Source organism: Actinocatenispora rupis, assembly GCF_016861975.1.
Classification (GTDB): domain Bacteria; phylum Actinomycetota; class Actinomycetes; order Mycobacteriales; family Micromonosporaceae; genus Actinocatenispora; species Actinocatenispora rupis.
In genome coordinates this window covers 229451-287121 of sequence record NZ_BOMB01000024.1, presented here as the reverse complement: position 1 = coordinate 287121, position 57671 = coordinate 229451, and the positions used below count along the sequence as shown (strand labels likewise).

The following is a 57671-nucleotide window of genomic DNA, read 5'->3' as shown; positions in this document are numbered from 1 at the left end:
GCGTAGTGCTCCAGGTAGTAGGCCAGCTCCTCGGACCACACCCAGGTGCCGTCGGTACGGAAGCTCATCGGCACGGCCTGCCCGCGTTCCGGCTGGAAGCGGTCGGTGTCCCGGTTCGGTACGAGGATCGCGACCGGAGCGCCCCGCAGGTACGCCAGCAGACGTTCCCGCTCGGCGGCGTCCGCGATCCGCTCGTGCGACGGGCTCATGACCGCGGAGCCGTCCGGCGCCTTCGCGTCGAACACCTCCGCGACCCGGAAGTCGGCGGGCGACCCGGCCTCACGCTCGGGCGCGTCGGCCAGCGCCGCCGCTTCGGCCACCGCCGCCGCGGCCGCCCGCGTGCCCGCGCCCGACCCGGCGGCTTCGTCGGCGAGCCGGCGCAGCTCGTCGCGGCTGTTCTCCAGCCGTACGCGGCGGAACCGGCTCGGCTCCTCGGCGTACACCGCGCGGCCGCGGTCGCTGACGAACGCCGAGAACGGCACCAGGTCACCGCCGGCCGGCAGGAACTTGAGCGCCTCGTCGACGGCCGCCGCGGCGGTCCGCAGGTCCTCGATGGCCGCCTCGCGATCGGACGGCGGCAACCCACCGGTGTCGGCGGGTACGGAGGCGGCGAGACGGTCGGCGAACCACAGCCACTCGCCCGGGTCGATCAGCGCCGAGGTCCGCTCGCCGCCGAACACCACGCCGGCACCGTCCGCGGCGGGATCCTCGTCCAGCATCCGGAACGCGAACTCGCGCCGTACGCCACAGTTCGGGCAGTTGCCGGCATAGCGGACCAGCAGCTGGTCGCCGTCGGCGCCGGGCGCCGCGTCGGGCTCGAACTCCACCTCGCCGCAGCGTTCGCACGGGTGCAGCAGCAGGTACAGCCGCGCCTCGGCGACGCTGCGGGCCAGCAGGTACTCCATCGGGCCGCCGGTCAGCCGCGCTCGGCGGTGGCGTCCGGCGCGTCGGCGTCGTCGGACGCCCCGTACCGCTGCTCGAACTCGGCGACCCGGTCGGCGATCTCGGCGCGCTCGGCGGTGAGCCGGTCGCGCTCGAACCGCTCCGCCGAGGTCTCGTACACCATCCGGCCGGCCTGGCTCCAGAACGCGCCTTCCGGCACCTCCGCGGCACCGGCCGGCAGGAACTTGAGCACCTCGTCGACCGCCGCCAACGACGAGGCGAGCAGGTAGTACGCCCGGGTCACGGCCTCGTCGTCGGCCGGGTCCAGGTCGCGGGTCTGTTCGTCGGCGGCCACCCCGTACAGCTCCGAGACGCCCAGCCACTCGCCCGGGTCCAGCAGCCGCGACGGCTCGTCCCCGCCGTACGAGATCTCGAACGAGACCTCGGGCGGGCCCGGCGGCATCCGGAACGTGAACTGGCGCGGTCGACCGCAGGACGCGCACTGGCCGCTGATCCGCTCGGCCGGTTCCCCGTCGACCACGACGGAGGTCGACACCCGCTCGTCGAGCTGGGTCTCACCGCACACGCAGGGACGCAGGTCCAGGTACAGGTAGATCTCGTCGAAGGTGCGGGCGTAAGGCAACGACATCGTCAACACCGATCGGTCAAGGCAGGTGGTCAGGAAACGAAACGGTCGGAAATGTCCCGGTAGGTGGTCTGCACGACCTCCAGCCGGCCCCGCCGGAAACGGCCCGGCTCCTGGGCGTACACGGCGCGTCCCCGCGGCGACCGGAACGCCTCAGACGGTACCTCCTCGGCACCGTCCGGAATGAACTTCAGCACCTCGCCGACCGCCGCCGCCGCCGTCCGCAGGTCGATCAGCGCCTCCTGCCGAGCCTGCGCCGACAGGCCGTCCGGCTGCGCCGGCGCCGCCCCGGCCGAGGCGTCCGCAAGCCACAGCCACTCACCCGGGTCGAGCAGCTCCGACGGCTGGTCGTCGCCGAACTCGGGCTCCTCCTCGTTCGGGAAGATCACCTCGTCCGGCAGCAGGAAGGTGAACTCGCGGACCGTGCCGCACTGCGGGCAGATCCCCGTGTACCGGCTGGCCAGCTCGCCGTCGACCATGACGACCGAGCTGTCCGGCGAGAACTGCGTCGCCCCGCACACCTCGCAGGCCTGCAGCCGCATGTACAGATGGGCCTCCGCGCTGGAGCGCGCCCGTGACAGCGTCATGCGCCGAACCCTATCCGCCGCGCGCTCACCTAGCGCCCCAGTACCAGCCGGGTGGCCTCACGGACGGCGTCGTCGGAGACCTCGGCGACCCGGTAGTCCTGCGCGCCGGCGTGGTCGCGCAGCTCCCGCTCCGGCGCGATGCCGTGCTCCGACACGTAGTACGCGAGGGCCTCGGACCAGACCCAGTCCCCGTCCGTACGGAAGCTCATCGGCACGACCTGGCCACGCTCCGGTACCAGACGGTCCCGGTCGCGGCCGGTCGTCGACAGCACCATCCGGCCGCCCCGCAGGTAGCGCACAAGGCTCTCCCGCTCGTTCTCGTCGGACAGGCGCTCCCGGTCCGGTCCGAACACCGCCCGGCCCGTCTCGTCGTGCGCGTCGAAGATCTTCGCGATCTGCATCGTTCCACTCCCTGAGATTCGTCGGCGCCGTGACCGCCCCGCGCGGGAGGCGGTCTCCCGGCGCCGGCCGGGTCGGCGAACTCCCGTCCATCATCCTTGGCCGAGTACCGCGGCGCCGAACCGGGACCGTCAGCATGATCGGTCCGGTCAAGCGCCGCGCCGTCACGGCATCGGGTCGGTCACCGCCCGCAGCCGCACCACGTAGTTGTCCAGGTCCACCACGTCGACATCGTCGACGAGCCACCGGACGCCACCGATCGCCACCCGCTCCCCGACCGACACCTCCACGTCGTACTCCTCGCCGTCGGCCGGCAGGACCGCCAGTTCCACCGTCAGCGGACCCTCGTCCGTGCTCACAGCCACGGCGCCCACACGTGCCGTGCCGAGCACGGCGACAGTGCCGTGCGCCAGCTCGACGACGATGTCCGCCATCAGGCGTTCTCCTCCGCGTACATGCAGGTCGGGTCAGTCATCGTCCGGATCCGCCAAGGTCAGTACGCCGGGTTTGAACAGCGTGAAGAACGCCGGGATCGGCATCGGCTTCGCGTGCCTGAGTCCCCACGGATTGCCCGTGACGATCTCACTATCCTGGATGTTCCGTACGAAATGGCTGTGGTTCCCGACCACCTTGTACTTCTTGAGCTGCCAGAGGCGCCGCGTGTCCAGGCGGCTGGCCAGTTCCTTCTTCTCCCAGGCGGACGCGATCACCGGTCGGCGCTCGGCCAGCAACTGCCCGATCCGGCGTTCCGCCCCGGCGGGGTCGCTCGCCGACAACCAGAGCCACGTCGAGGCCCGACCGGTGATGGCCGAGAGCACCGTTCCGGCGTTGTCCTCGCGCGCGCCCGTGACGTTGCGCCACTCACTCTCCCGGTCCTTGCCGGACTCCAGCCCGGAGTAACCGGCCACGCGCGGTCGCCAGTTCGTCAGATCCCAGCCGGCGAGGGCCTTCTCCAGCACGGACGCCCACAGCGCCGCCTCCCGGCCGGCGAACCGCACCACGCCCCCGGTCAGCGGCACCTCCGGCGTGACCCGCAACTCCACCGTTTCCCCCGTCCGCTTCTTGCCGCGCATCCGGTACAGGCGCACGGTGTACGTGCCGTCCGGGTTCTCCCACACCGCGTCGACGAGCGCCTCCGGCATGCTCTCGGCGATCGCGGCCAGGACGGCGACGAGCCAGCAGTCGCCCAGATTGCCCTGCGCGACCTGATCCGGGTTCGGTGCGCCGTCGAACAGCGGCGCAAGACGACGCTCCACGCCGTACTTCGCCCGGACCTCGAACGGCACCCGCGGGCGGTCGACCTCGGCGCGCACGACCGTTGCCGCGCCGTCCCGGTCGGCATCGGCCGTCCGGCGGGTACGCCGCGTGGTCAGCTCGACGTCGCCGCCCGCAAGGACGTCGGTGACCGCCCGGCGGCCCAGCCGGGTCGCCAGGAACTGCGCCGGCGTTGGCCGTTCCGGGTCGTCGAACCGCAGCCAGACCCGGCTGTCCAGTAGGACGTCGCCCGCGGTCCGGTCCGTACCGTCGGTCCCGACGAACAGCTCCCGGTACGCCCGGGCGAGGCGCGCGTAGTCCGCCTCGGTGTCGAAATCCAGCACCGGCGCCCGCTCGGGGTCCGCGACCAGACCGGACAGCGTGTACGTGCCCGCGTCGCGACCGTCGGCGGCGACGGGTGCGGCGGGCCCGGGCGCCTGCTCGGTCGCCAGCCGGCCCAGTTCCTGCTCCAGCTGCTCCAGTTCACGCCCGCGCCGGGTGCTGTCGGCGCGGGCCTCCGCGAGCCGGTCGTCGAGAGCCTCAAGCGCGGCCTGGATGGCGATGACCGCATCCACCTCGCTGGTCCGGGCGGCGAGCGCCAGCGCCTCCACCGCGGCGGCGCGGGCGTACCCGCACTCGGCGAGTACGCGCGCCGCGTCGATCGCCCGGCGCGACGTCGAGACGTAGGCGTCGACGTGGGTGAGAGTCCGGCCGGTGAACGCGACCGCCGTCGCCCTCTCAGCCGAGGACGCAGCCCGGGCCGTCTGATCCGCGAGAGCCGTGGCGATCCTCTGGCGCAGCGCAGCGATGTGGGCGTCGTCCTCGTCGGACTCGCCGTCCCCGTGCGGGGCGGGTATTGCGGTGAGAGCGGTACCGATCAGCTCCGCCACCCCGGCCGCCCGGGGGTACTGCTTGACCACCGGCAGCAGGTCCCGCAGGGCATCGGCCGCCTGCTTGCCGTACGCCGGTCGCTCGCCGGCAGCACGCCGACGGTCGCCGACCGCGGCGACCAGACCGGTGAGCGCCGCGGCCAGTTCCTCCGGCTGGCCCGCCTCCGGGCCGAGCAGCGCAGCGTCCTGCTCGTGGTCCGGTTCGCCCTGCCCGGTGAACGTCAGCTCGCCCACCGACGGCGCGTCGCCGCCGGGCGCCTCGAACACCACCGGCACGCTCGGCGGCTCGATGCCGTGTCCACCGGGCAGCCCGTCGACGGTGGCGCGGATCGGCCGGATCGCGGCGGGTCCGTCGTCACCGGACGCAGCGGTGTCGAGCACGTCGGCGCGGGACGCGCCGGTGTAGCGGGCGTCGACCTCGGCGCGGGGGCCGGTGTCCGGGCCACCCGTACGCGGGATCCCGGCGTACCCGGCGGCGAGGTCGGTGTGCTGGGCCAGCGAACGGCGGGCCCGTACGGCCCAGAACTCCCAACCCCGCCACTCCGCCGAGTCGACCTGCTCGGCGTCGCGGGACGCCTCGAACTCCCGCAGCTTCGCGGCGTGTACGGCGGCGTTGGCGCGGGCCTTCGCCCCCAGCCGATCGGCCCACGCGTCCCGTCCGGGGCCCGCCGGCTCGTTGGCCAGCAGCGCCGGGGACGGGTCGATCCCGGTCCCGATCCGGCCCGGCTCGGCGCCGTCAATCAGCAGCGGCGTGCCGTCGACGGCGTACGCCTGCGCGTCGAGCGCGGCGATCCGTCCCGCCGAGAAGTCCGCCGGGCGACGCAGACCGTGCGGGTGGGCCTCGTCGTAGTACAGGATCCGGCCCTGCTCGTTGACGGCCACGACGATGTGCGCCGAGCCGTCGTCCCGCCCGATCCCCACGTACGCATGGCGACCGTCCCGGTCGAGGGCGGCCTCCAGCGCGTCCAGGCCAGCGCGAACCAGGGCGGTCCGGGCCTCGCCGGGGGCCGGACCGGGCGCGACGAGGGACTGCGAGCGCTCACCGGTCAGCGCCTCCCAGTCGGTCGCGTACCTCCCGATCGGGAGGGAACCGTCGGAGCCACCCAGGCTCGCGTCGGCCCGCCTCGGCCGTCCCCGCAGCGTGTCCACGAAGGCCGAGGCCCAAGCCGTGCACGACACCGGTGGCTCGCCCGGCAACCGCCGCGGCGCGATCGTCTCCGCGACGCAGCCGACCATCTGGTCGGCAGCGGCGAGGCCCGCCAAGTACCGTTGCTCGACGGCGAACGGCGGGCGGACGCCGTACCGGGGGCCGTACTTCGTGAGCGACCACCGGCCGTCGAAGTAGGCGTCGCGCGGCCGCTCCGGGCCGCCGATCGGCCCGTCCGGCCCGGGTGGCTCGGGAGTCGGCAGGCCCATCAGCTCGTGCAGCTCCGCCAGCTGCGCGGCAGCCCGGTCCCGGTACTGCTCGCTCGTGCCGCCGTCCGGCGGAGCGCCCATGTACAGCACCCGCATGGTGCCGTGCAGGGCCATCGCCAGCCCGCTCGCCCGGAAGAACCGCAGGGCGTCCGGCGGCAGGTCCGGGCCGCCGCCGTCGCGGTACCCGGTCTCGATCGCCGCACGCAGCTCCGGCAGGACGTCCGACACGTCGAAGTTGTACGCGAAGGCCGACAGCACACCGAGAAACACGCCGAGGTCGAACGCGGCGGATCCGATCGGGCGACCGGCAGGGTCGACGGAGGCGTCCATCGTCGGCAGGTCGATGACGCGGACCCGACCGGTTGCGAGGTCCCGTACGAACTGCCCCGGATGCGGGTCGCCGTGCACGAGTGCGGCGGGCCCGAGGTCGGCGGCGGCCCTGTCGGCGAGCTCCATGTAGCGGTTGACGAGGCTCGTCCCGTCGAAGCCGAACTCCTGCTGGAAAGCGGGCAGCGTCGCCCACGTCCGGAGCCGTCGCTCGGCCCGCAGTGCTGGCTGCGCGCGGAGCCAGCGGGCCGCCACCGGTCCTCCGGAACCGGCCGGTTCGGTGTGCATCGCCGCGAGAGTGGCACCCGCCCCCTGGTACGCCGCGACCGCGTCGGCGATCGCCGCGTCCCTCGCGGGTCCCGGCGCCGCGTCCTCGATCGCCGCCAGGAACTCGTCCAGCGACCGCCCCCCGTACTCCAGCAGCAGGACGGCGTCCTGCCCGTCTCCCGCCCGATGCCCGGCACCCAGGCCGAGGATCGCCGGCGACAGGTCGTACTGGCGGAGCCGGGCGAGTGCGGTCACCTCCGGCCCCACCTCGTACACCAGGCCCCAGGTCGATTCGTCCCCGGCGTCCAGACCGAACGCCTCCTTGTTCGGCCAGAACACCTTCAGCGCGGCGACCGGCGTACCGGCTCGCTCCCTGATCAGGAAGACCTGGTGGTCAGACGCGCCGCCCGCGCCCCTCGCCGGATCGAACAGGACAGGCATGGCCAGGTCGGTCTCGTCCCGGCCCATCGCCTCGGCCGCGAAGCGGCGCAGCAGCGCCCGGTCGGCGGCGCCGTCCTCGGGATCCGCCAGATGGTCGGACAACGACCGGAAGGGCGCCCTGCGCTGCGGCCACCCCGCGATGCGCGGCAGCCGCCCGACGAACTCCCGTTCCTTGCCACCGTCCCAGTTCCTGCCGTCGGTACGCATCGCGGACACCAGCGCGAGCAGCTCGGGCAGTGGTGTCGCCGGCCGTACCCGGGCGGGCGGTGGCGGCTGCCGCGTCAGGCCGATCAGCTCGTGCAGCTCGGCGAGCTGCCGCTCGGCCCGCTCGCGGTACTGCTCGACCGTGCCGCCGTCGGGTACTCGCCCGGCGTACAGCACCTCGCGGGTGCCGTCCAGCGCCATCGCCAGGCCCAGCGCCCGGAAGTACCGGAGCGCCTCGGGGGTGGGCTCGACACCGCCGGCGTCCCGGTAGCCGGCCTCGATCGCCGCGCGCAGCTCGGGCAGGACGTCCACCACGTCGAAGTTGTGCGCGAACGCCGACAGCACGCCGAGGAACACACCCAGGTCGTACCCGACCGGCCCGATCCCCCTGCCGTCCCGGTCGAACGACGGGTACATGAACGGCAGGTCGATGAGCAGCATCCGCCCCGTCCGCGGATCCCGGACGAACTGTCCCGGATGCGGGTCGCCGTGCACCACCGCCGCCGTGTCCCCCGGGTTCGCCTCGAACGCCGTGGCCAGCTCGTGCATCCGGGCCGCGACGGCACCGCCGTCGAAGCCGAAGTCCTGCTGGAACCCGTCGTGCGAGCACCATGCGCGGAGCCAGCCCCAGGTGCGGAAGAGCGACGTGGTCATGTTCCACGAGCGCCCGGGCATGGGCGGACCGTCGGTGCCGAGCCGGGCCAACAAGCCGCCGGCGTCCCGGTACGCCTGGACCGCGTCGGCGATCGCGGCCTGTCGCCGGTCCGCCGGTGCGTCCCGAATCGCGGCGAGGAACTCGCCCAGTTGCTCGCCGCCGTACTCCATCACCAGGACGGAGACCCCGGCGGGCTCGACGGTCGGAATCCCGGCGACGCCCCGGATCTCGGGGGTCAGGCCGCTACCCTGCTGCCCCGCGTACGACGCGAACTCGCTGACGAAGTCGTGTACCCGGTCGAAAACCTTCACCGCCACGACCGGCCTGCCGCTGGTGTCCGCGGCCAGGAACACTGCCTCGGACGACATCCCGGCGACCGCGCCCGTACCGCGCACCAGCGTCAGCGGCCCCAGCGCTGCGACGGGCCGACCCACCGCACCGGCGACGAACCGGTGCAGCGCGGTCCGCTCCGGCCCGTCGTGCGCGTCGTCCCGCAACAGCCGGCGCAGTCGACCGACCGTCAACACCGGCATGTCCGGGACCATCGGCATCCGGTGCCAGAACTCGTGCGGGCCCAGGTCGCGGGTCAGGTCCTCGTCCTGCCAGAGCTGCTCGGCGAGGCTCAGCAGCTCCGGCACGGACAACGGCGCCGCGCCGGCGGGCTCGGAACCGTCCCCGTACGCCTCGTCGAGTTCGGCCGATCCGCCGACGAACTCCCGGTACCAGTAGCGGGTGAGCAGCTCGTCGGTGTCGTCGATCCCGGCGATGATGGCCCGAACGTACCCGGCGAGGCCGGCCGGGTGGTTCCGCGCGGTCTCGGTCGCGTCCTGAACGGACTCCGGGTCGGATCCGCCGGGCAGCGGCGGCAACGGCGGGGCGCCGGCCTCGGCGAGCACGCCCCGCGCCACGTCCCACAGCACGGCCAGCCCCGCCAGCCGGCCCGTCTGCTCGGTACGCTGCCGCGCCGCCAGCGCCGCCTGCTCCTCGTGCGGCGCGATCAGGTACCGCAGGGTCGTGACCTCGTTGGTGTGCTGGAAGTTCCTGCTGCGGCGCTGCCACCAGCGGTTGGCGACCGTGCCGCCGTACGTGTTGAGGACCACCGAGCCGGAGACCGCCGCCGCCGTCGCGGTGAAGTGTCCGAGGCCGAACCCGAGCCGGGGCAGCGCGGACTCGACGTCGTGCCGGAGCGCGTTGTCGACCTGGCTGCGCAGCGGGGCCAGGCCGTCCGGGATGGCTTCCAGGTCCCGCGCCAGTTCGTACAGCCGGGTCGTGAGGCCGTGCAGCCCGTTGGACAGGTCGCCGTCCGGGACGGCGAGGACCATGCCGGTCATCCCCCGCAGGTCACCGAAGGCGCCCCAGTCGGTGACGACGCCGCGCCCGCCCGACAGGTCGCCACGGACCAGCCGCACGACGAACTGCCGGTCGGCCCTCCCGCGCCACAGCGAACGCGAACCCGTCAGGGTCAGCAGCAGCATCCCGTCCCCGCGCAGGGACACGGTCAGCCCAGGGATCCCGTCCAGGCGGCCGGCCCGGATCAGCGCGCGTACCCGGTCGTCGAACTCGCGCTGCGTGACCGGCCGCACGACGTCCAGCGCGTCCAGCAACTGCCGGACGCGCTGCCCGACCGCGCCGGGCTCCGCCGCGTACGGCGCGAGTCGGCGGGCGAGCGCGTCGGTCGCCGCCGCGATGTTCTCGGTACCGGCGGCCACCGCGCGGTCGAGCTTGCTCGCGGTCACGCCGTCGGTCTTGTTGTTCTGTGTGGCGGAGGCGTTGTTGCGGCGGACCTTGCTCATCTCCTGCCACCGCTCGATCGGCCCCTCGGAGACGCCGTCGGCGAACTCCATGCCGTCCCGGGCGAGGACTGCGGCGACCGAGCCGCCCTCGACCCCGGCCACGCCCGACGCGAGGACGTGCGAGAGGGTCCGAACCAGGTTGCGGAGGACGTACGAGCGCAGTGGCCACGGCCAGCCCTGCTCGGCCGCGCCGGCCAGCTCGTCGACGGCCTCGGCCATCCGCCGCGCGGCAACGTCAGGTGACGAGAAGTCGGCCAGCCGGAACTGGAACCGGCCGATGCCGTACGAGTAGAGGTCGATCAGCTCGTACGGACCGGTGACGCCGTCCTCCTCGGGTGCCTCGACGAACACCAGGTCGCCCACCACTCGCCGCGGCGCCGGCAGCCCGCTCTCCCGACCGAACGTGATCGTCACCTCGGCCGTACGCGCCGATGTCCTGGTCACCTCGACCGTCAGGTCGTCGCGCTGCCGCAGCACGTCGAGCGCCGCGTCCAGTACCAGCTCGGGATCGGCGTGGCCGGCGGGCTCGGTCCCGTCGGCCAGCATCGTCGCGTCCCGGGCGCTGGCCGCCAGGGCGTGCAGGTCGGAGAGCAGCACCGCAAGGTCGGACTTCTCCAGCTTGCCGACGTTCAGCCGGCGGTTCTGGGAGGACAGCGAGGCCCGGTCGGCGACCTTGTCCGCCAACACCGCCGCGGGCTGCACCACGCAGTCGCTCAGTCGGGCGGCGACCTCGGCGGGAAACAGCGTCCACGCCAGCTGCGGGTCGTGCCAGATACCCAGCGCGACCGTGAACAGCATCGACAGGCTCAGCGGCGCGCTCGCCCAGGCGCCGAGCAGGATCCGCAGCATGCTCGGCATACCGCCGAGCAGGTTCACCAGATCCCGGACGGCCTCCCAGGCGAGCTCGCCCGCGATCGTGTCGGCCAGTTCCGCCACGGACTGCTCGACGTGGGCCGACGACATGACCAGATCGCCGTGGTAGCTGTTGCTCAGCAAGTCGTACGAGGACGCCCGGAAGTGACTGTCCCCGCTGATGGCGATGTCGATGCCGTCCAGGACCACGGTCCGGCCGCCCCGCCCCGGACCGAACCGGATCTCCAGCCCGGGACCGTGTGCACCGCCCTCCACGAGCTTCACGTCGCGGAAGTCCGGAATGCCGCCGTGCTCCGGATCCGCGCGCAGCAGCTCGGCGGCACGGCGCATTGCCTGAGCCAACCGCTCGGTGTACTGCTCGCGCTGAGCGGCGGTCAACGGCCGCGGCAGCTGGTACACCGGCGGCTCGCCCGCGCGGCGACCGTACCGGCGGAGGGTGGGGTCCGCGGTCTCCGCCGACGCCCGTACCAGCGCCGTGAGCAGCGGACGCGGCAGCGGCGGGACGATCCGGTTCAGGGCGCGCTGGGTGCGGTACCAGCCCTCCACGCTGGCGAGCCCGAAGTCGCGGTTGACGATGCCGGACACCGCCATCCGGAACACCGCGCCGAACAGGACGCCGGGCAGCAGCTGCGGCGCGCCCACCATCAGCGCGGCCAGCACGCCGGACGCGCCGCCCATGGCGGCCGGCATCCCGTCGCGCACGGTGTGCGTGGCGAGATCGGCGACACCGGCACGCCACCCCGCGGCCGTCTCGGACAGCAGCTCGCGTACCAGCAAACGGGCGATGGCCGGGTCGATGCCGGCCGCGACCGTCACCCGGTACTCGGTGAGCGACACCGCCTCCAGCGCGATGCGCTCGCCGTCGGGCAGCGCGGCGGTGTCGAACCAGACCAGGAACCGTTGCCCCCGCCCGATCTTCAGATCGCCGGCGTGCTGCGGACTCGGCACGATCTCCCACACGCCGTGGAAGCCGTCGTCGCCGTCGGCACCGACGACCGCGGTCCGCCCCCCACGGTGACCCGGGCGGTTCGGCCGTACCGGCGGCTCGTGGCTCGGGCGGATGCGCGCCCCGTCGACCTCGTCGGCGCCCAGTTCGGCCCAGATGGCCGCGACGACCGGGTCCGGTGCCATCTCCACGGCGCCGACCGTCGCGATCTGCGCCGTCACGTACTCGGCGACCTCGGGCGCGGCGTTGCGCCGCAGCCAGGAGGCGACCGCGGCCCGGCGCGCCGCGTGCCCCGGGTGGTACTCGCCGAGCGCCATGCCCTGGCGGTGCGTCATGTCCTCGCCGACGAGCAGCGCGCGTACGGCGACCGACAGCGGGCGACCGGCGCGCTGTGCCTCGACCGCATCGTCGAGCAGCGCCGTGAGCGACGGCAGGTCGCCCTCCGCCGGCTTCGTCCGCGCCTTCGACTTCGGCATCGCGCGCAGCGTGCGACGCGGCTCGGCCGGCAGCGCCTCGTACGCCGCGCTCAGCTCGTCGATCCGCACCCGGTACCAGTCGAGCCAGCCCGCGAGTTCGGCGATGCGTTCACGGGCCTGCCGGGCGGCGTCGGTCAGCAGGCCGTCCCGCCGCTCGGCCAGCGCGACCAGGGCGGCCGACTCGGGCGAGACGGCCGGGTCGTCGTCGACGGCCTCGACGCGCTCGACCGTCGCACGCTCCGCCGCCATCTCGTCCAGCGCCCGCGCCATCTCCGCGTGCGCGGCGGCCAACCGCCGGGCCAGCTCCTGGCGCCGGCCGACCGGCTCACCCACCGGCGCCACGGCCTCGGCCCGGAACCGCGCGGCGAGCGCCGCATGCTCGTTCGCCGCCGCGTCCGCTTGCGGCAGGCCGACCGGGTCCTGTTCGTGTACCGCTCCCCTGCGGACGCCGCGCATCTCCCAGTCGCCGCCGGCGGACACCCGCGGCGACCGTTCGCGGGCCACCTCGGCGCCACGCTCGTCGTACGTGACGAAGTCGCCGTCGGTGCTGCCGTCCGGGTCGATCGCCGGCCGCGCCTCGGCAGAGGACTGGTCGAGCGACGCGCTGATCACCGTCCCGTCGGCGCCGGTCCACGTGAACTCGGTGCCACCGGTGACCCGCACCGGCGCCGGCTCCGCCGGAGTACCGAGCTGGCGGCCCAGCACGACCGCGGCCCGCCGCGCCAGCCCCGCGGCAGGGCAGGCCAGCAACCGCACCGGCGCCCCGGGGGGCACCAGCGGCGCGACGACCTGCCGGAAGAACGCCTCCGGCTGGATGCCCTCCGGATCCGACTTCCCGGCCCGGATCAGGTCCAGGGCCGCGTCGTAGTGCACGTCCACGTCGAAGACGGGGGCGCCGTCCTCCGTCGACGTACGGCGGACCAGCCGCGCAAACCGCTCGGAGCGTGACCCGGCCCGGTGGAACGCGACGCCGCCCGCCGGTACGCCCCGGACCCGGTGCCGCTCCGCCCAGGCGGTGATGTCCGCCGGGTCGGTCAGGATCGTCACCCGCGGGTCAGCCGCCGGCAGCGCCGCCCGGGGACGACCCGCCCCGCCGTCGAGCGTTGCCATCGACGACACGTACCCGTGCATCTCACGCGCGAGTACGTCCAGCGCTCCGGTCGCCGCGGCCCGCTCCGCGTCGAGCCGCTCCCCCGCCAGAAGCAGGTCGGTCCGGTACCGGCGCAGCCCGGTGAGCACCGCCCACGCCTCGTCGGTACGTCGCGGCGGGCCGCCGTCGGTCGGTACGGCGGTGACCCGCTCGACCTCGGTGACGGCCTGCTCCGCCAGGTCCAGGCGCCGGTCGTTGCGCGCCGTCCGGGTCAGGATTCCCAGCAGCAGCTCGTGCTGGGCGAGATACCGGTCGGCGGTGCGCAGCACCGATGCGGCCAGTTTCCCGTGCTCCCCCGCGCCGTCCGTCCAGTACGCGGAGCCGGTGACGCGGGCCGCGGCCAGCCGTACGGCGCGCAGACCGTCCTCGGTGTACCAGGTGTTCTCGCCCAGCACCTCGACGACCGCGGCGCCGTCCGCGACCTCCGCCGAGACGGCCTCGTACAACCGATCGAACACCGCCGCCACCGGCCCTGGCAGGCGCCCCACGGCGTCGCGGGCGGCCCGGCGCATGGCGTTCACCGCGCCGACCGCTGCCTCGTTCTCGGCCACCGAGCCGGCCCGGCCCAGCGTCAACCGGTCCGCCTGGGTCGCCGTGGCCCGGTCGATCAGGTCGCGCACCGCCCGGGCCAGGGACCCGTCGGCGTGCGGCGGTGCGGCGTCCAGCAGGGCGAGGACGACACCGAGCCAGTGGTCGGTCTCGCGGCAGGCCGCGGGGTCCGGTGTGCCCTCTCCGCGCTCGGCCGCGAGCGCCGAGATGAGCCGGCCGACCGCACCCGGCAGGTCCGGCGGTACGTGCCCGCGCATCAGTGCCCGCAGCGACTCCGGTGCGCCCGCGTGCCTGGCGATCAGCCGGTTCAGCCCGCCGAGGATGGGTCGTCTCGTCGACCCGCCCGGCATCCGGGGTGCGAGCGGGTCGGCGGTGATCGCCCGCTCGGCTGCGGCGAGCCGGCCCCGGCCGATCTCCGCCTCACGCAACGCCCGGATCTGGTACCAGCGGTTCTCGTCGCGCAGCGCGGTCCAGAACCCCCGGTACCGCTGCGGGCACCCGTCATCGGCCGGAGGGTCGCCGTCGACCAGGTGCGTCGAGGCCGACACCGCCTCGGCGAGGTCCGCGAGCCGCCCGTACCCGACGGCCGACGACGGCTCGGCCAGGGCCGGGGAAACGGCGGCGTACCGCTCGCTCCACACCGCGTAGGCGTCCGCCTCGGCCCGGGGACCGAACGCCGCGTACGCGTCCTTCAGCTCCCCGACGAGTGGCCCGAGATCCATCATGGTGTACATGCCGTCGTCGGCGACGTCGCCCACGGCGTTGTGCCGTTTCGCCACCGCGGCGCGCAGGCCCACCAGGTCCTTACGCAACCGGTCGGCGCTCGCGTGCGCGTTCTTGCCGGTCGAGTAGCGGGCCAGGTCCTCGATCGCGATGCGCAGCTCGCGCTCCTGCATCGCGAAGCCGTCATCGGCCTCGCCGATCCGGTATTCGGCCGCCGCCTGTTGCTCGACCCGCTCGTACTCGACGATCAGCGCGGCGATGCGCTCCGCCGGTGTCGGCCCGTCGGGTACGTCGACGGCCGGTGCCTCGTCGCCGACGATGAGTCGGGGCTCGTCCCCACCGCCGGGTACCGCGCGCCGGGTCTCGCCCGCCTCGTTCCGGAACCGGACCGGCCGACCGGTGCCGTCGGCGAGGCGCTGCGCCTCCGCAGCCGGGAACCCGTCCGCTTCCAGCCGGATCTCCGTACCGTCCGGCCCGAGATCCAGCTCGTCGGCGAGCCCGATCAGCTCGGTCACCGCGTCCGCCACCGGCATGCCCGACGGCCCGAACCACACCCGCCCGTCCCGCAGGTCGAGCACGACCAGCCGGTACCGCTCGTCGGCCGGCTCCGCCACGGCCCGCGCCAGCGCGTCCCCGCCGACGGCGACGAGGTAGCCGGCCGGTACCGGGGTGAGCGCCGTCCGCACGCTCGGGTCGTCGATCGCCTCCAGCCCGGCGGCCAGATGGCGGACCGACCGCAACACATCCGCCAGCGTCCGCCGCAGCCCGGCGGTCTCGCGGATCGCGATATCCCGGCTGTTCCGTACCGCGGTGAGTCGCAGCTGGCCCGCGTCGTACGCGACGCGCGCCTCGGGCGTGTCCTGCTCCTCCAGCGCGCGGAGGACGTCCTCCAGCTCCGCGATCCCGATCTCGGCGCGGACCGCCTCCCGGTGCCGCTCCCGGTACGTCCGCACCAGGTCACGGATCTCGTAGGCGGCCTTTGACAGCTCCGACGCGACGGCGTCGACCTCGTCTCGTCCGGGTTGGCGTTCCCGACGCAGACCCGAGTGGTACGCCGCGAGCAGACGCAGGTCGTTGGACGCGTCGGTGAACGCGGCGTGTGCGCTGCGCAGGGTCGCTCCGGTCGTGGCCGCCGCCCAGCGCGCGCGCAGTCGCCGCTCGTGCCGGTCGAGCATCGCGGCGACGGCCCCGCGGTTCACCGCGGCGACGGGGTTGAGCCGGCGCAACCCGCCGCGACGGTCGGCGATCGCCGCGGACACGTCGGCTTCGATGCCACGAATCGGGTTGTCCCGGTCGAAGTCGTCGACGGCGTCGAGCCCGTCGGAGAGCAGCGCGATGTCGGCCAGCAGCTCCTCGGTGGCCGTGACCAGTCGGTCTGCGGCCGCACGCGGTCGGGGCGGCAGGTCGCCCCACGGCGAGACCGCGCCGTGCCGCGCGAGCGCCTCGGCGAGGCGGAAGTCCAGCTCGGCGTCCAGCTCGGCGCGGCCGAGGTAGCCGGTCGCGGTCTGGTTGCCGAACGTGCTGCGTTGCGCGATGTCGAGTACGAGCGAGGCGAACATCCACAGGTCCACGCGCCCGTCGGCCTCCGCCAACCGCTGCCGGAGGACCCGTACGCGCTTGCGGGTGCCAGCGTCCTCGGGCTCCGCCGCGTCGTCCCGGTCCTGCGGGCCAGCGGTGTCGTCGGCGTGGGGCATCACCTCGCGTACCGCGTCGAGCAGCGGGAAGAGGCTCTCCAGCCCTTCGACCTCGGCGCGCCCGTCGAACCGGGCAGCGAACGGGTCCGCCTCGAACGCGGGCCGGACCCGCGCCGACAGCCCGGTGGCCAACCGGACGATCCGCTCGTGGTGGGCCAGCTCGCCGCGCCACTGCGCCTGCCGCGCCGACCAGTGCGCGCGCTCGTCGGCCGCATCGTCCGGCAGTACGCCGGGGCCGAGGAGCCGGCCGGCCATCTCGACGAGCGCCCGGTACTCCGCGGCGTCGCGTGCGTGCGCGGCGAGCCTCTCCTCCGCCGTGCCCAGCACCTGCCACAGGTCGGGCGCGCGCAGCAGCGTCATGAGGTCCGTGGGCGCCTCGCCGAGCGTGTACAGCGTCCGCGCCGCCTCGCTGGCTGATGCCAGGAACCCCGCGCTCGCGGCATGGGCGCTCTGCGCTGCCCGGCCGGCGGCGCGGACCGATCGCCGGTTCGGCTCGTCCGGCGCCGGTCGATTCCGGTACTCGGCACGGACCGCGGCCAGCGCCCGGCGAACGTCGGCGTTGAGCCGGAAGCGTCGCCGGGCATCCAGCTCCGTCAGCGCCCTCCGGTACCCCGCGGCCGTCGCCGAGAGCTCGGTGAGTCGCCGCCGTTCGCCATCCGCCGCCAGGTACTGCGCGACACACTCGGCCACGATCGCGCGACGCTCGTCCAGCGTGGCTCGTACGGCGTTGGGATCGCGGCTGCCGTCGATCCCGCGGGGCGCCCAGGTCGTGTCCCGGCGGGCGCTGGTCGAGTCCTGGACGTCGACCACCGCGCCCGACTCGTCGTACACCACGAAGGTGCCGGGCGTGCCGGGCTCCGGGAGGCCGGCGGGAGACGTACGGTCCGGGCGGGCGGTGACGACCTCACCGTCCGCGCTGGTCCAGGTCCATTCCGTACCGCCGATGACGCGGGCCGGGCCGACCCACGCCGCACCGAGGAGGATCGCGGCGCGGCGGGCGAGAACGTGCGCGGGGCAGCCGAGCACGCGGACCGTCGCGCCCCGCGGTACGAGCGGAGCGACGGCGCGGAAGAAGTCCTCCGGCCGGATCCCCTCCGGATCGTCGGCGCCGGCGCGGATGAGGTCGCGTTCCTCGTCGTAGTGGATGTCGATGTCGAAGACCGGCTCGCCGTCGCGCTCGTCGCGCCGTACCAGCCGGGCGAAGTCGGCCGTCGGGCCGGGCCGGTGGAACGCCACACCGCCGGTCACGTCGGACACCCGGTTGCGGGCCAGCCAGCCGTCGATCTCTCCCGGCTCGGCCAGCACCCGTACGACCTCGCCTGCACCGTCCACAGTGGACCGGAAGGCGGCGCGCGGATCCCGGTCCGTACCCGGCCGCGATGCACCCTGGCCGGCGCCGGGCCGACGATCGGTCCGCGGGCCCCGATCCGTGCCCGGTCGGGCATCGCGTCGTGGCGCCAAGTCCGTGGGGTTTACGCCCGGGCCCGTGCCGGACGGTCCGTTCCCACCGGGCGAGAACCACTGCATCGACCGTACCGGCGAGGCGTCGAGGATCCGGGCGCCGAGCAGCGACAGGTCGTACGCGACCTCGGGATCCTGGCCGGCGGCGAGCAACTCGGCCATCGTGAACCGGCCGGCGCGCAGCATGTCCGCCAGATCGACCGCCTCCCGGTACCGGTCGGCGAGGTCCGCCCACGACTCGCCCGCGGGGTCGCGTGGCACCGGGAGCGCGCCGGTCAGCTCGGACGTCCCGTCGACCAGCTCGTACACCCCGGCCAGCACCTCGGCGCGGTCGACGGACCGGCCGCGGGTGTCGGTGAACCGGCCCGCCGTCTCCCCGCGGCGCAGCACGGCGGCAAGCGCCGCGATCCCGCCGACCACCCCCGGGTACGCCTGGCGCAGCTCGCCCAGGTGCCGGTCGGCCCAGCCCGCCGTGTGGTGGAACCCGAGATCCGCGAACGCGCTGCCCGCACCGTTCGCGTACACCGCGGCCACGCCCTTGCTCCGCAGGTACGTGGCGAAGCCCTCGTCGTGGAAGGCGATCAGGAACTCGTTGCGGTCCCCCACCGTCAGGTCGAGGTCGATCTCCGAGTACTCCACGACGTAGCTGCCGCGCGGGTCGGCCGCCGGCCCCGGGTGGTACGTGATCGTCAGGCGGAGCAAGCCGACGTGCCGACCGTCCGGCCGGCCGACGGCCAGCTCGACCGTGGTCCGGCCGACGCCCACCTCGGCCGACCGCAGCGCCAGCGTGAATCCCAGGTCGACCGGGCCGCCGTCGAACAGCTCGCGCAGCCGCGAGCGGATCAGCGCGCCGTACCCCTCGGCGTCCTGCGCGGTCAGGGCGACCAGCTCGGAGATGTCCGTGAGCTCGGCGGGATCCACGCACCACACCCCGCCACCGATCTCCCGCCCCGGCACGGTGACGAGGTCCGGTGCCTCGGCAGGAACCGGCGAGGGCAGCTCAGTCGCCTGATCCCGTTGCGCGGCAAGGGAAAGCATCGCCCGACGGTCCTCCGCACCGGGCGGCACCTGATACGGCGTCTCGGTGCCGGTCCCGTCGTACTGCCGCCACAGCTCGGGTACGTCCACGACGTGGCGGCCGGGGCCCTCGCCGTGGTCGTCGTGCCGCAGCTCCGCCGCCGGGACGACGACCGGGACGCCCAGCGCCCGCGCCAACCAGGGGACGGCGATCGCGTCGGCGGCGGCCGGGCCCACGTCCAGCCGTAGCGTCCGCCCGGCGAGCGGCAGCAGGCCAAGGTCGGCCAACCGGCGCAGCGCCCAGGCCAGGTCGGTGGGCTCGACCCGAAGCCCCGACAGGTCGAATCCGAGCCCCCCGGCGGCCAACGCGACCGGCAGTACGATCTGGTGCTCGTCCTCCCGCCACCGCGGGCTGATGCGCGCACCCGCCGCACGGTGCCGCAGCAGCGACGCCACGATCCGGTCACGGACGGAACCCTCGTGCACCGCCCCGGTGCCGTGCGCGAACCGCACCCAGGCTTCGGGGGTGTCGGCCGGCAGCGTCACCACCCGGTCGTGCACGGCGACGTCGACCACTACCGAGCCGTCGGCGGTGACCCGCCACTTCCCGATCGGTCCCGCCACGTCCGGGCCGACCATCGCCCACGCCATGGCCGCTGCGGCGGCACCGCGTCCGACACCCGCGTCGTCGGCGTACAGCCGGACCAGGCCGGAGGCCCCGGTGACCGGGTCCGCGGCGTACGGCAGGTCGATCACGTCGTCGGCGGACAGCCGGCCCAGCTCGTCCGCCAGTTCCACCGGCTCCACCGATCCCGCGGCCACGACGGCGACCTCGTTCGGGGTTGGCGGGAGGGACAGCGCCGCGTCGGCCAGCCCGGCCGGCCCACCGACCACGTACCCGGCGGGCACCGGACGCAGCGCGTTCCAGATCGCACGGGTGTCCGAGCCGGGCGGCAGCGCGGCGCGGGAACGGCGGGCCACCTCCGATGCGGCCGCCGTCTGGTCGACCGGGCCGTCCTCCTCCAGCTCGTCCCGGTTCGTCTGGGCGTCCAGGTACGCCCGGAGCAGGTCCGCCACCGACAGCCCGCCCGCGTCGTCGGTGCCGACGCCGAACGCCGACAGGTCGACCGGCCCGAGCAGGTCCTCCTCCGGCGCCGTCTCCCGGCCGTCCGGCCCGTACCAGACGTCGCGGCCGCCGACGAGCCGACCGGCGTCGACGTCGAGGTACCGGACGTGCCGGATCCCGTTGTCCTCCCGGAACACCAGCCCGTACGGCGCGCGCACCCGACGGCCGCTGGCCACCGCGTACTCAGCGGCCAGCGAGGTGACGGTGGTCGACGGCGCGGCGGTCCGGGCGCTGTCGTGGCCTTCCAGCTCCACCACCGCGTCCGCGGCCGGGAACGCGATGGCACCGGCCGCGGCCAGGCGTTCGAGCACCGCATGCAGTTCGACACCGGACAGGAGGAAGTCGCCCGCCCGGAACAGGTCGTCGTCGATGTCGACCACCAGGAGCCCACGACCGTCCACACCGGACAGCTCGTCGTACCGGTGCCACCGGGTGTCGTCGGGTGCGGCGAGAGCCAGACCGCACGACATCGGATGCACCCAGCCGTCGGCGATCAGCGCGGCGGCGACGCGGTCCATCCGCCACCCGAAGGCTTGCCCGAGCACGGTCCCCGCCCCGGTCTCCGCGTCGTACCGGTGGCCGGACGGGAACAGCGCGGCGTCCCGGTCGATCGCGTGCCGGGCCAGCGGTTCGTCGGTCACCAGCAGGGTGACGCCCAGCGCCTGCGCGAGGCCCGACCAGGTGACGCCGGTGTCGGCTGCGCCCCGCCGTGGGTACACCACGATCTCGTCCACAGTGGACAGTTCCGCGCCGTGGGCGGCGTGCAGGTACGCGGCGAGGTCGGCGGCGTCGATCCACCGGCCGGCGACGTTCACACCGCGGTCGTCACCGTCGAGCACCAGCGTCAGCCTGCCGGCGACCACCGGTAGCCGGTCCGCCCTCTCCCTTCGGGTCTCGTCACCGATCACCAGCCCGGTGACCGACCGCCTCGTGTACGCGTCCAGGGCACGTGCCGCCAACGGGTCGCGCTCCCCGCCCGGTGCCGCTCCGCGGTGGACCGGCGTGCCGGGTCTGGGCAGGGCCTGGCGCCGAGCCGGACGGAGCAGGGACGGGTTCGGCAGCAGACCGGTGTCCACCACCGTGCGTGTCCCATCCGGTGACACGAGCCACCAGCGCCCCTGCGCGCCGGGACGTGCGTAGCCGTCCGTCAGGTCGATGGCGGCGGCGTAGAGCAGGCCACGCTTGCTCTCGTCCCACCACTCGGCGTTCCACACCTCGGTGTCTGCCGCGATCGTCTCGACGCCGGCGGCCCGCGCGTACCGCTGAGCCGCGGTCAGCGCTCCGCCCCCGACGCGCATCTCGGCCGCACAGCCGACGAGAACGTGTCGGACGCCGGGCTCCTTCGGCACTGCCCTGGCGAGCTGCTCGGGCGTCACCAACCGTCCAGCGACCAGGAAGTTGCGCCCGACGCCACGCACGTCGACGACCACCGCGTCCGGCAACGGCCCGATCCGCTCCGCGTCCGAGGCGAGCGGGTCACCCTCCTCGTGGAAGGAGAACCCGCTCCGGGTACGGCGGATGTGCTGGCGCAGCCACCGATCCGCCTCGTCGTCGGGCATGAACGGTTGCCGCCAGGCCCGCTCGGCGGGCAACTCCCGCGGGTGGCCGCCGTCGTCCAGGACGTACACCCGGTCGGAGCCGTCCTCGCCGTGCACCGGCGCACCGACCGGGCCCTCGGTGACGATCCGCAACCGGCGCCCCAATTCGTGGGCGAGGGGCTCGGGCCTCGCCGCGTCGCCCAGCCGCTGCGCACCCGCCGCGGGCGCGAAGACCCGGAGCACCGGCTGCTCACGGCCGGCGGGTTCCAGATTGACCAGCCCGTCCCGCTCGGCATTGGCCAGGATCGTCGCGAGCTCGGCCGGACTCAGTCGGTATCCCAGCGGCCGGAACCCGTCCTCGTCGGCATCTACCACCACCGTGTACGGCTGGCCCGGGTTCGAACCACGCCCCTCCCACAGGTCACGCCGCGGGTCGTCCGGCGCCAGGATGCCGAAGCCGTCCGCGAACCGAACGATCGCCTGCCGGATGTCGTGCTCCACCGCCGGATCGACCGTCGGTCCGTACACGCCGGGCCGGTGCTTCACCGCCACATACGAGCGCGGCACCTCCTCGCCCGTGAACGCCCGGAAAGTACGCCACGCCAGCGGCGACCGGGCCGGCAGATCCTCGAAGCGGCCGCGGGAGTAGGTGCGGATCCACAGCGACCCGTCCTCGTGCGACACGAACTGGCCCACCGAACCGACGACGTCGAGCCCGAGCGCCTGTGCCAGGACGCGGGCGGGCGGAACGTGGCCGAGCCCCCCGTGGTTCAGGTACAGCGCGACGGGCCTGCCGTCTGCTTCCCGGTCGAGCTCCAGGATGCCCATCCGGGCCAACTGCCCGAAGAACGAGGCCACCTGCTCGGCGTCCGTGGGCTCGCCGTCGACCGCGATCCCGACCCGGCCGGTGTTCGGATCCTTCGTCGACTCCAGCACCAGGGCGAGAGCGTCCGGTACCACCTTGCCGACGGCTGCCAGCAGGGTCTGGTAGTCCGTCCTCCCGAGCCGGTACTCGCCGGTGTCGGGCAGCGCCGTCAAGGTACGCCACGGCCCGTGCCACACCGTGTCGGCGTCGTCGGCCAGCGCCGCCTCGACGGGGTCCGGGCGGGCGTCCGACTCACCGTCGTGGGACGGGCGCTGGTCGTCGGGCGTCCGCGCGCCGTCACCGTCGTACCAGTGGAGGCGGCCGGCGGGCGCGGTTTCCCCGGTGCCGCGCAGCAGCGCCTCGAAGGACGTGTCGTCGAACGTCACCACGGACTCGGTCGTGCCGTCCCGCAGGACGACGCCGTCCGGCCCGGCGGTCGGCCGGCCGACGCGGCGGGCGAAGCGCGCTGCCCACCCGGTGTCACCGCCGGTCTCGTTGCCCTCCAACCGGATCGTGCCGCGCAGCGTGACCCGGTCCGCCGGGTCGCGCGCCACGGTCAGCGCCAGTACGACGTCGGCCACGTCCTCCGGCGCGGGCCGCAGCACGGTCTGGGTCGACGTCGGGACGGTGCAGCCGTCCCGGTCGGTGTCCACGAACACCCAGAAGTCCTCGGACGAACGCGCCAGGCGACGCCACTGCGGCAACCGGGGATCGTCCGCGGCGCAGAAGGCCACGCCGCCCGGGAACACCTGGGCGCTGTCGGCGAGATGCGAGAGCTGCAGCTCCGCGAGTGCGTCGTCCGGGGTGGCGTCCCGCGGACCGATCGGACCCGGTTCGCTGCCCAGCGACTGCTCTCCGCCGGTACGGCTGCGCCGCCACCAGTAGCCGTACTGGCCGTCGGGACGCACCGGGGCGGGGCGGCCCGACGGGGTGTCGTGCCGGACGAACAGCACCCGGCCACCGACCAGGGCCGGGTCGACAGCCGAGACCAGCACGTCACGTACCGGCAGAACCGGCAGGAGCTTCTCCGCGAATGGCGCGTCGGACGTGTACAGCCGCAGGTCCCGGTCCGCGAGCTGGGCGCCGTACTCCGCCGCGAGGAAGTCGGCGAGATCCTCGGCGGTGAACGGCCGCCCCGCGATCTCGAAGCCGTCGAGTACCACCCGGAACTCGTCGCCGTCGGCGGGCAGCTTCTCCGCCTCCGCCAGCCGCGCCGGGTCGACGGTGATCGCCACACCCGCCGGGATCTCGCGCGCCAGCAACCGCATCGCCTTGCGTACCAACGGATCCGGCTGCGACGCGGCAGGGCCGCGGTGCGTCGGGGTGGCCGTCGCACCGTCGTTTGCACGCGACACCAGCCGGTCCGGGATCGCCGAGCTGGTGCCGGCGTACGTCCCGTCCGGGCGCCACTCGTGCACGTCGGGGTCGATCCGGCCCGGGCGGCCGCCCAGGTCGGACTCGTCGATGTCGGCGGCGATCAGGTACCCGCGCGGCAGATCCGGCGACACCTGCTCGCTGTTCCACACCGGCCGCGCGAACGCCTGGGTGCGCACACCGGCGCTCGCCGCGTACCGTCCGGCGGGCGCCGAGTCGCGGCCGACGCCCATCGTGCAGCCGGCCAGCACGTGCGTCTTGCCGTCCCAGTCCTCGGTGAGTCCGTTGCGCCGCAACCATTCCCGTACCGCGGAGGCGAGCTGCGCCGGGCTGATCTCCCGGCCGCCGACCAGGAACGCGTGGCCGTCGCCGGCCACGTCGACGACCCGCTCGGTGTCCGGGCCAGGACGGACCCTGTCGCCCTGGCTGCTGCGGACCCGCCACGCCTCGGTCCGGCGCGCGTCGTCGGTCGTGGTCTCGCCCCGCGCGCCGTACAGGTGCACACCGGCCGGGGTGCGCTCCATGAACCGCAGGCACCACTCCACGGCCTCCGCGTCCTCCGCCGGCAGCACCTCCGGCTCGGTCCGCGTCGCGGCCGGCTCCGGCAGCTCGGTGTCGACGATCTGGGAGTGGATGTAGCTGAAGTCCGGCACCTCCTTGTCGACCAGCCACTGCCACCGACCGGTCCGTTCGTACTCGCGGCGGCCGGCGAGACGGCGGTCGTACGTCAGGCCCTGGTCGGTGAACCAGGTACGCAGCCACGCGTTCAGTTCCAGGCCGAGTGCCTCGCGGCGCCGACCGGCGCCCGCGGCCCGGTAGTCCCGGACCAGCAGCCGCAGATCGCGCAGGGCCCGCTTCTCGCTGACACTCGGCTGGTACTCCCCGTACCTCGGAAGCGCCCGGTCGCGGAACATCTGGCCGGGCGAGTCGCCGGTCCGCGGCGCCAGTCGCCCTGCCCGGTGCTCCGCCTCGGCCGCCAGGAACAGCAGGGTCCGTTCGACGAGGCGGTCCAGCGCTTCGGGGTCGCCGACGAGCCGGTCCTGGACGACGATCTCCTGCACCCGGCGCAGGCCCATCCAGCGGCGCCGGAACGTCGGGTCGGTCGGTACGAAACGGGCGACCTCGTCCTCGGCCAACCCCTCGACCGCCACCCGCAGGAGTACCCGGGTGCCGCGCTCCGGTGCGACGAGTACGGCGTCGTCGCCGTGTTCGGTGACGGTCCACTCCGCGTCCAGCCGGCGGAGCACCCGGTGCACCGACTCGGCGACCGCCGCACGGTTCGTGGCGGTGTCGACCCGCACCGGCGTCGGCGGTGGCGCGCTCGACACGACTCGGGCGATCGCCTCGGTGAGCCACTGGCGCGCCAACAGTTGCGACTCGTCCCACCAGAGGTTGCGGGCGACGATCGCCGGCACCGGACCGAACGCGTCGATCTCCACCGACTCACGGTCGACCAGGTCGATCCGCACCCGGAAGTCGCCCAGGTCCTCGATACCGCGGACGGCCGGATTCCCGGCGCCGGCGAGGATGTCGCGGGCGAGATCCTGGATCGCGCGGCCCAGCGCGTCGCCGGCGCTGCGGACCTGGTCGTCACTGATCTTGCTGAGGTAGGTCCGGCCGTCGAACGTGGTCATCAGCGCGAGCTGGTAGCGGTAGTGCACGCCGCCGCGGTCGAGCCGGTCCAGCGTCGGCGACGTGTGCGAGAGGCGGTTCGGCTGGTAGTGGCCGCTGGAGTCGTCCAGGTAGGCGAGCCGGCCGTCGTGGATCTCGAACTCGCCGGCCGCGCGTACCGGGGCGCCGCCGAAGAACGACCCGTGCGTGACGGGCTCGCCGCTGTCCGGCCAGCCGTCCGCCAGGAAGTACCAGTGGTCGTCGGCGCCGAGGACGTACCTGATGCGGCCGGAGCCGTACGGGTCGACGTCGCGGCTGTCGAACCGCCTGGTCGGGTCGGACCAGTAGTAGAACAGCCCGTCGCGCAGGATCAGCCGGTGCCGGTCACGGTCCGCGTCGGTGAAGACCCGGACGCCGTCCCAGGCGTCGCGCGGGATGTCCATCGGCGCCGAGGCGACCAGGTCACCACGGTGCGCCACGTCGTACGCCCGCCACTCGCAGCCGGCCTCGCGCGCCAACTCCTCGATCGTACGGACGAGCGCGGCGGCCCGCGCCGGCTCCCCGTCGCGCAGCGCCGTCTGGTAGACGGCGGCCACGTAGTGCAGCTGCGCCAGGCGAGCCGGGACGTGCGGCGCGAGCTGGCGGCTGTCCGGCCGTCCGACCGCCGGATCGCGAAGGTACCGGGCGTCGCCGGTGACCGCCACGACCGCCTCCGCCGCGGCGGCACTCAACGCCGCGCCGACCGCGACGTCGAGATGCAGACCGTCCAGGCCGATCGCGTCGGACACCACGATCCGGCCCAGCACCCGAACGCGCCCGCCCTGGACCGGGTGGTCCACGTAGTGGAACTCGGCGTCACCGCCGGCCACCGGGCCGACCGACACGTCGAACCGGAAGGCGTTGGCCCAGTCGTTCGTGCCGGCCCGGCGGACGAACAACGACAGCGCGCCGTCGGGGCCCGACTCGACAGACGCCTCGGAGAAGCCGATCGCGGCATCCGGACCGGCCGTACTCGGCTGCGGGGTCGAAAACCAGCCGCTCGGCCGCCAGAACGCCCGGTTGATCGCGCCCCGTACGGCGTCGGGATCGGAACCCGTGCGCTGCCGGTCGAACAGGCTCCGCACCGCGATCACGGACGGCACGGGATGCGTGCGTTGCCGTCGGCCCTGCACCCACTCGGGCGGCGCCGGCTGCAGGAACGGCGCCGCGATCTGCTCCGGCCGCCGCTCGTCGCCTCCCACCCCGAGTACGTCGAGGACCTGGCGGATCGCGCCGTCCACGACACGGTCGCTGGCGGCGAGCTGGCGCGCTGCCGGGGCCAACGCATCCACGGCGTCCATGTCGAGCCGGTCGAACGTGAGCTCGGCGACGGCGGCGCGGACCGTGCCCAGGCGAGCCTCGTCGAAAAGCCCGACCAGACCGCGGAGGGCGTCGGCGAGCCCCGGAACGCGCAGCGTCGCGCGGGCCAGGGCATCGAGCCCCGACACGGCGCGACGGTACCGGTCGCGCGCCGCGTCGGGATCGTCGCGGCGCTCCGTGAGCCCGCGCTGTACCGCGATCTCGGCCTGGGCGAGGTCGGCCAACGCGTCGAGCACGCGCCGTACGGTCCCGAAGTCCGGCGCCGCGCCGCGGAACGGATCGGCCAGCCACTGGTCCAACAGCTCGTGGTACCGCCGGTACGCAGGCGCCAGCCGCGCGGCGTGCCCGGCCTTCAGCAACCCGGACGTCTCCACGGACGCCCAGATCGCCATCTCGTTCTCGATGTACTCGATGCGGGGCAGCTGGGCCAGGACCTCCGCGCCGGTCTGTGCGGCCAGGATGCCCTTTGCCGCGATCCGTTCGAAGAACCGCTGCCGCTCGGCGGCCGAGGCGCGCTCGCGCCAGGCGTCGGCGATCAGGCGGTACCTCTCGGCCATCGGGCCGTCGGCGCGGTCGGCGGCCGCACCGGTCGCCGCCTGCACCGCCGCGACCAGCTGCTCGTGCTCGCGTTCGTGGCCGGCGATCGTCTCGGCCGCGGCCATGAGCCAGGCGCCGGTCCCCGCCTCACCCGACGGGTCCCACGCCGCGATCTGGCGCCAGGAGGCCACGATGGCCCGCTGGTCCGCGGACCGGAGCATGATGCTGCCGACCGCGTTCGGCCGGGCCAGGAGCTGGCGTCGGGCGAAGGCGGCGCGGGCGGTCGCGTGCTGCCGGTGCGCGCTGCGTTCCCGCGACCGCAGCGCCGCGTACTCCGCCTGGTAGCCGTCCAGGATCTCGGCCGGCGTCGGGGGAAGCGCACCCGCCGGCGGCAGCGGCCCGCGTGACTGATCCGTCAGTACCGCACGCATCAGGTCCCGCAGTGGTCCGAACCTGCCGGACGGGTCCGGCGGGAAGACCGGGTCGATACCGGTCGGTTCGGGCCCGTCGCCGATCCACCGCGGCGGCCCGGTGACGCTCGGCGAGTCCAGGCGCACGCCGTCCAGCAGGTGCGGGTCGAGGCCCGGGTCGAGCGGCACGAGCAGGTGCCCGGACTCGTTGCCCGGCACCATCTCGACCGGCAGCACCAGGGCGGTCACCGTACGGGCCAGCTCGGGTATTTCGACATTGACCGTCCACGACGCGGCGGCTGGCCAGAGCTGCTGGCTGCCCCACGACAGCTGCGGGTCGGAGCCGTCGTTCTCCCATCTCGGCTCACCGACGCCCAGTCCGAGTCCCGCGAAGTCGGCCAGTGCCGCGTCGACCATCGCCCCGACGTTGCGCTCACCGGTCAGCGCGTCGGCCTCGTCCACCACGGCGTCCAGCTCACGCCGCAGACCGCGGACGGAGGCGAGCACCCCGTCGAGGCGCTCCACCAGCGCACCCAGCCGATCGTACGAACCGGTCCGGGCGATCGCGTCGAACGCGGGCTGGACGTCGTCCAGCATCGACCATGCGGAGTCGACCAGCCGGTCGGCCCGCGCCACGTACGCGGTGGCCGTCGACCGCAGGCCCGGGTACAGGCCCCACGGGGTGGCGGGCGAGCCCACTCCGTGGAGGTGACTCGCGGCCATCTGTACCGAGCTGACGGCGCCGCGCAGCCCGACCGGCCCACCGATCCGCCCGAACATGACCGACTCGAATGTCGCGTCGTCCGGCTTCCCGCCGGGTCGGACCAGCAACCTCTTGAGCTGCACGAGCGTCTCGGTCAGCGCGCCGTCGGCCTTGCGGGCGAGTCCGGCCCCCGCCACGGCCAGGGACTCGATCCCCCGCAGCTCGTCCGCCAGTACATCGACGATCGCCGTCCGGTCCGGGTGGCCCACGAGCAGCCGGTCACGTACCTGGGCGCCGACGCGGCCGAGCCGGGCTCGTACCGCCTGGGGGTCGGTCCATCGATCGCCGTGTCGCGACTCGCTGTCCGGGCTGGTCCCCTCGCCCCCGGGTGTCCCACCGTCAGGTAGCGGCGCGTCTTCCGCGGACGCACCATCGCCGAACATCTCGTCGGCGATGTCCAGCACGACGTCCCACCAGTTCTGTACCGCGCTCCAGTCGTCCGACGGGAACACCAGCCGCAGTCCGTACGGGGTGTGGACGTCCAGGACACCGGCAACGCCGGGCAGCGCCTCCAGCGAGCGTGAGCTGTTGAACGTGACCGACAGGCCCTGATCGGACACGGTCGCGAGGCCGGTCACGCCGGCCACCGTGAGCTTCATCGACGTGGCCAACTCGGCGGCGGAGCTTGGCTGATCGCCAAGCGCCATCGCGTTGCACGCCACCAGCAACAGGCGTTCCCGGCGTTCGATCAGACGCGGTAGCAGCCTTCCTGCCTGGCCCCACGAGACGGCGAGCTGACCGCGCCCCGCCCCGTTGACGACAAGGCTGTTGGGGTTTCCGTGCACGTCCACCGCAGTCCACTTGGCACCGAGCGGTACGGATCCGCCGAGCAGGAAGTCGGCGGATCCGAAGAATCGACCGCCGCCGGCACCGAACGGTGACTTCACCTTCTCCAGTTCGCGGAGCGCGGCGTCGTCGTCCAGATCGGGTGCGGTCGGCCAGGACTCGGCCGGGTACCACGTCGGCGGTCCGTGCACGGCGTTCGAGTGCAGGTCCACGTCGTCGAGCAGGTCCGGGGCCAAGCTCGGATCGGCCGGGACCAACCGATGGCGAGGTTCACCGCCGAACATCCACCGTGGCGAGAGCACCAGAGCGGTGATCGGCCGACCGGTCGTCGGCGAATCCACGGTGACCATGTGGTGGCCGTCGGAGGGCCGCCAGACCAGGGTTTCCCCCCAGCACAAGACATCCCGGTTACCCGCCGGACCGGTCGTCCGCATCCAGCGGAACTCGCCATCGCCCAGGCCGAAGCCGAGCGTGGCCGTGCGGTTCAGGAACGTGCGCAGTCGGTCGGTCGGGACATCCTCGGGGGTGATCGCTTCGCGGACGCGAAGTATCGCCGCCGCCTTCTGCATGATGTCGTCCGCGTCCGCACCAAGTGCGCCGAGCCGCTCGTAGAGGCGCTCGAACTCGGGGTCCTGCCACGATGTGCGACGGCCGGTATCGGCCAAGGTCCGAAGTTCGTCCGACAACGCCTCGAACTCGCCGGCCAGGACGCGCGTGAGCCGGGCTGCCTCCACGAGATCGGCCGGGCCGTCCTCCGGCAGGCCGAGCTCTCCCTCCTGGGTACGACGGACGAAAGCGTCGGCACCGGCCAGTTCGTCGAACTTCCCCGCAGTCTCCGCGAGCATTGCCGTCGCGTTGGGAAGCAGCTGAAGGATCAGCTGGCCGGCCTGCCGGATTCGCCAGTCGGAGAGGTACGCGTCCGCAAAGGAGCTCACGGCGTTGTGGAGCTTGGCGTACGCGCCTTCGCGCCAGAAGGTCCGGAACGACTGGTATGCGGCCGTTCCGCTCTTCACCCATCCGTTCAGGTCGGGCGCGATGTCCGGCGGTGCCAGTCGACTCGCGGCGACCTCGCGAACGCGGTCGGCGAGCTTGCGCAGGCGTACGAGATCGGGAGCGTCGGGGGCCCACTCGGTGCCGTGCCACCACGGCTGTCCACTGTGGACAGTAGGGCCGGCGGCGACCGGGACCGCAGGTGTCTCGACGCTGAACGGCCGCACGAGCGTGACCGGGTCGGCCCAGCCGAGGTCGGCGCCGGTCAGCACCTCACCGTCGTGGCGTACGGCGGCCCAGGTCTCACGCCCGTCGGCGTCCAGGACCAGCGCCGCCACCGCGTGCACCTCGCCGCGCAGCGCAACGGCCAGCTCCGACAGCATCTCCGGGGTGATCGTGCGCAGGTACCCGTTGCCGGTGTTGAGCCGCAGCACCGTGTCGCCGTCGAAGGCGATCCGGCCGGCGTCGCGCAGTGCCAGCAGCGTCTCGCCCAGTTCCCCCGGATACAGCGGGTACGCCCCGTCGGCGGCGGGCACGTGGAACCTCGGGTCCCCGTAGGCGGCGCGGCGGATGTCGATCGTGACGGCGCCCTCCTGCTCGGGCAGCCGCGGTGCGGTCGGGTCGAACGAGTAGCCGTCCGCCCGCTCGGTCAGTGCCTCGGTGAGGGCGTCGGCGTTCCAGCGGGTGCGCTCGGTCCACCACTCGGACGTGTCGAACAGGGCACGCTCACGGCTCGGCAGTACCAGCCACCAGCGCCCGGTGGCCGCGCTCGTCGGCCGTGCGTACGGGCTGGTCTCGTCGACGGGCGCCAGGTGCCGCTTGCCCGCGCTGTCCAACCAGGTCAGGGTGTCCGGGACGACGACCGGTAGGTGCGCCTCCGCGGCCATGTCGTACGCCAGGTCGACGGCCTCGCAGCCGTCCACCACGATCGCGCGGCCGGCGTTGACGGTGCCGAGCAGTTCCCGCAGCACCATCCCGGCCTGGCGTCCGGTGATCGTGAACCCGCCCTGCCGGACCGGTCGGTGCGCGTCGTCCCGACCCCAACGGCCGCCCAGGTAGATGCGCTCGCCGTCGGACTCGACGCGGATCACGGTCCGGTCACCGGCGCGCAGCTCCGACCGCTCCGGCGCGGCGCCACCGGGCTCGTCCGGACCGACCAGCCGGTACTCGCCGTTCGGCAGCTGCCGCAGGAACGCGGCGGCGGTCGGGAGTACCTCATCGTCGGTGAGCGGACGCGGCTCGCCGGTACGCGGGGCGCCGGCGACGAGCGCGTCGGCGGTCCGGTCCACCAGCTCGCGCAGCGCCGCCCAGCGGGCCTCGCTCGCACGCCGCTGCGCCAGCAACAGTTGCAGGTGCCACTGGGTCGGGCTGTACCCGTACCGGTTGCGGGTCTGTTCGGCGGTCATCAGCGCCTGCCGCGCCTCGACCGAGTTCGCCCGCCCCAGCACCATCCCCGCGTACGTGTGGGCGACCATGCTCGGCGTCGTGCCGAACAGCGCGATCCACATGTTGTGGCCGTGTGTCAGGCCGCTGACCGCCTGGTTGGTGACCGCGGGCATCCGGGTCCGCAAGGCGTTGTCCACGAACGCCCGCCGGTCGGCGATGCCCAGCGGCAGCTCCGACCACCACGTCACGTACCCGTCGAGAGTGGTCAGGAGGGCGGCGAGGCCCGACTCCGGGTCGCCGCCCGGCACCGCGAACGCCACGTCCGCGTCGCGCTGCAGCGGCCACATCGTGACCGTGCCCGGGTCGTCCGCCGACAGGTCGCCGTGGAACACCCGGAACGTCAGCTGCACCGGCGGCGCGCTCTTCAGCAGCCGGCCGGTACCGGACTCGATCGGACTGATCAGCGCCCGGTACGTGTCGGTGCCGACCTCGGTCAGCGAACGCAGCCGCTCGATGCGCTCCACCAGCGACCCGTCGACGACCATCCGTCGGAAACCACGCGTGATCGACTCCGGCGCGAACGCCGACAACCCGCGCACCTCGTCCCGCAGCGGACGCAGCAGGTCGGCCAGCGCCGAGTCCTCCATCCGGGACTCCAGGAACTGGAGGTGCCGGGCGGCGGCGGCGCGGAACTGCCGCTCGTCGTACGCCGGGTAGGCGAAGACGTCGTCACACGTCGGGTCCGTGTCGGCGGTGTGGAACTTGAGGTACGAGACCGTCTCGCGGGCCAGCTCGTTGTGCGCGAGCGCCGTCTCGGTGACGCCCTCGGTGCCCGCGTTCGCCGCCGACTGCGCGTCGTACGCGATGGCGTTGCGGTTGCCCTCCGCCAACAGGATCGGGGTGACCGCGGCGTCCATCAGCGCGTCGCCGAAGGACTTCTTCATCGGCCCGCGCAACCGGCGGGACCGGAAGGCCCGCGCCACCTTCCCGATCACGTCGCCGAACCCGGCGATCGTCTCGTGCAGTTCCTCGACCGAGGTCCAGGTGTCGGACACGGTGAGCTGGAGCGCGTCGTACCCGGTGACGACAAGCTTGGCGTAGCCCGGCTCGATCGACGGGGAGATGCGCAGATCCAGGGAGAACCGGCGCCGCTTGACCCGGTACTTCCCGGAACGCAGCGCGACGGAGAGCCGCAACCGACCGTCGTCCAGGGTGCTGACCGTCAGGTCCGGATGCGACCCCAGGACGAAGGACACGACCGGCCGGACCTGCTTGGGCAGCAACTGCGGCGGCTCCGGCTCGCCGGCCAGGTTGCGGATCTGCGCCGCGATGCCCGCGCCGCCCCGGATCTGCCGGCGCAGCAGGTCGACCTCGATCTTCGCCTGCTTCTTCGTCCACCCGGTGAACGGGTTGGAGCGGAAGCCGAACGTGTGGGTCTGGTTCTTCTTGCCGGCGATCGTGTCCATCAGCTTGTCGAGCGGTTCGAGCGCGCCGCGGGTGAGGCGCCGCGACGCGTCGTTCGCGATGACGATCCGGGCCAGCTCCGGATCGTGCATCAGCACACCCGCGACGTACCAGACGGCGGCCACGACGATGGGGGCGCTGAACCACTGCGACAGCATCGTCCGCACCGGGCTCGGCATCATCGACATGATCCAGTCGCGCTGCTGCATGATGTCCTTGAACTGATGCAGCGTCGATTCGGCGATGACGGCGGGATCGGCGTCCCCGGTGACGGGGTCGAGCATGTTCGGCGAGAACAGCAGCTCGAACTGCGCGGTGCGGTCGCTCAGCGGGAAGTCGGTCAGCCGGAAGCTCGGCGTGCTCAACTCGCCGACCCCGCCCCGCAGCGCGAACCGCCGCGCACCGAACCGGGTCGGGACCGCGACGGTGACGACTCCGGTCTCCTCGTCGTATCCGATCTGCGCGTTCGTCAGCAGCTTCTGCAGGAGCATCTCGTGCTGGACGTGCTCGTCGTCCTCGGGCAGCCCCTCGTACCCGGCCGGCAGGCGCTTCGCGACGATGTTCCGCAGCCGTTCGGCGAGGAGCGGCATCGCGTCGCCGACCCGACGGAGCAGGTGCGCCTCCTCCTGCTCGTTCAGGGTCCGTACGTGCGGGTCACCGTCGCCGCGGCCCAGCTCGTTCAGCAGCTGCCACTGCGCGGGGTTACCGGACAGGCGGGCCAGCTCGCGGTCCCGGCGCTGCGCCTCCAACACGTTGTCCCGGGTGAACACGTACGCCAGCGGGCCGGAGACGAGTGCCTCGATCACCGACCGGGCGACCGGACCGGCCCACATCGCCGGGCCGCCACCCATCGACATCAGGACCGTGACGATGCCGGCGACCGTCGCCGGGCTGGCGTCCCGGCGCCAGTGGCTGACCACCGTGGAGATCACGGACTTCCACTCGCCCGCCAGCCGCTCCACCTCGGCGCGGGCGGCAGCGGCCACCTCGGCCGGGTCCGCGTCCGCGCGGGCCGTCAGCCGGAACTGGCTGCCCATGATCAGTTCGCTGTGCACAAGACGGCCTGCCGGGGTACGGCCCTGCGTCAGCGCGACCGTGAACCCGACCGTCTCGAACGGCCCCTCCTTCGGCGAGACCAACAGGACGTCCTGGTACAGCGGATCGGTCAGGTCGACCACCGGCGGCGTCGCGTACGCACCGGCGAGGACGTGGTCGTTCAGTACCGGCGGCTCGTCGGTCGCTTCGATGGAGCTGCCGTCGATCCCCTCGCCGAGCAGCGCCCCCCGCATCGCGGCCACCGCGGCGCGGGGGCTGTCCACCGGCCGCCCGAGCCGCGTGACCAGCTCCGTCGCGGCCGGCTGGTCGGCGAGCTCGTCGGTGATCCAGCCACGCCGCGTCCCGGCCCCGGGAACGCTCTCCTCGACGGCCATGCCGAAGTCCCGGCCCACCGCCGTGCCGTGCAGCAGGTCGCGGACCTGTTCCTCGGCCGACTGCCACCGGTCAACGACGAGCCACACGTCCTCGGTCGCGGGCAGCTCGGCCAGTGGGACGTCGCGCAGCAGCGGCCGGCCGTCCGGCACCAGGTCGCCGACCAGGACACGCAGCCGGACCCGCAGAACGTCGAGTTCCTCGGCCAGCGCCAGCAGCCGCGCCAAGCGTGCCCGATCGTGGTCGGTGAACGCCGGCCGCTTCCCCGGGTGCAGCTCGGCCCGCAACGCGTCGGCGTCGTCCGGGCGCTGCGTCTCCTGCACCGCGGCGTCGGCACCGGTCGAGACGACCTCGCCGGTGAGTACCGTCTTCGTCTCGCCCTCGCCCGACTCCCCCTTGGCCGCCTCGGGCTTCGCGGTCTCGGGCTGCGCGGACTCGGGCGTTGCCGTCGTGGTGTCGGGGCGGGGTTCCGTGTCGGGAGTGACCGGCGGCGGCAGGGCGCCGATGGTCGGCCCGGGCTCGCCGTCGGGCCGCGCGTGCCGGGGCGTACCCGAGCCGGTCAGTCCGGTACCCGCGGCGTTGGGTCGAGCGTGCCGCGGTCCCGGACCCGCCGGCAGCGCGGCGGCCTCCTCCGGCGTGACCGTACCGAGGGTGCGCGGCGACACGTCCTGCGGCGCCGACTCCTCCTGCATCTCGCGTACCACGAAGGGGATGGCGCGCAGCGCGTTGGTGAAGCTCGCCGGGCCGTTGTTCGGGTCCGGGTCGCCGGGGTTGATCACGACCAGCGGGTGGGTACCGCCGAGCGCGAACGCGGCCATGTTGCGCACCGCGGTCGGGTCGTCCCAGTACGACGGGTGGCCCTGCGCGTCGCCGGCCGACAGTCGCGTGACCCCCGGCTGCCAGGCGTTACGCCCGAACGGATGGATCTGCGCGGTCATGTCCCGCGCGTTGAACATCGTGTACACGTCGCTGCCGGGCACCGACACGGGCGGGCCCATGGTGAGTACCGGGATGTTGGCGAACGTGTCGGGGCGACTCTCCCGCAGCTCGCGGGCGACCCGGTTGGCGTAGCTGTGCGACTGGATCGTCAACCGGGTGCCCGGCCGGACCTCCAGCTGTACGGCCAGGGTCAGCGCCTCGGCGGTGTCGGCGACGGCGCGGACCCGGGACTGCGGCACCGTGCCCGGCACGCCCTGCGGCAGGTTCGGCGGCAGCGCCGTGAGCAGCGCCAGCCGGGGGTCGCCGCCGACCAGCGCCGCCGCAGCGTCGTGCACGATCTCGGTGCGGCGGACCTGGTACGGCAGGGTCCGCAGGCTCTGCCAGGTGCCGGCCCAGAACTGCATGGCCGCGTCGGCGTCGGCCAGGTCGGCGCCGACGAGTTCCACGACATGACCGGGCCCGTCCGGATCGATCTCCAGGTGGATGAACCGGCGGCGCTGCATGACGACCCGGACCGTGCCATCCGGTTGCCACACCTTGCGGGCGACCGGCGTCGCCATGAACACCAGCGTCTTCAGCAGAGCCGACAGCGATCCGAAGTCCGGGTCGTCGTCCTCGGCCAGATGAAGGTCGGCCAGCTCGGCGGCGCGGGTCGCCAGCCGGGCCCGTACGTCCTCGATCCCGGCGTCGAGGGTGCGGTCGCTGGCACGGATCGCGTCCGTGCTCAGCACCCCGGGTACGGCGCTGACCAGCTGCGGGCGTTCCTCGATCGCGGCGTCACGGACCGCCGGGTCGGCGCCGGCCCACAGCGCGTGCACCGCGAGTACCCGGGCGCTGGTGGTCAGGTCGGGGTCGTCGCGCAGCTCCTGGAGCCGGGCCAGCAGGTCGGCGACCGGGTCCGGCGCCGGTGTCGTCGGCACCGATGCGCCGTCACCGGGGCCACCCGACGGCGGCGCGGACGCGGGATCGGAAGGGGTCGACGGATCACCGGACGGCAGCACGGGCGCGGGCTCGGGCAGGGCCACGGGCGCCGCCGGGTCGCCGGGTGTCGCCTCCATGCCTTGTACCGGCGCCGGGCTGGGGGGCGTGGGCGGCGTGCCGTCGGGCCCCTTCGGACTGTCCGGGTCGTCCGGGTCGTCGGAGTCCCTCGGGTCGTCGTCCAGGTAGTCCGGTGGCAGCTTCTCGCCCTGCCACGCCGGCCACTCCGGCCGCGGTCGGCCGGTGAGCTCGGTGAGGCGGGCTTGGCGGGCGTCGAGCCGTTCGAGCCGGATCGCCAGGCTGGCCGTCAGGAACGCGCCCAACTGCACCCGGAACGGCGACACCGAGTAGCCGTAGTAGTCCCGGATCCGGTTCGCCATCCACCGGGAGATCTCGTGACCCAGGTTGTGCCAGTTGCTGGCGAGCGCGCCCAGGTAGATGCTCAGCATCGCCACGGGGATCTGCTCGGCCACGTGCGCGGGGGTCAGCTCCGTCAGCGCCATCGTCGTGAACCGGTTGAGGATGGCGCCACCCTGCCAGAACGTCAGCTGGGTCAGGTGGTCGCCCAGCTCCGGAATGCCGGTGGCGCCGCGACGAGCCATCTCCGCGACCCGCCGGAAACCCTCGGCCGTTGCGGCGAACCCGTGCTCCGCGTCCGCCGTCCCGGACACCGCGTACCAGTCGGCGTCGTCCTCGCCGCGCATGAACAGCGTGCGGTCCGGGAGCTCGTCCGGGTCGTACTCGGCGCCGGTACGGTCCAGGATCTCGGGCAGGTCCTCGACCATCTCGCCGGGGACGTACCGGACCAGCAGTATCTCCGGATGGCGGCCCCGACCAAGCGCCTTCATCCGGGAGGTCGACCGCTCGACGACCACCTTGTACAGGTTGTCACCGAGGTACTCGGTGTCGAGGTCGCCGAGACCGCCGTCGGCGACGAAGCGCCGGAACCGTGCGGACAGCTCCTCCGGCGACAGCGTCCGGTCAGCGGCGGCATAGGCCGCGAGGGCCGTGAGATCGTCGGCCACCGCCGCATACGCGGGATCCGCGGCGTCCCGCTCGGCCTGCGCCCGGATCAGCTCCGCGCTCTCCCCGAGAGTCCGGTAGCCAGTACCGGTCAGTTGGTCGTAGTCCGCAGGCACCGCGTGGGCCAGCTTGGTGGCCGCGGTGTAGACGTCGCCTTCCTTGTCGAACTCCTTCCGCACGGTGAACATCTGGCTGACGCCGTCCACCGTCGCGGACGTCGCGGCGCCCGCCTCGGTCGGGACGGCGGTCGTGTTGCCCTGCGCGATCGCCGTGATCAGGTTGATCGCCGCGGTACCGAAGGCCGGTACGGCCGCCCGCTTCGCCAGCTCCGCCTTGCGGCGCGGCGCCATGTACTTCTCGGCGGACATGACGTCGACGAGGACCCGCCGGACGACCGTCGACAGCTCACCGTCGGTCCAGTCCGGCGAGACCAGCATCGACATCTCGTGTGTCTTGGTCCGAACCACCCGCACCGAGTTCGGCGGCACCGACGGCTCGACGCGGACCCGGAACGTGAGCGTGGGCCGACGCAGGTACGCGGCGCGGCCGACGGCGACCGGTGCGCGCCGGATCTGTACGACCCGCCAGACCGGCCCGGTCTTCGCCTCCTGGATGTCCCAGGCACCGGTGATGCCCGGCGTGGCGTCGATCGCGTCGGCCAGCGCCCACGACGCCTGCGACGCGATGCTGCCCGGCCCGTCCGGGATCTCCTCGGTCTCGACCGGCCCGGCGGGCTGCGCCGCCACCGGTCGGCCGGTCAGTTCGCCGTGCAACCGTCCGACGGCCTCGATCACGGCGGCGAGCTGCTCGCGCTGCTGCATGCCGATGCGCACCCGCTGCGGCAGCGCCGTCACCTGGCTGAACCCGGTGCGGAACTTCATCTGCTCGGCGTTGAGCCGCTCGGAGAGCTTGACCGTCAGCGTCTTCTGCGTGTCGGCGTCCGCCGAGGCGATCCGGTACGCGATCAGCCGCGCCACCAGCGGGGGCAGCAGGCCCGGGTCGTGCAGGACGAACAGGCTGATCCACACGTTGACCAGCAGTTCGAACGACAGGGACATGCCCTGCGCCTTGCCGTGCGTACCGAAGCCCGAGATGCTCTGGAAGACCCAGGACGCCTGGTACACGATGTCGGCGAACTGGTCGGTCAGGCTGCCCCAGATCTCGGCGTCCGCCTCGTCTCCCTCGGGAAGACGGGCGGTCGACCTGCCGAGGTTCATCTGGAAGTCGAGGGTCTTCTCAAGCCGGCCCGCACTGCCGCCGGTCTGGTACTGCGTCCACTCCTCGTTGTCGCCGATCTCCGGCCGGATGGAGATCTTCTCCCCGTTGGGCAGCGCGAAGGTGAGCACCCGCTCGTCGGCGTCCCACTCGACGTCGGTGATCCCGGCCATCGTCTCGGCGGTCTGGTTGGTCATCGCGGTCGGCCGGACCGCACCGGGCCGGGCGGCCGGTGCGCCGGCGTCCTCCGCCGGCATCGCGGCGACCGGGACGCCCTTCTTGTTCCGGGGCACCAGCGTGTCGTCCCGGAGCCGCTCGACGAGGCGGACGATCGCCGCGTCGACCCGCGCCCGGTACGCCGCGCTCTCCGCCTCGTCGAGCGGCGGCGACGTGACGTACGCCGGGACGGGGGTGGTCGTGACGCCGAGCTCGGCGACGATCGGGGCGAGGAGTTCCGACACGGCGTGCATGTCGTCGGCGAGCTGGCGCACGGTCGGCTTGAGGCTCGTGTCCATCATCCGGCGGTGCCGGTTGCGCTCGCGCTGGAAGTCGACGCCGAACGTGTACCAGTGCGGCCCGCTGAACAGTGCGTTGAAGAGGGCGTTCGCGGCGATGCCGAGGAGCGCGACGCCGCTGACCTCCAGGCCGCTCGGGTGCGCGGTCTGGTCCACCACGTACGGCACGGTTGCCGCGGCGAGACCGGCGATCGCCGGTTCCGCGACCTGCTTGACGACGGCGCGTGCGGCGACCAGCGGGGAACGCCACTCATTGATGCTGGCGGCGACGGCGGCGTCCCAGGCGCGTTGCTTCGCGGCCTGCGAGCTGCCGCGCGCCACGGTGAACACGGCGACCTTGCCGTCGGTCGACCACCGGCGGCGCAGCACCTCGCCCGGCGCCAGTAGCGCCGGGTTCGCCTCGGCGGCCGCCTCGTCGGCCGCGACGTCGGCGGACTCCAGCACGATCGCGAATCCGGGCCGCTTCAGCTTGATCAGGTCGATGCCGGCCCGGTGCAGCGCGGCCATGCCGGCCGTCCACCCCAGCTCGTACACGTTGCGGAAGGTCGGTACGTCGAACACGCCCGCTTCGAGCGGCCGGTGCTGGTGGATCGCCATCGACCGCTGAGTGATCGGCTTCTCCGGTACGGGCACCAGCGAGGTCTTCGCGGGGGTGCCCTTCCACGTGACCGTCGGCGGGTGGTGCTTGGCCAGCATCCGCAGGCCGGCCAGGTCCGGATCGAGGGCCTGCCGCCAGCCGCGGAAGTGCTCGATCATCGCCCAGCCGGACTCCGGCATCCGCAGCCCCCGGCCCGGCTGCGCGAACGCCCAGCGCAGCCGCTCGGCCAGTACGTCGGCGCCGGGCAGGCTCTCCTCCAGCCCGAGCGTCGCCATCGCCCGCCGGATCCGCGTCTCGGTCGCCTGCACCGTACGGATCAGCTGCCGGATGTGGCCCGGCGCGTCACCGCGGCCCAACCGCCACGCGAAGGCGTTCGCCAGCCGCCCGGCGTACCCGGCGGCGTTGAGAGCGGTGACCGCCTGCTCGTGCTCGAACAGCAGGCGGTTCAGCGCGCGCAGCAGCCGCCAGTCCGCCTCGGTCAGCGGGGCGTCCTCCTTCGGCACCATGCCAGTCCGGAACAGCGGCGGCTCCGCGTCCGACGCGGTGGCCTCCTCGTACACGGTGCCGTCGGGGCCGATGCGGTGGCCGTCGACCGCGCCGCGCGGGCCGGTCGTACCGAGGTGGATCTCGGCGCCGAGCGCCCGCGCCAGCAGCCGGGCGAACTCGACCGGCAGCAGCTCGGTGCCGTCCGCCGCGACCGGTGCGCGCCCGGTGCCGGCAGGATCGGTGTAGAGCCGGACCACCGGGTACTCCCGCGGGTCCAGCCCGGCGCGGTCCCGGATCAGCGCCGCGACCGCGTCCACGTACTGCCAGGGGCCTGCGGCGAAGTCGAGCGCGGCGTCGACCTCGGCGGTCAGCTCGTCCAGCATGAAGCCCGGCGCGTCGGTGGACCGGCGGGCGAGCCGGCGACGCATCCCCGCCACCAGGCCCGGCCGTACGCCGGCGACGTGCACAGCCTCGGCGCCGGTGTCCGCGCCGACCAGCGCGAGCGGCGTGCTGCCGAGATCGCCGTCGAGCAGATCGCGCATCGCGGCCAGCGACCGCTCCGGGACCCGGAGGTACACGTAGCCGGTGGGACCGTGCGGGAGCCGCCGGGTCGTCTCGGTCCGCGCGGCGTCGTCGTCCACGCGCGTCGCCTCGAACGCGCTGTGCGCGAGGAGCCGCACCACCACCATCTGCCCGTGCGGCCCCGTACCGGCGGACGGGTTGACGACCCGCAGGTCGGAGAACGTCGACCAGCCACGTACCGAGACGCGCCGGCCGCCGTGGTCGGACAGCCAGAACCGGCCCAGCACGGCGCCCTCCGGCGTCGCGAGCTGCGTCAGCAGGTCCGCCACGTGCGACGGCGTGGTCGCCGCGGCGATGCGCGGCTCGTGCCGGGTCACCATCCGCCGCCCCACCAGCTCGGTCAGCAGGGTGCGCAACGCGTCCGGGTAGCGGTCCGTGTCGACGGCGAGGACCTCGGTGCCGGCCGGTAGCCGCCGCAGCACCCTGGTGTCCGGCACCTCCGTGGCCGGGGCGGGACGCGGCAGCGCCGGAACGACACCCGTCGCGGCGGCGGTCGCGGACCGCGTACCGCGGCCACGGAACAGGTCGGCGGCGGTGATCGCGATGGCGCTCAGCGGCCGGCCCACCGGACGCGACCGCTGCACAGCCACCCGTACCCGGACCTGGTGCGGCACGCGGTCGGCGTCGCGCCAGGCGTAGGTGGTGCTCGGCTCGGTCGGCGCTTGGTCCGGGTCGACCAGCTCGGCGGTGACGACCACGTCCAGGTTTTCGGTCCACAGCGACCCGACCGGCAGCTCGTACCGCATCCGGACGCCTTCGGCGCCGAGCAGGTCGCGCAGCTCGCCCCACCAGGCCGTACCGCCGAAGCGGCGGGTCAGTTCGGCCCGCATTTCGGGTACCCGGTCGAAGGCACCGGGTGCCACGGCGGCGATCTGCGTCTCGATCAGGTTCAGGACCTCGACGGTCGCCTGCCCGTCCGGCACCGGGTCGAGGTCGGCGTCCGGTGTCTGCGGGGACGCGCCGGTCCCGGTGCTCTCGGCGGCCGCGGGTTCCGCGCCGGTCAGCGACGGCGGCAGCACGCCGATCGTCGGCGTCGGCTCCGGCGACGCGCCACCACGCGGCCCCGAACCGCCGCCCGGCCCGGCGTCCGGTCCGGGGCCATCCCCGCGGCCCGGGTCCTCGCCCGGCAGCACGGCACGGCACCGCACGAGGTACTGGAGGCCGTACCGGGTCACGACGCGGCGCACGCCGACGATCCGTACGGTGCCCGGAGCGGTCAGGAACTCGTTCAGCCCACCGCCGCGGTACCGGCCGATCCAGGCCAGCGGCGTGCCCTCCGGAGTCTCCAGGTACATCTGGACCTCGCGGGCCGCGAACCGCTCCTGCTCGGGACCGCCGTCCACGACCCCGGAATAGCTGTCCACAGTGGACACATCGACGTCGGTACCGACCAGCGACAGCAGGTGATCGACGCCCTGGAACTTGTGGCCCTGACCGAACGTGGTTCCCCGTCGCAGCAGCATGGCCCGCGGCGCCGGGTACATGCTGTCCAGCACCCTGGCAGCCACGGGCGCGAGCTCGGGGTGTTCGACCCCGCCGCTGCGCAGGTGCTGGCTGAGCTTGTTCGACCACGCCCACCAGCGGTAGTACAGGTCGCGGGTCTCCTGGTCGTACGCGGTGCCGTGCGCCTCGTGTAGCTGCTCGGCCTCGTCCGCCGTGGGCAGCCGGTACGCCGGGTCCTCGGTGAAGTCGACGGCGGCGAACACCGCTTCCCGGGCCTCGGCCGCGCGGTGGTGTGCGATGCCCTCGGGCGTCGTGAGCCAGTCGGTCAGCTCGGTGGCCGCACGTGACGTCCCCGACCGGGCGTCGAGCGCGCGGGCCAGGTCCAGCACGGTCATCCCGTCGTACCCGGCGGAGCGCGCCTCGGCGGCCCGCGCGGCGAGGATGTCGTAGAGCCGGCGGCCCCGTCGTCCGGCGAACTCCAGCAGGTCCCGGTCGACCAGCGCCGTCAGGTCGTCCACGGTCAGCGTGCCGAACACCGGCGACGGCAGCTCGACGGGCGGTTCCTGCGTCGCGCCGAAACGCGCGACCAGATCGTCCCGGCCCGCCCGGAACCACGCCTTGAGGCGGTCCGCCTCGTCCGCGGCAAGCCCGGCCTCGTCGACCAGCTCGTCCAGACGTTCCGGTGCGACCGCGGCGATCCGGGCGACGCCGGCCATGACGTCGGCGTACCGGGTCTGATGCAGGGCCATGGCCAGCATCCCGCTGGCCGACGACCACACCAGGTGCAGATCGCCGGTACGGGCGGGGACGGTGGTCCGGTTACCGAGGCGCCACACGACGCTGCCGTCCGGCCGGAGCACCGACCCGGACCGGTCCCGGAGCGCGCCCGGGTTGTCCAGCAACGCATGGACGGGCAGGCTCTCGCCCACCTGCCGTCGCGGATCCGCCTCGCCGGGGGCGGCCGGTTCGTCGATCCACGTCCGTACGCCGAGCTGACGGTCGCCGAAGTGCCCGTTCAGGTCGAGCAGTTCGGCGCGCTCGGCGTCCTCGCCGAACTCCCGGTACAGCCGGCTGCGCAGGACCATCATGCGGGCGACGCGCGGATCGGGCGGCGCGACGACCCGGAACAGCCGGCCGTCCGGATCCCGCCACACACCGTCGCCCGGTCCGGAGTCGTCGACCAGGACGTACCCGTCCATCACCGGCCGCCCGCCGCCGGACGTGTCCGCGCCGGGCCCACGGGGCAGCCAGGTCGTCGCGGCCGGGTCCGGGTGCTGCGTGGACGGCTGCACCCACTCGTGGTCGTCCGGGTCGCGCCACACCCAGTGACCCGGCGTGCCGGGCAGCATCGTGTCACCGGCCTGGAACAGGTCGGCGACCGTCACGTCACCGAGCTCGCTGGTGAACGCGTAGTCACTCGCGCCGCCGACCGTGACCCGCAGCTCCCGTACGGCGAGGTCGAGCAGTTCGGCGCCGTGGCAGGCGATCAGCCGGACCTTCGCCGTACGCCGGGTCAGGTCGCCGCCCTCGTCGATCATCCCGTCGACCAGCGGGCGCACCGCGGCGAAGAAGTCGGCCGGCGTCACCCAGGCGCCGGCGACCTGGACCAGCCCGTCCTGGTAATGGATGTCCAGCGTCCGCTCGCCGCGCGTGAACGGCACCGCCGCCGCGAAGCGGCCGTCGTCGGACCCCGCCTCGTGGAACGACAGGCCGGAGGCCGTCACCTGGGCGTGCTCACCCACCCACGACAGTGCCTCGTCGCGGGACAGCAACACGCGCGGCTCACGGGTGACCGGATCCGGCCGCTGCAGCCCACGGACCTCGTCGAGGACCGCGCGGTATTCCGGCACCTGGTCCAGAACGTAGGCGTGCCACATCCCGTAGCGCCGGGCGCTCCAGCCGTTGGGCAGCTCGGTCAGCCAACGGCGGGTCCATTCCTGGATCTCGACCGCGTGGCCCGCGCGGCGGCCGGGCGCCGCACCGCGGTACCGCTTCACGAGCAGCCGCAGGTCGCGCAGCGCGCGCTCCTCGACCGCGGTACGCCTCGTGTATCCCCGGCCGAGGAGCTGCTCGTCGTCGCGCGGCAGCGCGGTCGGGTCGTACAGCCGGCCGAGCCCGCGGCCGGGCAGGCTGTGCAGCTCCGTCTCGACCTGGTGGAACAGCAGCACCCGGTCGATCAGCGTGCGCAGCAGGTCGGGCTCGCCGACCAGCGCCTCATGGACGAGTACGACCGCGGACCGGGCGGTGCCGGTGACGAGCGGCTCGGTCGAGTGGGACCGGGACACCTCGTCGTCCCCGAGCCCGACCATCGCGAGACGCAGCGTGATGGAACGGGCGCCGGGCCGGCTGATGACCACGTCGCGGCCCGCGCGACGCACGCGCCACGCCGGGTCCCTCGACATCAGCACCCGGTGCACCATGTCGAGCAGGTCGCCGGTGTTGGGCGACGAGCCGATGCGTACCGGGTCGGCCGGGGTGTCGTGCCGGGCCCGGTTGACGGCGGCGGAGACGCTGCGCTCCAGCCAAGCCGTCGCCGCCCGGTCCAGATCGTCGCGGGTCAGGTCACGGACCGCCATCCCTGGCACCGGCGCGTACGCGTCGATCCGCACCGTGCCCGCGTCGTGCAGGCCGAGCTGGATCTGCTGGTCCCCGACGCCCTCGACCGTGGCGAGCGCCGGATGCGCGATGCCTGCCTGCACCGCCAGCGCCAGCCTGTCCACCGCCCGGTGCACCGCGTCGACCGCGGCAGCGACTCGGGCCGGGTCCAGCGGATCGACGTGCGTCGTACCGTCCGGATGCGCGGCACGCACCGTGGCGCGGTAGGCACGGTGCACCCCGCCCACCGCCAGCCGGTCGAACACGATGCCGGCGACGGGTGCCAGCGGGCCGTCCTCGACCTCGATCGCCACGAGTTCACCGGCGTGCACCTCGACGCTCGCCCGCGCCTGGTACACCTCGCCCGTCGACCGGTCGGGCGCGAGGACGTACCAGTGCCCGTCCGCTCCGAGCTCGACGCGGGCTCGTCCGCTCGGGTCAGCGAGCCGGGAATCGAAGCTGCGCGCCGGCTCCGCCCAGTACGTGAAGTGCCCGTCGCGCAGCGTCAGCCGGGCCGCGTCCAGCTCGTCCGCCCGGTACGGCCGGACGCCGTCCCACTGGTCCGTCGCCAGCTCCACCGGGTCCGGCGAGACCAGCCCGCGCCGGTGCGCGACGTGCGCGGGCAGCCAGTCGACGCCCAGCTCGGCGGCGAGCCGCCGGATCGTCTCGGCCAGCCGGCCCTGCTCGTCGATGTCCGCGCCGAACGCCAGAGCACGCCGGTACGCGACGCCCACGTGCGCCAGCTGCGCCAGCCGTACGACGGTCGCTGGCGTCAGGTCCAAGGCCACCGACCGGCGCACGTACGGACGACGCAGGTGGCCGGCGGTGCCGGCGAACTGCGCGATGCCGGCCGCGACCGCGCCGGCCAGCGTGGCGCCCACCGCGACCGCCGAGTCGTACCGCGCGGCCAGCACGACCGAGCCGTCCACCGAATCGTCCGGCGTCGGCTCGAACCGCGCCGACGCGCCGCCGGGTACGTCGCCGACGACCAGGGCGAACGTCAGCCACCGCCCGTCGATCGTCCGAACCTCCAGCAGCTGCCCGCGGTCGGTCTCGACGAACCGCACGTCCTGGGCGTTGAGTACGCCGTGCCGGACCATCAGCTCGCTGCCGAACACGTCCCGCACCGCGTCGAGCACCGGTACGGAGCCGGTGTCGTCGGCCGGGACGGGCGGCGTCGCGACCGTAACCGCGCCCGGGCCGCCGGCCGGCAGCTCCGCCGGGAAGTCGGCCTCGGCCCACCACCGTCGCGCCTCGTCCAGCCACTCGTCCTCGGTCCGGTCCACGTCGGTGGCGTGCAGGCCGACCGCCGCCAACATCGCGCGGACCGCGACGTCGACCTCCGGCTCGACCCGCTCGTCGCCGCGCTCGTACGCCCGGGCACCGCGGACATACTCGAACAGCCGGGTCACCCGCTCCGGCCTCAGCTGCCGGAACGCCCCGTGCATCGCCGAGCGCAGCCCAGGTACGTCGGTGTCGGCGGCCCGGGACAGGTCCAGCAGCAGGCGGTGGCACCAGACCCGCGCGTCGCCCTCCCGGTATGTCTGGTCGGTCTCCGCGCGGTGCATGGCCGCCGCCTCGGCGGTGGCCACGTCGTCCAGCGCCGCGAGCACGGCCGCCTGCGCGTCACCGACCCTGCTCGGCGCCGCCAGCGGATCGTCACCCAGGTGCCGCAGCAGCTCCGCGCGCCGCGCCCCGTACCCGACGGCCAACCGGTTGGCGTGCGCGCCGGCCGCCTCGGCCCGAAACGCCACGCCCTGCCAGTACGCCGCGCGGTCCGTCCCGCTCTCCAGCGCGGCCCGCGCGGTCCAGCGCAGCACCGCCGCCCGCATCGCCGCACGCTGCCACGCGCGCTCCCGGTCGCCCGCCTGGTGCAGCTCGCGCCACAGCGCGGCGGCCCGCTCGTATTCGAACGCGCGCGTGTGCTCGCCGTCCCGCCGGGCCGCCGCCGCGGCCGCCTCGAACAGGGCGAGCGCCCGGTCGAGCACGGCGATCCGCGCCTGGTCGGCCCGCTCCGCGTCGGCTGCCGTCGTGGCGAGCCAGGCGCCGTCGCCGAGCCGGTGATCCGTCGCCGACAACTGCCCGGCCCCGTCACGGTCCACGTCGAGCAGCCGGTACCGCTCGGTCACCGCGTCCGCGGCCGCGTGCCCGGCCGCCGCATCGACACCCGCGCCCCACGCCAGCTGATATTCCTCGGCAAGGTCCGTGAGCAGACCCGGCAGCGCGGGCCCGGCCGCGATGTCCAGCACCTCGACACCGTCGGCGTCGAACACCCGGCGGTACGCGCCGGTGTCCGGCGGCGTCCAGTCGGGCGCCGTCAGGTCGTACCCGTGGTGGTCGCCGACCACCGACACGACCGACATCCCCAGGCCGCGGGCGAGCTCGCGGAACAGCCGCCCGTCGCCGGCCGACGGGCGCCCGACCACGACGACGAGCCGGTCGCGCAGCGCCACGATCCCCTGTCGTTCCAGTGCCCGCAGCAGCACCGCCAGCTCGGTACCGCCTCCGACCCGTACGCCCGCGACCTCGAAGGCGGTGCCGTCGTCGGACACGTCGACACCGAGCACCGTCCCGTCGACGGACTCGGCGAGCGCGCGCCACCGGGTCACCCGCGGGTCGTCCTCGTGCGCCAGCACCAGCCCGTTCGGCACCGACCAGGCATGGTCCCGGGCGTACTGCGCGGTCTGGGCCGCGGCGGAGGCGGCCTGGCTCTCGACACCGACGCCACCGACGAAGATCCGCCACGCCTCTGGGGCTTCGATCGGCAGCGTCACCTCGCGTCCGCCGGCGTGCTGGACGACCACGTACGCACCGTCGACGATCCGCAGATCGCCAACCAGCCCGGCGACGTCGGTGCCCAGGAAGCGCGCGAGGACGGCGGCCAGCGGCTGCTGGCCGGAACCGGCCTCCGACACGTACAGACGGAGGAGGCCGCCCTCGGACTCTGGTGTGTTGTCCGGCAGGTCGATCACGGACGCTTCAGCCAGCTCGCGAAGCTCGGCCACGGCGTGGTTCAGCCGTATCCCGCGGCCGCCGATCACCAGGTTGCCCTGGACGTCGGTGTCCGCGAACAGGGCCACCTCGCGTGGCCAGGCCTGCACCCGGTTGGCCGCGGCCAACCGGTCCGCGTCGTGGAACAGCGCGTACCCGGGAGCGACCTCGGTCAGGAAACGCCATACCGGATGCACGAAGTTCCAGAGCGGCGGCTCATCCGGCCGGGCAACCGGGCGAGGCCGGGTGGCCGGCCGCGCCGCGCGCCCCGCCGGCAGGTGGGTCGACCACGCCTCAGCCGCCGACACCGGCACGGTCATGGGCGCGCCGTCGCCACGGACACCGATCCGGACCGCCAGGGCGGTCGCCGCGCCGGACGCGCTGTCTGCGTCGGCCACCAGTGGTCCGCGTGGTACCAGCAGCTCGATGCCCGCCTGCGCCGCCAGGTAGTCCGCGGCTGCCGGCAGCCAGGCCAGGTCGGTGTCCGCCGTTCCGGCATGCCGGACGTACAGCCTCAGACGTGCCCCTTCACCCACCTCGTACGCCAGCACCGCCGCGGTCTCGCGCAGGCTGAGCCGGCGACCGAACGCGACGAAGCCGTACTCGTCCGCCTCGATCGCGATGCCGAACTGATCATCGTCCGGCTGGACCGCCGGCATCCAGGAATGGACCAGCGAGAGCAGCGGCCCATCCGTGTTGAACTGCCCGTCGGCGCGCGCGTTCGCGGTGACGAACTCCAGCAGTCCCCGGTGCAGTTCCTCTTCCTCGGTGACGTCCTCGGGATCGCGCTCCACCGTGATGCTGATGCCGACGCCGTCGTCCCGCGACTCGCCGGGGTCCGGCTGGTCATCGGACTCCGGTGGCGCACCCCACGGATGGGTCGGCTGACTGTCGACCAGCTCACCACCTGGCAGGTACTCGCGCCACCACTCGTTCGCCGGCGCCTGCTGCCACTCCCCCGTCTCGCTCCGGCGTACCACCTCCAGGGTTTCCGGTCCGGTCCGCCTGACGGAGCCCACCGGACCGAAGACATGCACGTTGTGGACCCTGGCGAGATCCTCCGCGAACGTGGGCGGGCCGAACATCGCGGTCTGGTGCGCCTCCAGCACGATCGCCTCGGGCCGCTCCGGGAACAGGTTGCGACGCGCCAACTCGTCCAGCACCGCGCTCAGCTCGGCGCCGCTCAGCGGCTCGTCCAGCACCACCGGCTTGCCGTCGACGGACTCGCCGTTGTCGCCGGCGCTGACGATGGCGAGCAGCGTCAGACCGGGACGCTTCTCCATCATTCGGTAGTGACGCAGCCGCGGATGGTCCGCTGCGCACAGCGCGAAGCCGGCGTCCACCCGATGCCACAGGTCGCGCGCCACGATCTCGTCGACGATCAGCGCGACCCGCTCCGCGACCGGCACCTTTTGGTCCGTTCCCGGTGTCTTGACACCGGTGCCGCCCGCGTACCGGCTCCAGATCGGCTGACCGATTCTCCCTTCCGGGTAGACCGGCGACGACCCCTCCGTGACCCACACGTCGAGCCCCGTCTCGCGGGCCAACAGCGCCCACGTCTCCTCACCGGAGGCGGCCCCACGACGCGTGTGTACCCGGATCGCGGTCTTGTCGTCGAGCAGGCCCGGGTGATCCAGCCGGATCGACTCCGACAGGACCGCGGCGGGAACCGTCCGGCCGGGTGTGTAGGAGTAGTGGTTGGGGCGACCGCTGGAATAGAGCTCGACGCCGTCGGCATTCGCCTCGACGACCAGCGCCAGCTCGCCCATCTCGAACGGGACCTGCCGCTCGATGTGCTCCCGCGCGTGGACGTCTCGTCCTTCGAGCGTGAGGCCGCCCCGGATCTGGTACGACGCATGCCGCAGTGCGCGGCGGTCCAGGGGGTCGCGCGCCGGTGGGTCGTCGGCGCCGCGGTGGCGGAGGAACCTGGGCTGCACCTCGACCGGGAACGGCAGCCAGCGCTCGGTCGAGTCGAGCACGCCGTGGCCGCGGGTCGCGCCGACAGGCCGGCCCATCGTGTCGAGCACGACCCAGTCGGCGCCGACCGGACGGGTCGGCCGTCCGTACTCGTCGGTCTGGTCGATGTCCGCGGCCAGCAGCGTGCCCGGCTGACCGACCAGGTCGCCGTTGTACACGAAGGTGGTGGTGGCGACGGTGCGCACCCGACCGGCGGCGGCGAACTCGGACGCCACGGACCGGCCGCTCCGGGGCGAGTAGGCGTGGCAGCCGGTCAGGACGTAGGTCGTGCCCGCCTGCAACGGCAGCGCGGCAGCCACCTGCGCACCGGTGAACGCCTGGCCGTCGATCCAGAAGTACCCGTTGCGGGTGACACCGTCGACGACCTGCATGCCGTTGTTGAGCGGCTCCACCCGGTGGGCGAGATCGCGCAGCTCCCGGTCGTACACGGTGGTCGTGCTGCGCGTGGCCGGGTACCGCGGGTCGCCGGGCTTGCCGTACAGGTGCCAGCCGGCCGGGGTGCGCTCCGCGTACCGGCGGATCGTCTCCGTCGCCTCGGCGTCCGGCAGCAGCTCCGGCTCCGTCGGCTGGTGGTCGATGACCGCGACGGTGATGTTGTCGGCACCGCCGGCGTCGCGCGCCTTCTGGGTCAGGTAGTTGGCCAACGACTCCGCGCCGGCGCGCACCTCGGCCGGCGCATCGGCGATCAACGCCGCCACCGCGGCCGGATCCGGGTAGTACCTGGTGAAACCGTCGCTGCACACGATGACCCACCCGGCACCGGGCAGGCTCTTCTGCCGGACGGTCAGCGGCGACTCGCCGTCGCCCGCGCCGAGCCCGCGTATCACGCGATGGGGATCGGCCAGCATGCGCGCCTGCTCGGGGGACTTGCCGCGGGATGTGACGAGGTCCCACTCCTCGTTGTGCGGGAAGGTGAGCAACTCCCCCGGTGAGCCATCCTTGGGCAGCCACATCGCCGGGCTGCCACCGGCCCAACCCACCGTCAGCACGTCACGAACGATCGCAGCCGCGACATAGCTGGCAGCACCGCTGAACCGCGCGAAGCTGGTCGCCACCGCCTCGCGGGCGTCGTCTCCCGAGCCCAGCACCGCCTCGCGACCCGACTCACCGGCCGCCAGCCGCCGCGCCAGCCCGGCACTGCCGCCCATCGCCGCCTTCCGGGCGACGTACTTCGAATCCGGGAACGACGACATGCCGTCGGTCACGACCGCGGCGTTCGCCGCGATCCCGTACGCGTCCTCGTTGACCGGTCGGCTCCTGCTGCTCCCCCGGTCGGTCGCGGCACCGACGTTCCCCGCGAATTTGCTGATCCGGTCGGGGAACTCGTACGGGCTCAGCGTCTGGTTGCAGCCGTCGGCGACACACTGCTCGTCCGGCAGCCCGGGCTTCCCGCACAGGGGGCAGTACCGCTGCGCCGAACTGACCGACGTCGTCCGGGCCGGGCGATCGGTCCTCGCCCGCGCTTCGGCATCGACCAGCCGCTGTTCCAACTCGGCGATCCGCCTGGCCAGATTCACCATCGTCGAGAACGCGGCGATCAACCGGACCGGCGACGACCCGAACGCCAGGTTCCCGTACGCACGGGCGAGCTCGGCATGTACGCCATCCGGGTCGTCGCCGGCCGCCAACCGGCCGTGCACCTCGGCGCGTTCGCGAGCGAACCGGTGCAACGTCGACTGCGCCGACTCGTCACCAGGACCACCCGAACGCCAGGACTCGTACGCCGCCACCAGCTCCGCCCGACGCCGTGCCACCGCGGCGAAGTCGAGCTCCTCACTGCCGGCGGACCGCCGCTCGGGCTCCGCCGGCGGCGCGGCGGGCGCCTCGTTCGTACGTGCCGGCGCGGGCGTGCCGGTCCTGGTGGCCGCGCCGCGCGCCGCACGCGGCTTCGCCGGTGGCGTACCGAGCGTCGACGGCTCGTACTCCAGGACCGTGACGGTGATGTTGTCGTGGCCGCCCTCGTCGAGCGCCGCCTGAGTGAGGTGGTTGGCCAACGCCTCCGGATCCGCACGGACCTCCGCGGGCGCGTCGGCGATCAGCCTGGCCACGTCGTCCGGTTCCGGGTAGCGGTCGGTGAGGCCGTTGCTGCACACCACCACCCAGCCCGCGGTGGACAGTCGCGTCTCGCTGACCGCCAAGGGCTCACGGTCGTCCAGAGCGCCGATCCCGCGGGCCACGATGTTGTGCCGGGCGTGCCGGGCTGCCTCCGCCTCGGTCATGCCGCGCTTGTTGACCAGATGCCAGGCGTGGTCGTGCGGGAAGGTCAGCATCGTGCCGGGCGAGCCGTCCCGCGGAACGAACATCGCGAGGCTGTTGCCGGCCCAACCGACAACCACGCCGTCCCGCGTGGTCGTGGCCGACACGTATGTCGCGAAACCGGTGTCCGCGGCGACGCTGCGCGCCACGGCGGCACGCGCATCCTGACCCGCACCACGCACGGCGGCAACAGCCGGCTCGCCGGCCGCCAGCCGGCGCGCCAAGCTGGCACCACCGACCATCGCACCCATCCGCGCGATGTACTTCGACCGCTTCGCCCCGGAGATGCCGTCGGACACCACGGTGAGCTTCGGCCCGATCGTGTACGAGTCGTCGTTGGTCGGCCTCCGCACGCCCCGGTCGGTGGCCGCACCGACCCCCGGCGCCGCGTTGCTGATCCGGTCCGGATAGCTCTGCGACGGGACCGTCGCGCCGCACTCCGCGACGAGACACCGCTCCTTCGGCAGCGCCGGCGCGCCACACCGAGGGCAGAAGACCTCCGCCGAAGAGTACGTGCCGGTCTCGTCCCAGCCCTCGATCGGCGACGGCGCGAGCAGCGCCTCCTCCAGCTCGGCGACCCGCTCGTACGCTCGGTCGAGCGTCCAGCGGTGCGGGAGGACGCCATCGATCGGTGCGGTCGCCTCGGCGAGGTCGCGGTACGCGCGCTGCAACCTGGCGTGCAGCCCGTCCCTGTTCCCCGCTGCCAGTAGCGCGTGCAGACCGGTGCGCTGGTTCGCGAACCGGGACAGCGCCTCTGCCGGCGCGCCCGCGGCCCGCGCCCGCTCGAACGCCTCGTGGAGCTGGACACGACGCCCCGCGGCAGCGCGGACGTCCAACGCGTCGGGGCCGTACATCAGCAGCGCCGCGCGTTCCGCCTCGCGCCGTGCGGCGGCCACCTCCCGCTGCCGCTCCACCGCCTCCCGCGGGAAGGTACGACGGACCGGGCCGGCCGCGCGGCCCCGGCGGGTTGCAGGAGCCGGCACCTCCCGCGGCGCAGGTGCGGTGGCCGGATCGGCCGACGCGTCGGCGACCAGCTGCGCCTCCAAGCCGGCGATCTGCTCGTAGATGTGGCGAACCGTCGACGGCAACGGGAGGTGGCCACCCGGCTCCAGCGCGAAGGCCAAGTCCTCGTACGCCCCGGCCAGCCGGGCGTGCACGCTGCCGCCCACGTAGCCCGCCGCCAGCGTCTGGTGCACGGCGGCGCGCAGCTCCGCAAACTCGTACAGGTCGGCGCGCGGCGCGCCGTTGCCGGCGGCACCCTCGTACCTGTCGTACCGCCCTTCGCGCTCCGCCACGACGGCAGCGAAGTCCAGCGCCGCCTCGCCGTACATTGATCGCGCCGTGTCCTGCGCCCGCAGGACCTCCGCGGGCACCACACGCGGCCGTGGCCGCTCGTCAGGCCCGCGCGCACCGTCCGTGCCGGTCGACGGGGACCGCGGCTCGCGCGCCTGGCCCGGCGCCTCGGCCTCCTCCGGCGTGTCCGGCGACGCCGGCTCGGGAGCCAGGGACGCGGCAGCGGAAGGCAGGCCGGCGACCGGTGCAGCCGGATCGTACGCCATGACCGCGACGGTGATGTTGTCGAAACCGCCCGCGTCGTGTGCGGCCTGGGTGAGGTGCTCCGCCAGTCGCGCCGGGTCGGCCCGAACCTCGGCCGACGCGAAGGCGATCGCCTCGGCCACCTGGTCCGCCTGCGGGTAGGACCGGTTCATGTCGAGGCCGTCGCTGCAGACCATGACCCAGCCGGGCCCCGGCATCGTCATCTCGTACGTGTTCAGCTCGGTGCCGTCGTCGCCGCGGCCGAGCCCCCCGGATGTCGTCCTCGGTGCCACCAGCGGGTCGGTGAGCAGGATGGCCGGCGAGCCGTCCGCCGGGACCCAGATCGCGGGACTGTCACCGCGCCACCTGACCCGGACCTTGTCGCCGACGATCGCGGCGGACACGTACGTCGTGACCCCGTCGGCGCCGCCGACGCTGCGCGACACCGCGCGGCGGGCCGCCTCGACCGCAGCACGGCTCGCATCCTCGGCCGTCTCACCGGACGCCAACCGCCGCGCCAGATCGACGCCGCCCGCCATGGACGCCGCCCGCGCGACGCGGTCCGCCATGTACGCGGTGCTCACGCCGTCGCACACCACCGCGACGTTCGGCGCGATCGCGAACGCGTCCTGGTTGCTCCGCTTCGTACGGCCCCGGTCGGTCACCGCCGCGACGTTCCCCACGGACCGGCTGATCCGGTCGGGGAACTCGTGCGCGGGCAGGGCGTGGTCGCAGGTTGGCGATGCGCACGGTTCGCCGGGCAGCCCCTTCGTCCCGCACTTCGCGCAGAACCGTTGCGCCGAGCCGATCACCTCGACGAGCGGGGGCGGCTCCACGTCGTTCCACTCACCGGTGACCCGCGGGTCCTCCCCGATGAGGCGCCCTTCCAGCTCGGCAACCCGGCGGTTGGCGTCGGTGAAGCGGCGAAGCTCCCCGCGCTCCTGGGTCTCCGAGTCCGGATCCGCGTTCTCCGCGGCCGCTTTGCCCAGCTCCAGGTACGCGTCGGCCAGCTCCGCGTGCGTCGCAGCCCCCGCGACACCGCCCGCCGCCAACCGGGCATGCACGTCCGCCCGCTCCGCGGCCAGTCGTACCAGGGCGAGGGCACGGAACGGAAGGCGCACCTGGCTCCCGCTCGCGCGATCGGTGAGCTCCGAGAACAGGGCCGCGCGCCACTCCGACACGTAGGCGATGTCCAGCGCCGGGGCGCCGTGCCGGATCCGGATGACGTCCTCGACGGGCAGCGGGTCGCCGGCCGGCGTCGTGGTCTCGGTGGGGAGTGCCAGGACCGGGCCGCTGCTGGCCGCGTCGCCGTTCTCGGTGATGTCGACGACGATGACGGACTTGTTGTCGTCGTTGGTACTCAGGGCCGCGTTCACCAGCCGCTCGGCGGCGACCTGCCGGTCCGGTGTGGTGGTGAGGATGCGCGCGATGACGGTCTCGTCGGCCCGGGCCTTGTCGCGGGGCAGCGTCGGCAGACCGTCGCTGGCGATCAGGAAGCGGTCGCCCGGCCGGTACGGGCCGGAGACCAGTTCCGGGGTGGCGGCCGTGTCGTTGGACAGCATCGCCACGAGGGCCCCGGCCGTCTGGTACTGGCCGCTCAGGTCGAACAGTTCACCGTCGCGGAGCAGGAAGACCCTCGCGTCGCCGATCCGTACCCCGGTGAACTGCCCCTCGGTGAACAGCATCGCCGCCAGCGTCGTACCCACGCTGCTGACGCCCAGCTCGTCGGCGAGACGTTCGAGCGCGAACTTGGCCACGGCGACGCGGTTCAGCAGCGCGGCGTCCGCCCCGGCCGCGGTCAGCTGCTGGTCGTCCAGGTCCGCGAGCGCGAGGCTGGCCACCGCGCTGGCCAACGCGCCGTGCGCGCGCCCGGCCACGCCGTCGGCCGCGACGGCGAGCTGCCGACCCGCGAACGCGGAGTCCTGCATCGAGTCCCGACGGCCCTGCCGGACCTGCACCGCGGAGGCCGGCACGCCCCCGCCCGGCGACTGGTCGACGAGGCTCACGCGGTACTTGCCGGTCGGCGGCACCACGCCGAACCGGTCGAGCTGGTAGTCGGTCAGCCCCGTCCCGACCTCGGCGCTGGCCGCGGCAACCATGCGCCGCAGGTCGGCCACCGACTTCCGGCCCTGCCCCGCATCGCCTCGGGTGCTCGCCACGGAAGCCGCGGTCTCCGCCGACCGCTGGTCGTCGCCGGTCCGCTGCTCGGCGACGGACGGGGAGCCCGCACCGGGTACCGGGGACTTGTTCCCCGCCGGATCGCCGGTCTCGGCGGGCGTCTCACGTCCGTCCGATGTGGAATCCAGGTCGTCGTGCGCGGGCAACGACACGTCGTAGCCGAGCCGGCCGGCCTGCTCCTCCAACCAGATGATGCGGTTGTGGCGGCGGATCACCGCGCTTGGCTCGATCTCGCCGGCCGGGCGGTCCAACAGCTCGGTCAGCTTGACGTAGTCGCGCGACAGGGCACGGTGGTACGGACTGTCGTCCATCACCCACGCGTACGCGGTGCCCTGTAGGTCGGCGAAGTCGAACAGCTCCTCGGCGCGGCGACCGAACTCGACGGTGTCCGCACGGTCGACCGACAGCAGGGCGTCGAGAAGCGCGGCCCGCTTCCGCGCCACGGCCAGGTCACCGACGGGCAGCGGCGCCGGCTCTGTGCGGTCCCGCACCACGGCGTCCAGCTCGGCGGACGGGAGCCCGGCCGCGTCTGCCGTGCCGTCCGGCAGCACCCTGATCGTGGTACGCAGACCCTGCACCGGCTCGCCGGCCCGGCCGACCCAGGCGACGACCACCGTGACGTTGTCGCCGTTGCCGTACGGCGCGATCCGTTCGCGTACGACGTCGTGGATCCGGTCCGCGGCGGCCTGCGGGCTACCCGCCAACCGGACGAGCTCGGCCAGTTCCCGGCGGGTCAGCACCGGGCGGCCGTCGGGCAGGGGTTGGAAGACACCGTCGCTGACGTACAGCACGACGTCGGAGGGCCGCAGGTCCACCGTGACCAGCTGCGGCGTGACCGGACGGTCGATCCGACCGGGGCCGGAGAGCGTCTGCTCCAGGTACCCCCACTCGTCCTCCTGGTCATCGGTGAGCTGGATCGCCTCCGGTTCGCCCTCCCGCACCAGGTACGCGCGGGAGTCACCGATGTTGACGACGGATAGCACACCGCGGTGGACCACTCCGGCGACCAGCGTCGTCGCCGAACCCTCCGGCGCTTGTGCGAGCAGCTCGCCCTTGGCTGCGACGACCCCCTCGAAGAGGTCCACCGGACGGGCGCCGGCGGAAGCGTGGTCGGCCAGCGTCGTGACCGTGAGACGGGAGGACACGTCACCCGCGACCTCACCGCCGAGGCCGTCGGCGACGCCCGCCACCGGGCCGGTCAGCGCCGCGTCCTGCTGGTAGTCGCGGTCACCCTGCCCGGTCCGTACGCCGAAGGTCAGCTCGCCGACCGCGGACGGCCGGCCGCCCGCGATGTCCAGCGTCTTGACCGTCGGCGGTTCGATGCCGTTGCCGCCGGTCCACTTCGAGACGTCGACCGAACGGGCCCGGTGGCGCGCGGGCTCGTCCACCGGCAGCTCGGGCGCCGGATCGGACGTCGGCTCGGTGAGGTCCGGCAGCAGCACGCCGTCCCACCGGTCCAGCTCGGTTCCGACCTCGTCCCGGTACACCCAGGCGCCGGTGAACGGGAACGCCGGCCGCCCGTACGCGTCGGTCGCGTCGACGCTGCTGCTGACCAGCAGGCCGGTGCCCTCGATGCCCGAGCCTGGCGGCGCGAACTCGCTGTTGAAGACCAGCTCGGTCGGCGCGATCGTACGTACCTGGGCGGCCGCGCCGAGGTCCAGCTCGTCCACGGTGCAGCCGGCGATGACGTACGTCCGGGTCAGGTCCCAGTCGGTCGCCGCCACGAACTGCTCGCGCGTCACCGGCATCCCGGCGACGTCCAGCCACGGTTCCCCGGTCCGCAGCTTGCCGCCGGCGCCCGTCCAGTCCCGGACCACCGGTACGTCGACGACCACGAGCCGGCGCCCGTCCAGCTCGCCGACGAACGGTCGGACCCGCTGCGCGTCGATCAGCCTCGGATCGCTCTGGTGGTAGAACGCCAGCGCCCGCCCGGCCCCGGCGCGCGTCTCGTGCCGGTTGTGCGCGATCCAGTCGGCGGCCTCGCGGTCGGACAGGACCAGCGACTCACCCGTCCCCGTGGCGTGCGCCGCGAGCGCCTCGACGCGCGCCATCATCGCGTCGTGCGCCGCGGC

General features: G+C 73.8%; 6 protein-coding genes (2 of these 6 running past the window's edge). All 6 read right to left on the bottom strand.

What is annotated here, in order from left to right; translation table 11 throughout:
* On the bottom strand, positions 1-905 hold the 5' portion of the coding sequence (locus tag Aru02nite_RS22040; RefSeq protein WP_203660683.1) for a PDZ domain-containing protein. 118 nt of this gene lie to the left of the window's left edge; 905 of the gene's 1023 nt are visible here — the first part of the coding sequence; the start codon lies at positions 903-905; its stop codon lies beyond the left edge, outside the window.
* Positions 906-916: 11 nt separating this feature from the next.
* The gene (locus tag Aru02nite_RS22035) at positions 917-1531 is read right to left on the bottom strand and encodes a hypothetical protein (protein ID WP_239076861.1); all 615 of its coding nucleotides are present in this window, start codon (positions 1529-1531) and stop codon (positions 917-919) included.
* 29 nt (positions 1532-1560) lie between these two features.
* The gene (locus Aru02nite_RS22030) at positions 1561-2115 is read right to left on the bottom strand and encodes a hypothetical protein (RefSeq protein WP_203660682.1); all 555 of its coding nucleotides are present in this window, start codon (positions 2113-2115) and stop codon (positions 1561-1563) included.
* A gap of 29 nt (positions 2116-2144) precedes the next feature.
* Entirely contained in the window at positions 2145-2516 is a 372-nt protein-coding gene (locus tag Aru02nite_RS22025; RefSeq protein WP_203660680.1) for a hypothetical protein, read from the bottom strand.
* Positions 2517-2678: 162 nt separating this feature from the next.
* Entirely contained in the window at positions 2679-2948 is a 270-nt protein-coding gene (locus Aru02nite_RS22020) for a DUF6406 domain-containing protein (RefSeq protein ID WP_203660678.1), read from the bottom strand.
* Between the two features lie 33 nt (positions 2949-2981).
* Positions 2982-57671: the end of a DUF6528 family protein gene (locus tag Aru02nite_RS22015; protein WP_203660675.1), read on the bottom strand. It continues 64026 nt past the right edge of the window; only the last 54690 of its 118716 coding nucleotides appear in the window; its start codon lies beyond the right edge, outside the window; its stop codon occupies positions 2982-2984.

Coding starts and splice junctions, on each gene's coding strand:
- Aru02nite_RS22025 (WP_203660680.1), bottom strand. CDS start 2,516: ATGCAGATCGCGAAGATCTTCGACGCGCACGACGAGACGGGCCGGGCG.
- Aru02nite_RS22035 (WP_239076861.1), bottom strand. CDS start 1,531: ATGTCGTTGCCTTACGCCCGCACCTTCGACGAGATCTACCTGTACCTG.
- Aru02nite_RS22020 (WP_203660678.1), bottom strand. CDS start 2,948: ATGGCGGACATCGTCGTCGAGCTGGCGCACGGCACTGTCGCCGTGCTC.
- Aru02nite_RS22030 (WP_203660682.1), bottom strand. CDS start 2,115: ATGACGCTGTCACGGGCGCGCTCCAGCGCGGAGGCCCATCTGTACATG.